The sequence below is a fragment of the Sediminispirochaeta bajacaliforniensis DSM 16054 genome (assembly GCF_000378205.1).
Lineage (GTDB): Bacteria > Spirochaetota > Spirochaetia > DSM-16054 > Sediminispirochaetaceae > Sediminispirochaeta > Sediminispirochaeta bajacaliforniensis.
This window is the reverse complement of record NZ_KB899429.1, coordinates 1-57671: the sequence shown is the minus strand read 5'-3', so window position 1 is coordinate 57671 and position 57671 is coordinate 1. Positions and strand designations below refer to the sequence as shown.

Here is a 57671-nt window from a genome sequence, read left to right as displayed (position 1 = left end):
GGCTGCAACAGCGAGCCTTAAGAATTTAATCGACAGTATAGAGTATCGAAGGGCCCTTGGGCCCGCCCTCTCTCCTGAGTCGAGATTCGTGGAAGTCGATCGCTTGGAGGGAAGTGCCGACGAATATACGCTCTTTCTCGGTCCAACTTCGATCCTCCCCAGGGCCGACGGCGGCAGCTATGTCGTCTCCTTCGCCTCCAACGAGGTCGTTTCGCTTTCGATCAACGGCATGATACGGACGAGAATTCGGGGGGGCTTGAACGGATTGAATCGCCCCTTCGATGCTCTTGTCGGCCCCTCTGGACGGCTCTACATCTCCGAGTACCAGGGGGATCGAATTGTCAGTTGTACCCCTTCTGGTACGGACATCCACCGCTTCGGGGGAAAGGGACGTGAGGATGGTAAACTGCTTGGCCCGCAGTATCTGGCAATGGATCGGGAGGGGTATCTCTATGTTAGCGAGCAGGGAAACCGAAGAATATCGAAATTCGATACCGACGGCAACTTTATTCTTTCTTTTGGAAAGCGGGCGGGCGATTTCCCCGGCTTCCGGGAGCCCACTGGTATATGTGTGGTCGATGATACACTTTTTATTGCCGATGGGAGGCGGAACATCCTCTACCGTTTCGATGTAAGTGGTAACTTTCTCGGGACCTGCGGAGAAAATCTCTTTAGTGAGCCGGAAGGTTTGACACTTGCCGAGGACGGAAAGCTGCTTGTCGCGGATGCCACGGGTCTTCATCTTTTCGATACGGAACGGGAGGTTTCGAAAACCCTGATAGCGGCTGGAGAGGGCGACTCCTTCATTAAGGGGGCCTTCGATGTGAACGGCAATTTGATGATTTCCGATTTTTCCGCGAACGCCGTGTGCCGTTATGCAGATTTCAATCAGCTTTACGGAAGCCTTTTGGTCGATGTCGAGCGAATCATCGAGAACCGTTTCCCCCGAATTGTTTTGGAGCTTTCGGTTTCCAGGCGGGACGGGAAACCCGTGGTCGGGCTTGAAGAGACCAATTTCCTTGTAACCGAGGGTCGGGTCGAGGCTTCCGGAATGCATTATCTCGGATCGGTGGATGATTTGGATCAGGCCGCCGTTGCAATTGTTGCCGAACGTTCAGATGCGGGACGGAATTTCTCCTCTGCCTTTGGAGAGGCCGTTGGTTCTTTGGCGAATGGCGCAGCCGGACGCTTTGAATTTTCATTTGTAAGTGCCGGCCCCCTTCCCGTGCGGGAGGTTTCATCGGTGTACGGGGCCGATCCCCTTGTCGAAGCGCTTTTGTCGGGTTCTGGCGAGGCCGGCCGGCAATGGCAGTGTGATTCGGCGATCCGGCTTGCGGCTTCCGGCCTTACTGCGAAGAATAAAAAGCGGGCCATCATTTTCCTTGCAGGTGGCCCACCGCCCGCCTCAGCCTTCGATCGTCACGAGCTTGCAGAAGTCGCCAGATATCTGGAAGTTAATCACATTGGTTTCTTTTGCGTATACCCCTTTGATGGCGATGTACCCGATGAGTATCGCTATCTTGCCGAAAAGAGCGGCGGTCGGGTGATACACCTTTTTAGGCCGGAAGGGATTGCATCCCTTGTCGATATCATTCTCCAGCGGAGGGACGGCAGATATCTGATCGAGTATAACAGCTCCCTCGATGATGATTTCGGTAGAAAGTTCCTCCCTGTCGAAGTTCAGGCCTATCTTCATGGTCGAAGCGGCCGCGGGGAATCCGGCTATTTTGCACCGCTTCGCTGATGAGGACTCCGTTTAGCCGCCGATGGGACTCTCTTTGCAGGCAGTGCGGCGCCTGCTGTTATGAGAAGGCCTATGTAAAGGGAATTCTCTATGTATATCACGATCGTCCCTGTGTCTACCTGAACGAAGAGAACGGTCGCTGTAAAGTGTACCATGAACGCTTCCGCCGGATGGAAGGGTGCAACAAGATGACGATCTTCCACGCGATGTTTTCCGGATGGTTGCCGGCTTCCTGCGGGTATGTCGAATGGGCCATGCGCCATCATATTCGTTTCTCACGGGCGAAGCTTGACTAAGTCTCTGTCGGGCAGTACCTTTTTTCTATATGAACAGCAGGTTTGTCTATTTTGATAATAATGCAACCACGCCTCTGGATCCCGATGTCAGGGAGCGTTTTATCCAGGCGCTTGATCTCTACGGGAATCCTTCCAGCATGCATATGTTCGGACGACAGGCCCATGAGGGGGTGGAATGGGCCCGGGGCGAGGTCGCCCGGCTCTTGGGTTCCTTGCCCGAAGAAATTTTATTCACCGGCGGTGGTTCGGAATCGAATAATACAGTACTTAAAAGCGTACTGCATCCCGATTTTCCCCGCCGGAAAGGAAAGGTGATCACCACCGCCGTTGAGCATCCCTGTATTCTTGAAACGGCAGCCTTTCTGAAACGGTTCGGTGTTCCTGTTGCTATCTTGCCGGTTGATAGTGAGGGTAAGATCGACATGAATCGTTATGTTGATGAACTTGACGATAGTGTGGCCCTGGTTTCCGTGATGTTGGCAAATAACGAGATCGGAACCATTCAGGATATTGCCGATATCGCCAAACTGGCGAAGCAGCATGGTGCGTATGTTCATACCGATGCGGTACAAGGTGTGGGAAAAATTCCGGTGGATGTTGAAGAGCTGCAGGTCGATTATTTGACCGCTTCAGCCCATAAGCTTTATGCTCCAAAGGGGGTAGGGGCTCTCTATCGACGAAAGGGGGCTCCTCTTTTTCCCCTGATCCATGGCGGCCACCAGGAAAAGGGGCTTCGGGCCGGTACAATCAATGGGCCGTCGATTATAGCCTTCGGCTGTGCCGCCGAAAAAGCAGGCTCACTCCTTGATGAAGAGTACATCAGGCTTTTGCGTCTGCGAACCAAAATGCGGGATGGTATCCTTGCCTCGGTTCCCGATGTTATGATCAACGGTCATCCGGAGGATGTCCTGCCCGGCACCCTCGACGTATCATTTTTCGCGGCGGAAGGTGAGTCGATTCTGCTCTCTCTCGATATCGAAGGTATTGCGGTTTCTACAGGCTCCGCCTGTGCCACCGGGTCCCTCGAACCGAGCCACGTATTGATGGCCACGGGAATGGATGCCGAATTGGCCCATGGGTCGATCAGGTTCAGCCTTGGCCGTTTCAATACCGAGGAAGAAGTCGATTATCTTTTGGAAAAGCTTCCGCCTATTATCGAGAGGATTCGAAAGATGTCCACGATCTCCAGAAAGGAGGTTCATCAATGAGTACCAAGATGCAGTGGGTCTATACCGAAAAGGTAAAGGATCATTTTGTTAATCCGAGAAATGTTCTTGACGATGAGGACTCCTTTGGGGCCGACGGAACCGGAATGGTGGGAAGCATGGCGTGCGGTGATCAGATGCTTGTCGCCATTAAGGTCCGAGACGGAAAGATAGCCGAATGCCGCTGGAAGACCTACGGCTGTGCCAGTGCCATTGCCAGTACCTCCATGATGAGTGAAATGGTGACGGGGATGAGCCTGGAAGCGGCGTATCATATCACGCCGAAACAAATCACCGAGGCTCTCGGCGGTCTTCCCGAGCACAAATTCCATTGCAGCGTTTTGGGAGACAAAGGACTTCGGGCCGCCATTGATGACTACCTTGAGAAAAACGGTCTCGAAAATCCCTTTACCAAAAGCGTTGCGAACATCGTTTGTGAGTGTGTAGGCGTTACCGATCAGGCGATCGAGGCAGCCTTCAAGGCCGGGGCCGTCAGCTACGAGGCAATTCAAACGGCAACCGGCGCAGGGACCGTTTGCGGCAAATGCCGTGAAAAAACGGAGGCTATCCTGGAAGAGATGGAGCACCTTTACGGGAAAAATCATGAGTGATTTTCGTTTCGGGACAAAGCTTGAGGACCGCTCACAGGAGCAGTATCGGGAGCCGCCGATGTATCGGGTGATGCTGTTAAATGATGACTACACCACTATGGATTTCGTCGTTAAGGTGATTCGTCAAGTTTTTCATCATTCTAGTGAAGAGGCCGTTAAAATCATGTTTGATGTGCATAAAAAAGGAAAAGGCCTGGTCGGTTGTTACAGCCAGGATATTGCCGTCACCAAACAGCGGCAGGTTCTTGTCATGGCCAAGTCAGAGGAGTTTCCCCTGCGCTGTGAAATAGAGCCGGATCTTTGATGGTAAGGTAGATGGAAATTAGCGACGACGTACAAGAATTAATTCAGACTGCTTATCTCATGGCTAAGGAACGGCGCCATGAATATCTTACGCCGGAGCACCTGCTTCATGCCGCCTTTCATTTTCCGGAGCTTCGCACGCTGCTTGAGGAGTCGGGCGCGGATCTTGAAGAGGCCAGCCGGTTGCTCGAGGCGTATTTAGCCAAGAAGGTCCCTGCTGTAGCGGGTGACGAAGCCTTTGAACCGATACAGAGTGCCGGCTTTGAGAGTGTCATCGGCCGCCTCCTCTATCATGCACAAAGTTCTTCCACCAGCATTGTGGAACCCGGTGATCTTCTTGTCGCCATCTTCGATGAGGAAGAGAGCCAAAGCGGTTATATCCTCCGTAAAAGCGGTGTCAGCCGATACGCTCTTTTGAATGCCGTTACTTCCGCTGTTCCCTGGGTGGATGAAGGCGAAGTGGAGGATGATGATTCCGAGGATGGGGATGATTCGGAGTCCAGGCGCCATGGGCGTGCCCTGGAGCTGTTTGCCAGGGATCTTACTCAGGCCGCCAGGGATGGTGAGCTCGAACCCCTTATCGGCCGTGAGGATGTGCTTAAGCGTATGAGTCTTGTCCTTTGCCGGAAGCTTAAGCATAATCCCATTCTTGTGGGTGAACCGGGAGTCGGAAAAACCGCCGTGGTTGAAGGGCTGGCTTCGCGTATTGCCGAAGAGAACGTGCCCGCCCCTTTGCGCGATTATCGGCTTTTCTCCCTTGATCTGGGAGGAATGCTTGCGGGTACGAAGTATCGCGGTGATTTTGAGGAACGCATGAAACAGGTCCTTCGGGAGCTTGAAGCCGAAGAACGGGTTATTCTTTTTATCGACGAAATTCATACCATTGTCGGAGCCGGGGCGGTCTCCGGCGGATCGATGGATGCATCGAATCTCCTTAAGCCTGTGCTTGCCAGCGGTAATGTTCGCTGTATCGGTTCCACCACGGATGAGGAGTTTAAGAAATTTTTTGATAAGGACCGGGCCTTAAGTCGTCGATTTCAGAAAATCGATATCCCCGAGACCTCGAGGGATGAAACCCTTGCGATTCTTCAAGGCTTACGAGGCCGTTATGAAGCATATCACGGGGTCAGCTATGACGATGATGCAATAGAGGCGGCCCTCGATCTTTCCACCCAGTACATCAACGATCGGCGACAGCCCGACAAGGCCATCGATGTCGTCGACGAATCCGGTGCCTGGATCCAACTTTCCGAACCTTCAGAGGCGGATGAACGACGAGTAGTTGATCGGTCGATTGTGGAAAAGGTTGTGGCAGGGATCGCACGAATTCCCGAGCGTAGTGTCTCTTCCGATGAGACTGAGCGGCTTCGTACCCTTGATCAGCGTCTGAAGTCCGTGGTCTTCGGGCAGGATGAGGCCGTTTCCGCGGTGGTGGAATCCATAAAGCGCTCCCGTGCAGGCTTCGGTAATGGTGAACGTCCTGTTGCCTCATTCCTTTTTGTCGGGCCTACCGGCGTCGGAAAGACCGAGCTCGCCCGACAACTCGCCGAACACCTGGGGATCGGCCTTATTCGATTTGATATGAGTGAATATCAGGAGCGCCACTCGGTGAGCCGGCTTGTCGGTAGCCCTCCGGGGTATGTTGGCTATGAAGAGGGGGGGCTCTTGACCGATGCGGTACGAAAGGAGCCTCATGCCGTGCTTCTCCTCGATGAGATCGAAAAGGCTCACCGGGATGTGTACAACATGCTCCTCCAGGTGATGGATTATGCTACCTTGACCGATACCTCGGGGCGAAAAGCCGATTTCCGTAATATCATTATCATCATGACCAGCAATGCCGGGGCCCGCGATATTGGTAAGCCGATGATCGGTTTCGGAGAGCGGAGTGTGAGTGAATCCGCCCTTGGGAAGGCCCTTGAGGATGCCTTCAGCCCCGAGTTTCGGAATCGTCTTGATCGTATTGTCCAATTTGCCCATTTGCCGATCGACGTCGTTTTGCAAATCGTCGATAAAGAGATTAAGGCCTTTGCCCTGCAGCTGGAAGCAAAGTCTGTTTTCCTTGAAGTCACTCCTGAAGCACGCCGCTGGTTGGCTGAAACAGGGTATGACCCTGTTTTCGGAGCCAGAAATATTGCAAGGCTCTTTCAGGAACACGTTAAGACTTTCTTTGTGGATGCGGTCCTGTTCGGGGATCTTTCCTCCGGCGGCCGTGCCCGGGTAAGCCTTGATGCCGGTAAAATCAAGGTAGAAGTTCTCTAACTAGGTCATTGCTTACCATGCCTTTTTTTACCGAAGGGCTGCCGGTTGTAACATTTCCGGCGCCTAAAGATGATGAAGGAATTGTTGCCATAGGGGGAAACCTTTCGCCCGAGATTCTCGTCTCCGCATATGGGCAGGGGGTCTTTCCCTGGTTTGGTGAAGACAGCCCCATTCTTTGGTGGAACCCCCATCCCCGGTTCGTCCTCTTTCCTGAAAAACTCCACTCGCCTCATCGGCTTGAACGACGTATACGCTCCGGTGAATATCGGGTCACCATGGATCGGGCCTTTGATCAAGTCATACGAGGCTGTTCCGAGGTGCCTCGTCCCGGGCAGGAGGGCACCTGGATAACCGAAGAGATGATTACGGCATACCAGAGGCTTCACAGCCTGGGCTATGCTCATTCCTTTGAAAGTTGGTTCGAAGGAGAGCTTGTGGGAGGGCTTTACGGTGTTTCTGTGGGGGCCCTTTTTTGTGGCGAATCGATGTTCGCACTTCGGCGTGATGCAAGTAAGGTTGCCTTTGTCACTGCCGTACGGTTTCTTGTCCGGCAGAACTATCGACTCATCGACTGCCAAGTCTATACCGAGCACCTTGCCTCTTTTGGTGCGGAAGAAATCTCCAGAGAACACTTCCTTTCCCTTCTTTCCCGTTATCGTGACATGGAAACGGAAACTATTTCCTGAAAGATGGATTGACACTGTTACGACATTTGTTTTATTGTTCTGGTGTACTAATTAAATAGAACAGTAATACGGAGGTTTGAAATGATCCGAATATCCGGAATGGATTTTGGGTATGGTAAAAACCATCTTTTTCGCGGTTTGAACTTAAACCTAAAGCCAGGTAATATCTACGGACTCCTTGGTAAAAATGGTGCGGGGAAGACAACACTTTTGCAGATTATGTCGGGGCTGCTTTTCCCTGAGGCCGGGGAGGTCCTTCTCCTTGGGCGGGAACCTGCCAAGCGTTCTCCTTCGCTTCTTGCCGAAATTTTCTTTCTTGCAGAGGACTTTCATGTAAATGCGCTTACCGGGGAGGCCTACGAGTTGCTGTATGCTCCCTTTTATGAGCGCTTTGACCACCATCAGTTTCTCTCTTATCTCGAAGAGTTTGATATCCCAGGGAACCGGAAGCTTACCACCTTTTCCTATGGCCAGCGTAAAAAATTTCTTCTCTCCTTCGGCCTTGCATGCAATACCTCGATACTTTTCCTTGATGAACCCACAAACGGATTGGATATTCCTTCCAAAAATCAATTTCGGCGGGTGCTTGCCTCCGCAGTCGATGAAACCAAGACCATTATTATTTCAACCCACCAGGTACGGGATATGGGGCACTTGATTGATCCCATTGTCATTGTGGATTCAGGGGCGATTATTCTCAACCGTACGATTGCAGAAATCGGTAGGTCGCTACTGATGCGCTATGTTCGGGCGCTTCCTTCCGACCCGGCTCCTATTTATAGCGATCAGGCCCTGGGGGGCTACATCGTGGTGGAGGAGAACAAAAGCGGAGAGGAAGGTTCGGTTGATATCGAGGTTTTCTTCAATGCTGTCATGACAGCTCGGGAAAGGGTCGAGGCCGCACTTCAAAGGAGGGCCGGGTGATGAGCTTTTCCATTCGCCGCCTCTTACTTCTCATGAAACGGGATCTCCATACCCAATGGCGCAATGCCTTTCTTGCCCTTGCCGCCGCAATTGCCGTGATAATCGTTCTTGGTGTGCTTGTTGCCTGGCAGGGAGATACTAGGCAGTTCCACGATATCCTTTTCCCTCTTTTATTCCTTCCGGGCGGATACATACTTACCAGCCGGGCCTTCTCCGATCTTCATCGCAAAGCTACCACCCGCCATTTTATCCTTCTGCCTGCCGGGGCAGGGGAAAAAACCCTCTCTCGTCTTCTCTTTTCGGGCCCCGGCTACCTTCTTCTTGCTATTTTCGGTTACAGCATTGCCGCCCTCTGTGCCCACTTCCTGACTTTACTTTTGTTTCGTAATGCAATTCCGTTCTTTACGCCTTTTACACGAAACTTGAGACTTTTGTATGCCAATTATCTTGCAAGCCAGTCTCTTTTCTTTCTCGGTGCCGCCTGGTTTCGTAAGAATCACTTTTTAAAAACAGTACTTACACTTACACTGCTCTCTTTTTTCTTTTCTTTTCTTGGGCTCCTTGCTCAATGGCTTGTTTTCGGTGGGCTGCATCAATTGAACCACTTGGACCCCTTGATTTTCCGTCCCCTTCGCGGCAGGCGGTTGATGGAAGGAGTCGTCCGTTGTGCCGAAATCTTTTATTGGGGTATTCTTCCGCCTTTCTGCTGGTTGGTTTCCTGGCTGCGAATCAGAGAGGCAGAGGTGAGCCATGGAGTTTGATGATACACGTCCCATTTATCTTCAGATCGCCGATTTTATGTTTGAACAGATTATTACCGGTACTTGGCCCGTAGAAACGAGGGTTCCCTCCATTAGGGAATTTGCAGGGATGATGCAGGTGAATCCCAATACGGCGATGCGGACCTATAGTTACCTTCAGGAGCTTGGGGTTATCTATAACAAGCGGGGCATCGGCTACTTTGTGGCCCCGGAGGGCGCCAAAAGGGTCAAACGGGAGCGGAAAAAAAGTTTCTTCGAGGAAGAATTACCCGCATTGTTTCATGCGATGGAGACCCTCGATATAACGATTGATGAAGTGATCGACGCCTATGAAACCTGCCGAAAGGAGCAGAGAAAAGAATGAAAACCAGCAACAAGATAGTGATAATAGCCTTGATTCTCGGAGTAGCGGCACTATTTGTGCTCGCCCTCTTGTTTCGCTTTGCCGTCGTTATAGTGCCTGGGCAATTGCAAATGCCACGGGGATGATGATGATACTCAGCATCGTCGTGGCGATAACAATTCCCTGGGCTCTTCGGCTATCTATGCCGTAGCGACTGGGAAGGACATAGCTGAACAGTGCCGCCGGTAAGGCCCCCGTTACCAAAAGTACCGTGCGGGCTGTTCCTGAGAAGCCGAAGAGGGTGACCACAAGCAGGGCCGTAAGAAATCCGGCGACGATCCTGAGAAGGATTCCTGCAAAGAGGTGTATTTCCAATTGAGGTTTGCGGGCATGGATGGAGAGCCCCAGGGTAAAGGCCGCAAGCGGGGGCGCTGCATCGCCGGCGAAGGCGCAGGTGTCGAGAATGGGATGAGGGATCGGCAGTCCGCCCACATTTGCCCCGAATCCGGCGATAACGGCCCAGAGAATCGGGCTGCTTAGGGAGGCTTTGATGGCCTTTTTGCTTACCCCTCCCCGAATGATGACGAGCCCAAGGGTGAAGATATAGAGGGTCTGAATTTCATCAAAAATGATGATGATATTCATCGCCTCCGAGCCTCCCCATATCTGCATAAGGGGGATGCCGAGAAAGCCTGAGTTCATGAAGATTACCGGTAAGGCAAAGCTCTTCGGGTCTATTCGGACGATACGGGCATACAATACTGCCAGCAGCAACATGATCACCACCACGGTACTGGTAGCCCCGAAAAGTCTTCCAAGTTCCAACGGAGTAATGGTAGATCGGTACAGTGAAACGAAAACCAACATCGGCATGAAAAAGTCTGTGAGGACTGCGATCAATGATGCTTCACCCACTGCATAGAACCTGGCGAAAAGGTAGCCGGCACCTATGATGAGAAAAAGCGGCAGCAGCAGAACAAAGGTTGAAAAAATCATGCAATCTATAGCCCTAGTAGCTAAAGCCGCTTCCTCCCACAAATTCCCGCAAGATGGAATGTTGGGGGACATACTGGACCGGGATCGAAGAGAAATTGGTCAGAAATGCCAGGAGCCTTCTCGCTTCACTGTACTGCCGGCGGAAGGGTTTGACTGTATTCAACAGCGGCTCCACGTAAGGTTTTAGCACCGCAAGCTCATAGTCTAAGGCACTGTTGAAGGCCGAATCCGCAAGATGCTGATAGGGGAATATGTTGTTATCTTCCCCCCGTCTGACAGAAGGCCACATTTCCAGGGTAGAGAGTGCGCTGTTCCCTCGGAACTGATGGTCCCTAACCATTCGGCGGCAGAGCCTGTTGTCGGTGGTCGCGATCCTATTATGGTCGTCGAGGTTGAGCTGGGTAAGAGCGGAGATATAAACCAAGTGTTTCTGTTCTCTCGGTATCTCTGGGGTAAGATCGGGGTTGAGTCCGTGAATCCCTTCCATGAGCAGAATATTGCGTTTTCCGAAGCGAAGCTTTTTCCCATGCTCTTTCGGTTTCCCCGCTTTAAAATCGAAGATGGGGACCTCGATTTCTCTACCCGCAAAAAGTGCAAGAAGATGGCTGTTAAGCTGCTCGATATTGAGGGCGTGGAGACTCTCAAGATCGGGATTACCATCGGCATCCAAAGGTGTTTTTCCCCTGGGGAGAAAGTAATCATCAAGGCCGATAACGACGGGATTAAAGCCAAGTACCTGAAGTTGTATCGCCAGTTTTTTTGTGAAGGTTGTTTTTCCCGATGAAGAGGGACCTGCAATGAGGACCACTCGTACCGTATCCCGCCGTTGCGCGATCTGGTCGGCAATCTGGCTGATCTTCTTATCGTGAAGTGCTTCTGCTACCTGGATGAAGGGGGCAATGTTTCGTTCCTCGATAAGCTGATTCAACCTCCCCGTACAATTTACATCCAGAATTTTTCCCCAAGCCTTATATTCTTTAAAAATTGAAAAAAGGAGGGGATGGTCGACAAACGATCCGAGCTTTGTCGGTTCTTTCGACCTTGGATAGCGAAGAAGAAAGCCTGGGGGATAGTTTCTCAATTCGAAGAGCGACAGCAGCGAGGTATTGTCCAGCAAGGGTTCATAGCTGATATCGAAAAAATGATCACACATGTATAAAGGAATCTTCGGATCGTTTCGGTAACGAAGGAGCAGCTCTGTTGCCGGAAGATTTTCCTTGCGGACCATTTCGAGAGCCTGCTCATAGCTGATCACCGAACGTTTGATCGGCAGAGCCGCTTTTACTATTGCACGCATCTCTGCTTCAAGACGGGCAATTTCTTCCTCCCCGACACCAGCCATTCCGTTGTAATAGTAGTAGTAGCCGTCTCCGAGGCTGTGACCGATCACGAGGTGGCGGTCGGGAAAGACCTTTTTTGAAGCAAGCCCGAGTAAAAAGGAGAGGGAACGCCGATAGATCCTGTTGCCGTATTTGCTATAGAGTTTAACCGGCTCGACGGTTGCGTCGATTTCGATCTTAAAAGAAGGAGTAACCAGATCGTTATTGACAAGGGCCGCTACGACCGGCCCCTGTGGGTCATCCGCTTCCGATGATGGAAGAAATTCACTGACTCTTGTTCCGTAAGCAACTGTTTCTCTGCTGCCGTCGGGCAGTGTCCCCGTCACTTGATTCATGCGTTGCCCCCTTGATGCATACTATATCAAGTTTACGTCGGGCGCTTATCATTTGTACAGATTTCTTTTATGCTTTCTTTCATTCTTTCCTTTGCCACGGCGATCCAGGCCCCCGGTCCGACGTAATTGGGGCGTGACTCTATTTCTTTATCCAGATCGTCGATATTCGCTAAGGGAGCAGGAGACCGCAATTCTTTCATATAATCATGTTTGGTCTTTTTCATCCGACATCTACCTCCCAAGAAAAGTGGCTATGCGAAGAGTTCGAGTTGTACAGGACGGGCAGGGCGACGTTCCCGTTGGGGGATGGAAGGCCGATCCTGAGGATGACGTTTCATCATCGGACGACATTCCTCTTCGTATCCGAGGCCCGTCAGAAACGAGAAGACTGTCGACGAATCCTCTTCCCAAGTCGGTGGAAAGGTGATGGCAGGATCAAAGATGGTTAGTAGCGAAGCAGAGGCAGCGCTCAGGCTTGCAAGGCTCTGTATATAGGTTTTCCATTCCTCGATCTCATAGCCTGCCTCTTCTGCCTCTTTCGGAGAGCACATCATCTTTTCCACTCTCATCGCCGCTTCGGCGATGATTTCCCGGAAAGCGGCGGTCTCGGCTTCCTCGATATCATGCTGCTTCAATCGTGATATCAGTGCTCTGATCCAGAAAAGCAGACTTATTTCCGGCTCTTCGTCCTGGAGAGCCAGTGCGCAGAGCCTGCTTCCTTCGGCCGGCCCGAATATCAGTTTCAGATTTGAGACAATGATTTCGGGCGAAAATCCGTAGACAGAAGCTGTTTTTGTGATCCACATGGCAAGGGACCTCGCAGCCTTCGGATAGTCACCCTTAAGGTCCCGGATGAGGAGGATTGCCGTTTCAACGAATAGTTCCTCCATCTCTCCTTCGAGATACTCTTTCAGCTGATTTTGGGCGCTGGTGATAAAGGACCGATCCTCGGTGACCTGGGTAAAGAGACTTTTGCTCTTCGGAGAAAGGGTTCCTTCCCTGCCTTCTCTTTTTTCGCACAGTTGTGTGACAACCGGGATGAGGGCGGAGGCCGGACTTTCGTCATCAATATGCGATAACTGGTTCAGTGCCTCGTCTCGATTTCCGTTGTAGAAGGCCGAGATCGATAGACAGAGAGCCTTCCAGCTTGCCAAGGGGGATGTTTCCCCTATGGACAGGAGTTCCGTTGCCGCCTCCGGATTGTACATCCCGTTGGTAACGGACTCGAGGGCATCGCTAATGATTCGAGCCTCGATTTTTATTTGATCACCGTCGGGTATTTGTTCCGACTTTTCGATCGCCGAGGGGTCGAAGAGCAGGGGAGCCAGTTCGTTACGGCGGCCCTGGCGGATGAATTTTCCTATCGTATTGAGTATTTGATCCTGTTTCATATGCTGTTTCATGACGAAAGTGGTGAAAGGCTAACCGAAAGGCCTTGCTCTGTCAACAAAATGATATCCCTAATGGCGCAGGGGTAACTGTTTTTTCAACTCTTCGATCTCACTTCGGGAAAGCGGACGGGCAATCTTTACCTCATTATCTTCCCGAATCTGTACCACGGGCTGCTCCGGATAGAGCGTGTTGTTTTCATTAACCAAAAGGCGGACCGTCGGCTCCTTAGGTCGCTTCTGATCGGTCTTGACGACAAGGGCCTTGACCTTGTTGGTAAGAAGCACATAGGTCCCTACGGGATAGACCGAAAGTGTCAGAACCAGGGCCCTGAGGATTGTATCGTCGTAACGTCGCCCCATCTCCTTTACCAGATCCATGATTCCGGAATGGCCGTCTCTTCCTTCCCGAAACGGCCGTTTCGAAACCGCTGCGGCATAGGAGGATGCAACGCCTATGATTTTACCGTACAAGGAAATCTGATCTCCACGAAGTTTTCTCGGGTAACCTGTTCCGTCGATATATTCGTGGTGCTCCAGGACTGCCAGAACAACAGGATTGGGGAATCCCGCCTCTTTGAGAATCTTGAAGCTGATGACGGGATGGGTGATGATGGTTTGTCGCTCCTTCGGGGTCAGCTTTCTGTTGTGTTTGTAGATCTGGGGCGGAATCCGAATCATCCCGATTTCGTGAAGCAGGGCCGCAAGGCCTATCTCGATCTGTTTATGAGGAGGAATATTGAGAAAAAGCGACAGAGCCAAGGCCACTACGGCTGTCTTTACCGAATGGGTAACAATAAAGTTCTGATCCTCTTCTTCACTGTCGGGAAGGGCAAGAAGATAACGGCTCTCTTCCTTGAGCTTTGCAATGATCTCTTTGACGATGTCTGAAAGTTCATTTATCGATAGTACATTATGTTCGAGAAAGGAGGTATAGACCTTTGCAAGTTTCCCGGTTTCTTCGGTAATGAAATCGACGGCATTCTGGAGAGCCTCGCTCTCTTTCATGGTTGCATCGAGGACCCCGACCTTTCCCGTCCCGTCAGCCGGTGGAGCATCGACCGGCATTCCGTCACTATAAACCGTTTCGAAATACCATGATTCCAGCCGTTCGATCAGTCGTCGGGTAACGGGAATATCCGGGGTGAGAAGCACATAGCCCTCGTCTAGAAACAGAGGCGCATTAATATAAATCTGCGGTTCAAGGCTACTGGTTGAAATACTTTTCATGAACGACGCCGTTGACCCCCCTTCCAGGATAGATTACACTTTCTCTTATTATTATAGGAGCATTTTGGGGTGAAGTTTAAGATAATTTTTCTGTTTTTCAATCTTGTCATCGTGTTATCGTTTTTTGTTGTCTTTTTTATGCCCTTGTTTATGCTCGGTCATGAATATGCCGCAATCTTTTGGCGCGACAGCTGGTATCTTCCCATCATCTTTTTTCTTATCATAGGCGGTATCGATTCCTACTTTCTTTTGAACTGGAGGCTTTTTCGAAACCTTGAAGACGAAAACTGGGATGGGGTCATCGCCTATCTTGAGGATCGTCTTTACCAAAGGGGACGGATATCCGGTCAAAAGATACGAATACTCATCAACGCCTATCTTTTGAAGAATAACATGCAGGGGATCGATCGCCTGGAGAGCCATCTCCGGGAACACTATCCCAGGCTGCATTCCCGCTTTTTGCTTTCATTGGGTATTCCACGGCTGCTGCGGACCGATGCCGAGGGCTTGGAGTTCTTTTTCGGTCCTCATCGGGATGAAACGAGGAAAGATAAGGAATGGATCAATTTCCTGTACGGTTTTTCACTTCTGATGCAGGTGCGCCGCGAGGAGGCTATGGGGCACTTCGTATCGATGATTCATTCCGGTTACGTCGGCCCGACGGTGCGGCTCCTTCTTCTCTACTCCCTTGCCCCTTTTACCGTCGAACAGGATGATGTTGCCTCGCTGGTCTCCGCCGAAAGTGCCGAAATGAAAAAACGCTACTCCAGACCGGCCCTTGAAAAGGAGATCCAGCGAAGCAGGGAACAGGTCGTGCCGGTCATCCTTGCAAAGTTGACCGAGGATGCTCTCAACTGGCTTTACCCTTCGAAGCAGGAGATCGAGAAAGAGGCCTGACTGTCAGCCTTCCCTTTGGTTGACCCTTCCTTGACGTGATCGATATAATAGCAAATATCTTTCAAAAGGAAAGGCAACTATGAGTGTACGCGTACGTTATGCCCCGTCTCCGACCGGGCTCCAGCATATCGGGGGAATCAGAACCGCCCTGTTTAATTATTTTTTTGCCCGATCCAGCGGTGGATCCTTTATCCTCAGAATCGAGGATACCGATCGTGAACGGTATCATGATGAGGCCTTGGAGGATCTCTTCGAGACCCTCCGCTGGCTGGGAATAGAGTGGGATGAGGGACCGAAAAAGGGTGGCGATTACGGCCCTTATATTCAATCCGAACGCCATGAGCTCTACCAGGAATATACCAAGAAGCTGATCGAAAGTGGACATGCCTATTACTGTTTTTGCAGTTCCGAACGGCTTGAAACACTTCGGCAGGAGCAGCAGAAGAACAAGGCCTCCCGCGTGGGCTATGATGGTCATTGTCGTTCGATTCCTTTCGAGGAGGCGAAACAGCGGATTGCTGCGGGAGAGCATCCTGTCGTCCGCTTTAAGGTCCCCGCAGAAGGGAAAACCTCGTTTGATGATGTCCTGCTGGGTACGGTGACCAGAAAAAACCGCGACATACCGCCTGATCCTGTGATTCTCAAGAGCGACGGTTTTCCCACGTATCACCTTGCGAATGTGGTTGACGACCATCTCATGAAGATTACCCATATCCTGCGCGCACAGGAGTGGATTCCTTCCGGAGCGCTTCATGTGCTGCTTTATCGGGCTTTCGGTTGGGAGCCGCCGGTCTATTGTCATCTTCCCATGGTTATGGGTAAGGATGGACAAAAGTTATCGAAGCGCCACGGTGCCACCGCTGTGCGGGAATTCCGAAAGGCCGGTTATTTGCCGGAGGCCCTGATCAATTACGTGAGTCTTATCGGCTGGAGCTACGACGGCGAGCGGGAGTTCTTCACAAAAGAAGAACTGGAGAAGCTCTTCAGCCTGGAAAAAATCAACAAGGCGCCGGGGGTTTTTGATTACCGGAAGCTTGAGTGGTTCAACGGGCAGTATATCCGCCGGATGAATGATACCAAGCTGGTCGAACGTATGCTTCCTTTCCTTGAGAAAGCGGGTTTGGTTTCCGATCCCCCGGAAGCATCTCAAGTGGAGCTTGTGAAGCAGATGGTTCCTCTGGTAAAGGAACGGATGAAGTTCATTCCCGATGCCGGTGAGATCTGCCGATTTGCCTTTGAGGAACCTTCCGGCTATACGGCGGAAGAGCTTATTGCGAAAAAAATGGATGCCGCATCTACCATCATTGCAATGGAAGCGGGTAGAACAATTATCGAGGCCATGAAAAGGGCCGACGACGATGCCGTCGAAGAGATGTTCAGAGAAAAATCCGAGGAGTTGGGTTTCAAGTTGGGACAAATGCTCTCTCCTCTTCGTGTCGCCATTACCGGCAGCACCGTTTCTCCGCCTCTTTTCGGCTCCATTCGACTGATTGGAATAGACAAAGCCCTGGATCGTATCGACCGGGGAATAGAATTGCTCAAGAAGTGAGGTTGACTGATGGCTGAGAATCGTGAAGTAAGCATGGAAAAACTGGTTTCGCTCTGCAAAAGAAGAGGCTTTGTGTATCAGTCCAGTGAGATATACGGAGGACTTTCCGGGGCCTGGGACTACGGTCCTCTTGGTGTTGAACTGAAGAACCGCGTCAAAGATTATTGGTGGAGGGAGATGACCCAGCTTCATGATAATATCGTCGGCCTCGATGCCGCTATCATGATGCATCCCAGGGTTTGGGAGGCCTCGGGGCACATCGATAACTTTTCCGATCCCCTGGTGGATTGTAAGCAGTGTAAGAGCCGCTTTCGGGCCGATCAGATCAATCTTGAGGCTCCCTGCCCCGTTTGTGGCAACTCGGGAACCTTTACCGAGCCCAGGGATTTCAATCTGATGTTCGCAACCCATATCGGCCCTGTCAAGGACGACAGCAGCATCGTGTATTTGCGTCCCGAGACCGCCCAGGGAATATTCGTCAATTTCCGTAATGTCGTTCAGACCAGCCGGGTGAAGATCCCCTTCGGCATTGCCCAGGTCGGAAAGGCCTTTCGCAACGAGGTGACTACGAAGAATTTCATCTTCCGAACCTGTGAGTTCGAGCAGATGGAAATGCAGTTCTTTGTAAAGCCGGGAGAGGATGACAAATGGTTCGAGTTTTGGAAAAACGAACGTATTTCCTATTACGATAAGCTCGGAATACGAAAAGAGAAGCTCCGTTTCCACCGTCACGGCGAAAACGAACTTGCTCACTACGCAAAAGATGCCTTTGACATTGAATATGAGTTTCCTATGGGCTGGCAGGAACTTGAGGGTATCCATTCCCGTACCGACTTTGACCTGAGCCGTCATGCGGAATACAGCGGCAAGGATCTCACCTATCTTGATGATGATAAGTCCCGCTATATACCCTATGTGATAGAGACCTCGGCAGGGCTTACCCGTTCGGTTCTTATGGTTCTTTCCGATGCCTATGAAGAAGAGGAGTTGGAAGGCGGCGATGTGAGAACCGTGCTTCATTTCCATCCCTCGCTCGCTCCTGTCACCGTTGCCGTGCTCCCCTTGGTAAAGAAGGATGGCATCGCGGAAATCGCCCAGGGGGTCGCTTCTGATCTTCGTGAGGAGTTCGCCGTTTTTTACGATCAATCCGGCGCCATCGGCCGTCGTTATCGCCGCATGGACGAGATCGGAACACCCTTTTGCGTTACCATCGACTATGACACGAAAGAGGACAAGACCGTCACGTTGCGTTTCAGGGATTCCATGGAGCAGGTTCGGGTTCCCATCGATGAATTGACCTCCCGAATAAGGGTAGAGATTAAGAACTACAGGAGAGTGTGAGATGGCCGATACCTTGACCGTCCTGCGGGAACGGGGATTTATCCAACAATGTACCGATGAAAAGGGGCTGGAAACGGCCCTCGCTTCCGGGCCGAACAGCTTTTACGTTGGGGTCGACCCTACCGGTATCAGCCTCCATGTGGGGCATATGGTACCTCTGTTTGCCATGGCCCACCTTCAGCGTGCAGGCCACAAGCCCCTTGCTGTCGTGGGTGGGGGGACCGCTCTTATCGGAGATCCCTCGGGTAAAACCGAGATGCGGAAGATCCAGTCGGTTGAAACAATACAGAAGAATGCCGAGGCTATAAAAAAGCAGATCGGCAGGATCGTCGATTTTTCCGATGGAAAAGCAAAGCTGCTGAACAATTACGATTGGCTTGCCAATTTGAATTACATCGAATTTCTGCGCGATATCGGGCGGCATTTTTCGGTGAACAGGATGCTCACCTTCGAATCCTATAAAAAGCGCCTGGAAACGGGGCTCAGTTTTATCGAATTCAACTATCAGCTCCTTCAGTCCTATGATTTTTATGTTCTTAATAGGGATGAGAAGTGTCTCTTCCAGATTGGAGGAGACGACCAGTGGGGTAATATTGTCGCCGGTGTGGAACTGATTCGCCGAATGTCGGGGAATGAGGTCTTCGGGCTTACCTTTCCCCTTGTTACCCGTTCCGACGGCAAAAAAATGGGAAAAACCGAAAAGGGCGCCGTTTTCCTTGATCCGAATCTCTTTCCCCCCTTTGAGTATTACCAGTACTGGAGGAATATCGCCGATGCAGATGTAGAGAAATTCCTCATGCTTTTTACCTTCCTGCCTGTAGAAGAGGTAAGGAAGCTCGGCAGATTGGAGGGCTCCGACCTGAATCGCGCCAAGGAGATCCTCGCCTATGAGCAGACCAAACTGATCCATGGTAAAGATGAGGCCGATAAGGCCAGGGATGCTGCCAAGTCCGCGTTCAGTGTCGGCGGGGCCTCAGATCGGGGGGCGATACCTTTTATCGAGCTCCCGAACGAGGATCTGGAAGAAGGGATTGGTATTCTCGAACTTTTCGCCATGACAACTCTCTGTTCTTCGCGCAGTGAAGCCCGTAGGCTTGTTCAGCAAGGGGGAGCGGTTATTAATGACGTAAAAATCGATGATATTGAAGCAATCGTTACAAATAAGCAACTTGATGATGACGGAGAGCTTTTGCTTCGTGCAGGAAAGAAGCGTTTTTTCCGTGTTATTGCGAAATGATGAGAAAAGAAGGGACAGTTGATATGAAGAATTTGAAGCAATGGAGTAGTTTCCGTGCTTTTTCCCTGTTGCTGACAGGATTTTTGCTGGCATCTGCTTTGCCGCTTTTCGGAAGTGGGGCAAAGGAAAAGAAAGAATCCCTTGTTATACGTGGTGCCGTCTATAAGGGATCCAGCGGCTTTGGGGCCGTGCGCCTTTTGGAAGATCCTCCTGAGCTTGGAGCGGGAATCAGCGTCGAATTTCAGGTGCTTCCCACTCCCCAGGAGATGGTGGCGAGGGTTTCCTCCGGGGAGGTCGATATCGCCGTTTTCCCCACGAACCTTGCTGCCAAACTTTATAACGCGGGTACCGGTTACCGCCTCGGTGGAGTAATCGGCTATGGAATTCTCCAACTCCTCTCTTCGGATACCGACATTGCCTCCTGGGCCGACCTCGAGGGAAAAACCGTATACACGGTGGGCAAGGGAGCAACGCCCGATTTCTTACTTCGCTATTTTCTTTCCCGTTCAGGTGTTGAAAAGGAGGTGAATATCGATTACTCGATCACCGCTGCCCCCCAACTTGCCCAGGCTCTTATTGGAGGGAAGGTTGAGTACGGGGTCCTCCCTGAGCCCTTTGCAACCCTGGTTTCAAATAAAGCTCCAGCTGTTTCCTCTGTGATCGATTTCCAGCAGAGTTGGAACGATCTTTATGGGGGTGAAGCGGGGCGTTCTTATCCCATTACCGTTGTCGTCCTTTCATCGAAGCTGATCGACAGCCATCCGGAGGTCGCTCGAAGGTTTCTGGATGCATATAAGGCTTCCATCGAATGGGTGAGGGCAAATCCCGATGATGCCGCGGCCCTTATCGAAAAGTTCGATATCATGCCTGCTGCAATTGCCGCCCCGGCAATTCCCAACTGCAACCTTGTTTTCCTTCCTGCCGTCGAGAGCCGCCCGCTTGTAGAAGATTTTCTCAGGGTTCTGCTTGGTTTTGACCCCGCGTCGATCGGTGGAAAGCTTCCCGACGAAGGATTCTATTTTCAGTAGAAAGGGGAGAGAAACGAACCGAGGTTCGGTTAGATGAAAATTTCACCGGCAAAGTCCATGGTGCTCGTAGCGGCATCCGTTGTGCTGCTTCTCATTATCTGGGAGGCTGCTTCGAGTATCGTGAATGCCGACATTATACTCCCCACTCCTCTGGCGGTTCTTCGGCGTCTTATCGCCATCGGGGACAGGCGCACGTTTTTTAGACATATAGCGGCATCAGGAGAACGGGTTGCCGTTTCCTTCCTCTTTTCCCTCATTGTCGGAATTCTCCTCGGCGTAGGTTCGGGGCTTTCTTCCGCCTTTCGGGCCTTTCTTTCTCCCTTTGTTCACACCATGCGAACAGTGCCGGTGATGGCCGTTATTCTTATTGCGATACTCTGGTTTCCTTCCACGGTTGTTCCTGTGTTTGCAGCGGTCCTTATGGCCCTTCCCGTGGTCATTGGGGCTGTCGAGCGTGGGATCCTCGGAATCGATAACAAGCTTGTTGAGATGGCCCATATTTTTCGAGTGCCTCCGGCAGAGTGCCTGCGGCGAGTCATCATTCCTCAGCTTGTTCCCTCGATTCTTACTGCTGCTCATTTAACCCTCGGGCTTTGTTGGAAGGTTGTGGTCGCAGGGGAGATCCTTACCATTCCCCGATCGGGGGTGGGTGCTCAGATGCAACTTGCTCAACTCAGCCTTGAGTCAGAAGCTGTTTTTGCCTGGACTGTCGTTGTGGTGCTTTCAGCAGCCTTCTCTCAGGCACTTCTTTCCCTGGCAGATCATTTTGGGAAAAGGAGTTCCTAATGGAATGGCGGAACGTTTCCTTTACCTATGATAGCGGAATCGAGGTGTTTCGCCACTTCTCATTAGAGTTCCCGGAAGGGGAGATTACCGCAATCCTCGGGCCTTCCGGTTGTGGGAAAACAACGCTTCTGCATCTCATAGCCGGCCTGTTGAGACCCTCCGCCGGTAGTATCGGAAGGGATACCGGAGAGGCCGTAAGCTATCTTTTTCAGGAGCCGCGCTTATTGCCATGGATGACGGTTCTGGAAAATGTCTGCCTTGTGAATAAAGATGAAGGAGCGGTGAGACGATTTCTTGAGATTGTGGGCCTGAGCTCCTCTGTATCACGTTACCCCGGAGAGCTCTCCGGCGGCATGCGGCAGCGTGTGGCCATGGCAAGGGCCTTTGCCTTCGATGCATCAATGTTACTCATGGACGAGCCCTTTCAGGCGCTTGACCTTGCCCTTAGGCTTTCACTCGTGAATGCCTTTCGGCATATATGGGGCCAGGAGCCAAGGACCTCGATTTTTGTTACCCATGACATTCAGGAGGCTCTCGTGCTGGGTGATAGAATATTCGTGCTTGACGGACCGCTTGTCGAGCTTGTCGGTCGCTTTGACAACCCGGTTGATAGAGATCGACGGAGCATCCATGATCCGCGGCTTCTTGCCCTGGAAGCGGAACTCTATCATCTGCTTATCGATGAGCGCAGCCGAAGATAAGGAGAATAACGATGATTATACTGTTAGTGAGTGATTTACATGGAGATATTGATAGACTATCCAAATTAAAAGAGGAGGCCGAAGCAGCCGATCTTCTTGTTGTTGCCGGAGATCTTACCCATTTCGGAGGTCGGTCCGATGCCCTTCGCGTCATCGAAGGGTGTCGAAATTTAGGGCTTCCCCTCTTTCTTATTCACGGCAATTGCGATACCGAAGAAGCGGCCCGATGCATTGGTGAACAGGAAGGCAGTCTTCACCTGGTCTCCCGCGATTTTTCCGGAATTCGTTTCGTCGGGCTTGGCGGATCATTACCCGGTCCACTTGAAACGCCAAGCACCATGGATGAGGAGGGCCTTAATCAGGAACTTTCAAGCATTTCTCTTCCTCAAGACGGAATGCCGTTGATCTTTGTCTCACATCAGCCGCCTCATGGAAGCTGTGCAGATCGTGCGATGAAGATGAAACATGTCGGCAGTACCTCCGTGGCCCGCTGGAGCGAAGCTGTAGCTCCTATCGCCCACCTTTGCGGCCATATACATGAATCTGCCTGTGTCGGACGAATCGGACGGACGGTATTGGTTAATCCGGGGGCATTCAAAGATGGTCGCTATGCCGTCGTTCGAATTGTTGGAGGAGTAGCCGAGGCCGAACTGAGACGGGTATAAATACCGCACAAAAAAAGCTGCCTGAGAAAACCTCAGACAGCCTTTGTGCCGCCGAACAGAATCGAACTGTTGACACGAGGATTTTCAGTCCTCTGCTCTACCGACTGAGCTACAGCGGCGCGACGCATGTATATATACCCAATGCTGCCAAAAATGTCAAGGCAGCTCGGAAAAAAAAGCTTTCCTTAGACAATATGAAGTGACCCCCAGTTTGCAAATCGTGGATTCACCGAGCATACTGGGAAAAAAACAAAGTATGCGGCTACCGCATGCAAATGGAGGTCACTAGATGAATACTGTAATCCACATTGGAATCGATGTCCACAATTTGGCGAAAGCAGCTATCCCTTGTGTGATTATGGCCCCGACTACGTTGCCGAAAGCACCAGGCAATCATGTAAAAACAGACAGGATAGATGCTGAAGGACTGGCCAGACACCTGGCTTGGGGGACCACAGTGCTGTACATATACCGCCCCCGCAAAATGAAGCGGTAAGAAATTATACACGGCTGAGAAATACCCGAAAAAAGGCTCTGGGACGGGCAAAACAGAACCTGTTGTCTTTTTTACTGCGTCATGGACGATGTTTCACCGAGGGAAAGATCTACTGGACCATTACCCACTATACATGGCTAAAGGGGCAACTGTTTCAGGATGAAGTCGACCATGAAACGTTTAATGAATATCTGCAGGAAGTACATGACCAACAGGAAAAGGTAGACCGCTATAATCAGAGGATCGAAGAATTGGCCGCCCTGGATGCCTACCGGGACCGGGTATCGAAACTTCGCTGCTTCAGGGGAATAGAGACGCATACGGCCTTATCGTTTATTTCAGAGATTGGAGACTGCTGCCGGTTTGCAAACCCACAGCAGTTCTCCTCGTTCCTGGGCCTTGTTCCCAGGGAAAACTCCAGTGGTCAGAGAGAACGACGAGGGAGCATCACAAAGGCCGGGAATGAACGCTTACGGCTCCTGCTTATCGAAGGAGCAAACTCAACCCTGAGAAGTCATATCTATGGAAAGAAAACAAAGCGTCTGCAGGCACGGCAGAAAGGAAATAATCCGGATGTCATTGCGTATGCTGACAGGGCGAACAGGAGATTGCACAAAGTCTACAATAATCTTGTAGCTCGCGGTGTACATCACAACAAGGCGACCGTCGCTGTTGCCAGAGAGTTGTCCTGCTTCATCTGGGGGATGATGAACGATAGAATCAACTGACCAATACTGTTTCGATAAGAGGGTTTTTTGGATGAGAGGGATTGATAGACAGGATAATCGGGCAAAGATCCAGCTATCTTCGATGACACTATGTAGACACCCAGGAGGTGATTCACGTTGTTAGACAGAAAGGGCTTTAGGCGGATCATTGGCCTGCATTAACCAATATGCGTATATCAGAATGGTCAGATGCCGAAAACTGATTTCCTGTCTATCAATCCTTTTCTTTGTTCAATATTGGGGGGGTATTGTGTAGGAAACGGAAAAATAATCTTGACAAAGGTCACATCATATCAGTGTTCCGAATATTGGTGATGCACATGCCGTTTAGCAGGTAGACACCTTTCTTTTATGCCGGTACATACTTTTCCCCCATGGTTTGGCTTTCAATTGACGCAGAGAAAAGGAATTGTCTCCTTTTAATCACCAGGATTCCGGACAGTAGAAAAGCTTTACAATGAGAAATTGACCAGACCCCCCTTTGGCAGGTAGTATAGGACCATGAGTGATCCCAAAAGAGCGGCCAAGGCATACGGCCGTTTCGGAAAAACGGAAAAACCAGGAAAAGAAGGGAACGCAGAGAAGGATAAAGGGCAAAGCCATTCTGATGAAAATTCTTCGCTCCAGGGATTTCTCAAAAAGGGTATTACGGGAAATCCTTATCGTAAGGCAGCAAAATTATTACTTCTTTTAGGCAAGGAACAGGCTGCAAGGGTCCTTTCTCATTTTTCTACCGATGAGATCGAAAAGATTACCAGAGAAATTGCCGGAATAAAACGGATTGATAAAGAAGAGGCAAAGCTCCTGCTTGATCAATTTGGGAAGGCTGAGGATAAAGTGAAGGCTGTGAGCGGTGGTCTCGATGTGGCGCGCTCCATACTCGAGAAGGCCTTCGGCCGTGACAAGGGGGATGCGCTGCTCGAAAAGGTTATACCCTTCGGAGGGCAAAAGCCTTTTTCCTTTCTCGAAGAAATAGAGAGCCAGCAGATCTTCCTTTTGTTACGGCGGGAATCGGCAGCAGTTATTGCCATTGTCCTTAGCTTCCTTTCCCGCAAGAAATCGGGAGAGATTGTAAAAATGCTTTCTCCATCATTACAGGTTGAAACGGTTCGCCGTCTTGGCCGGATGGAACGGGTATCTCCTTCTGTTGTCGCCTCTATCGAGATGAAGCTGCAGGAGCGATTACACGCTCAGGGGCAAGTTATAACGGAGGAAGTCGACGGTCAAGCGGTTCTTGCTTCCATCTTGAAACAGATGAACTTCAGAGAAGGGGAGCGCATTCTTGATACCCTGGGAGAGGGCGACGTAGCATTGAAAGAACAAATCTCCAAACGGCTTTTTACTGTCGAGGATCTGCTTCGTATTTCCGACCGTGATATGCAGCGTGTTCTTAGGGATTTCGAAGATCGGGAGATTGCGCTTCTTATGAAGGAGCAAAATGATGCTGTGAAGGAAAAATTCTTTTCCTGTATAAGCGATCGCAGAAAACTCTTTGTCCAATCGGAGTTGGAGATCTCGGGGCCCCTTCGGCGTGATGAAGTCGATAAGGCTCGAAATGATTTTCTTGCCTATGTAAGGGGTCTTGTCGAACGGGGGGAGATAGTTCTATCCGATGAACATAACCCTCTGGTATAGCTCGATAGCACAAGTGTCTTGTCGTTTCCTCTATTTCGTAGTAGCTTTATAATCGAAGGAGGCGCTTCTCGTGTATTCGACCGGTATTGCATATCTTCTGTGGCTCATTTCTGGTTTTGGTGCGCTTGGATTTCACCGTTTTTATCTTGGAAAACCGGGGAGCGGACTTCTCTACCTCTTTACCGGTGGTCTTTTCGGAATCGGGGCTTTTTACGATCTCATCACTCTTCCTATGCAGGTTCGGGAGGCAAATCTCAGGGTCGGTTACCGCGATGCCTTTCTTGGGGCCATGGCGGGAGATGCCCATGGGCCGATCGACAGGACCCATACCGGAGGTGTACGGAGCCTCGGACGGAAAGAGAGTCTCGAGCAGGCCATCCTGAGGACCGCAAAAAAGAACAAGGGGGTTGTTACCCCAAGCTCGGTTGCTTTGGAATGTGATAAGGGGCTTGATGATGTAAAAAAAGCCCTTGAGCTCCTTGTGGAAAAGGGGTATGCGGATCTGCGGGTAACGAAAAATGGGGCTTTGGTCTATTTCTTCCAGGAATTTTCCGAGGGGGGAAGCCACCCCGATCTGGAAGAGATCTGATTGTCCCAAAAGCTTCTTTTTCCGGACTCTATTGACAAGCTTGTACAGCCTTCGTACTATCATGTATCATGAATTCTGACGAACTCCGTAATAAATACATCGATTTTTTTGTTTCGAAAGGACATGCCCGTATTACGGGCCAGAGCCTTATTCCTGAAAATGATCCCACCGTGCTTTTTACTACTGCGGGTATGCATCCCCTGGTTCCATATCTGCTGGGTGAGCCTCATCCTGCAGGAACCCGCCTTACCGATTATCAGAAGTGTATCCGAACCGGTGATATCGATGCGGTAGGGGATCCCCATCACCTTACCTTTTTTGAGATGCTTGGAAACTGGTCTCTTGGGGACTATTTTAAGGAAGATGCCATTTCCATGAGTTTTGAATTCCTTACAAGCCCCAAGTGGCTGGGAATCCCGGTGGAAAAGCTTTCGGTTACCTGTTTTGCCGGTGACGACGAGGTTCCCAGGGATGAAGAATCGGCTTCCGTCTGGAAGCGTATGGGAATCCCTGAAGATAGAATTTTCTTTCTCGGTAGGGGAGACAACTGGTGGGGGCCTGCCGGCGAGACCGGTCCCTGCGGCCCCGATACAGAGATGTTTATCGACACTGGAAGGGATGCTTGCGGAGACGATTGCCGACCCGGTTGCCCTTGCGGAAAGTACTTTGAGGTGTGGAACGATGTCTTCATGCAGTACAATAAGCAGGCTGACGGAAGTTTTATTCCTCTTGAACGTACATGTGTCGATACCGGAATGGGCATAGAGCGTACCGTTGCCGTACTGCAGGGAAAACGATCGGTCTATGAAACCGAGGCCTTTACCCCGCTGATTTCAGGCATTGAGCGGCTTTCCGGAAAACAGTATGGCAAGGACGAGGGGGATGATACCTCCATCAGGATCATTGCCGATCATGTCCGAACCTCTGTTTTCATTCTTGGCGACGAACGGGGAGTGAAGCCCTCCAACCTGGGACAAGGCTATATTCTCAGGCGCCTCATTCGCCGCGCCGTTCGGCATGGGCTGAAACTCGGTATCGACCGTGCTTTTCTTTCCGAACTTGCGGATATTGTTTTCGAACGGTATGGTCTTCCCTATCCCGAGCTGATTGCTGCAAGGGCCTTTGTTCGTGAAGAGCTGACTGCGGAAGAGGGGCGTTTTTCTGAAACCCTAAAGAAGGGTGAGCACGAATTTGAGAAACTTCTTCCCAATCTCAAGAAGAGTAAAAGCGGTGTTATCCCTGGTCGGGTTGCCTTTCGTCTCTATGATACCTACGGTTTTCCGCTGGAAATAACCGAGGAGCTTGCCGCCGAGCATGGTTTGACGGTCGATCGGGAGGGATTCGAGAAATCCTTTGAAAAGCATCAGGAGCTTTCTAAAAAGGGAGCCGAGAAGAGCTTCAAGGGAGGCCTTGCCGACCATTCCGAGCGGACTACTGCACTCCATACCGCCACGCATCTCCTCCATAAGGCCCTTAGGATGGTGCTGGGCGAGCACGTACAGCAGAAGGGAAGTAATATCACCGCCGAACGGCTTCGCTTCGATTTTGTGCATCCCGAGAAGATGAGCGATGAAGAGGTACGTCGGGTTGAGGAGATTGTCAATCAACAAATCGACCGCGATCTCCCTGTTACCATGGAGATGATGGGCCTGGAGGAGGCCCGGGCCGCCGGTGCCCTTGCTTTCTTTGAAAGCAAGTACGGCGAACAGGTAAAGGTCTATTCTATTGGTGATTTTTCAAAAGAGGTCTGCGGCGGTCCACATGTAGAGCATACCGGCCAATTGGGGCGATTTAAGATTACGAAGGAGCAATCCTCATCTGCAGGGGTCAGACGAATCAGGGCGGTTCTCGAGGACCGCTAACTGGCCGCAGGCGCCGTTGATTTCCGAACCACGCCGGTAACGCCTGGAAACAGCGATACCGGCCTGTTCAAGGCGTTTTCTGTATCGGATAATCTCCTGGTCGCTCGGCGGCCGGAAATCAAGCCCTTCCGTGGGGTTCCAGGGGATGACGTTTACCAATACCGACAAACCCTTTGCAAACTCAGCTACGCCTTGGGCCTGTTCCTCTGCACTATTAATGCCGCCGAGAAGCACACATTCCAGGGTTATTCGCCGCTTGCTTTTCTCTTGGTAGAACTGTAATGCCTGTTTTAGTTCCGGTAAGGGGTTTGCTTTGCTAATCGGCATAAGCCTCTGTCGTAACTTTGGATCTGCGGTTACCAGGGAACAGGCAAGACGGGGAATTAGTGCTGTTTCACTAAGAGAGCGAATTCCGTCGATAATGCCGCAGGTGGAGACCGTTATTTTCCTTATGCCGATACCTGGGCCCTCCGGGTGGTTAAGAATCGCTATTGCCTTTTGTACCCGGGGAAGGTTTGCAAGGGGCTCTCCCATCCCCATAAAGACGATATTCGATATCTCTCCATAATGATTTTTTAGGTGATAATACTGTTCGAGAATTTCTCCTGTACTGAGATTCCGCAAAAGACCCATGGTCCCGGTCCGGCAGAAGGCGCATCCCATGGCGCAACCGACCTGGCTGGAGAGACAGGAGGTTTTACGACCGTTTTCATCTACCAGGAGCACCGATTCCACAAAGCGGCCGTCGATGAGTTGCAGCAATAACTTTGCACTGCCGTCAGAGGCCTCGTCGAACCGCACAGGCATGGAAGAAAAAAGGGGGGCTTCTTCACTCAGGCGGTTCCGATCATTCAGTGACAGGGTTGATATTTGCGTCCAGGCAGATACTCCTTGCTGGAGTGCCTTGAACACCTGTTTCCCCCGAAAAGCGGGGGAGAGGTGAAATACGCGGCAGATTTCATCGGAGACTAAGCCGGAAGCGCAGTCGGTGCCTTCCGGGAAGGGGAAATGTGACGGGCTCATCCGCCTTGACGAATCTTTTCAACGAGAGACGAAACGTAGCTGTTGCGGATACCAAGACGCTGAAAATCCCCTAAAACCTCGAGGGCCTTATACTTTTGTCCCAGGGCAAGGTAACACTCCGCTACCTCGGTGTACAGACGGTGGTTTTTGGGGTCATCTTTCAAAAGCCCGTAAAGGCTTTCGATGGCCTCCTCGTAATTGCCCCGTGCTTTGTTGATAAGTGCCAAACCAAGAATAGCATAAACGTCAAATTCGATGTTGAGAGCCTTGCGGTAATATTCCTCGGCATTATCGTAGTCTCCCATGCAGCGGTAGGCATCGCCGGCTCGGGTGAGTATTACCTTGTTGTGAGGATCGAGCTTGAGAATTCGATGCCAATACTCAAGAGAATCGGCATGATGATCCATTCCCCGATAACAATCCGCCATCCCGAAGAGGGCGTAGAAATTTTGCGGTTCCAGTTCCAATGCCTTATGGAAGTATTCAAGCCCTTGTGAGTAGGTTTTCAGCTTTCTGTGACAGTTTCCCAAGCTGGTGAGAACCCTGATATCGACGCTTTCTTTCTTGACTTGCAGCATTCTCTCCCAATACTGAAGGGCCTGCTCGTATTCTCTGAAATCATAGTGGAGATGCCCCAGGCCGATGAGCGCATATGGGTTGTCAGGTTCGATTTCCAGGACCTGGAGATATACCTCTTTCGAATGGCGAAAGTCCTTCACCTTTCGATAGGCATCCGCAACTCTGGTAAGGACGGTGACGTTTTTCTCGTCGTGTTGAAGATACCGCTCCCATATCTTAATTGCATCATCATATTTATTCAGGGCCTTATAACAGTCTGCAAGCCCGAAGAGTGCATAATTATTACCGTCGTGATGTTGAAGACAGCGTTGATAGTAGGTGATGGCATCTCTGAAATGTCCCCGTTTACGGGAAGCATCCCCCATCCCTACAAGTGCATAATTATTAAACTCATCATGCTGCAGGATTTTTTCGAAGCAACGCTCCGCCTCTCCTGTGAGATTTTCTTTCAGCAGCTGATAGCCTCTTTTCGAGAGCTCAGAAATTTCATTGAGAACAGATTCTTCAAATTGACCCGAGGCATCGGAAAAATCTCTTTCGTCTGGTTCATTCATATCCATCATATCTATCATTCCCCTTCGCTCAACCACCGTCTAATAACAGATGCGGTTTGTTCAAGCAATGCATCAACCTTTCCTGGTGCAGATGCGAGCCAGTAGAGTCTTAGGGCCTCCAAAGGATCCCCATTTTCTATGCACCGGTCACCGACCCTGATCAAACCATCTGAATATCCAGTAGTGATGAAAATTCTTTTCGCAAGTTCAACGTTCCCGGAATTGTATTGTTCGTTTCCCTTCCTGATGAGTGCGGCTCGATCGGATGACGATAAGGGCCTGTTCCCGGTTTTTCCGATCTTGAGGAATCCTTCCCGGGGGAGCAACTTTGATAACTCCTCTTTTTTCATTCCACACTAACCATAAGGCCAAGTTTTCTTGTAACTATAGGGAAAAAATAGAAGAAAAGCAAGGTCTTAAGCCCCTATCAAACGCTAATCGTTCCTTTCGTCGAGGGGGTTATACCTTTTGCCTTCTTTTTTAGGGCGTTTCCCAGTGCTTTTCCCAGGGCCTTAAAGGCAGCTTCTGCAATATGATGACTATTTTCGCCGTAGCGTGCATCTATATGGAGGTTTAAACCTCCGCGAACGGCAAAGGCACGGAAGAATTCTTTCAGAAGCGCAGTGTCGAAATTTCCACACATGCTTTGGGGGAAAAGGGCATTCATATAAAAGTAGGGACGCCCTCCCGCATCAATGGTTACCTCAACCAATGCATCATCCATGGGGATAACCGCATGTCCGAAGCGTTCGATCGCATTCTTCTTCAGAACATAGCTTCTGACGGCATCCCCCAGTACGAGCCCTGTATCTTCGACAAGATGATGCGGATCCACTTCGATATCACCCCGGGCGGAAATCGTAAAGCCCAGTTCCCCATGGAACGCCATAGAGGTAAGGAGGTGGTCGAAGAAGGGAACTTCCGTTGAAATTGTTCCCGGTAGAGATTCCGGCCCCTCGAAACTGACACAGATTTCGGTTTCCTTTGTATTTCTTTCGATGCGAATGGTTTCACTCATGGTTGTCCTCCTCAATCATCTGTATGAAATGATCGATTTTTCGGTGGTGGAGCTTATAGTAGGAGGGGTTCGCAATCAGGTGAACATGAATATCCTCCAGCTTCTTCTTCACTTCAAGATGGTTGGCCTTGAGCGTGTTTCCCGTTTCAACAAGATCGACAATGTAGGGTGCCAAGCCTAAAACCGGAGCAAGCTCCACCGAACCGTTTAGCTTGATAATCTGAACGGGAATCCCCCTTTGATGAAAGTAATCCCTTGTAAAATTGATAAATTTGGTTGCAACGGCGACTCCTCGCTTATCCAGTGAAAAGGGCTCGTCCCGCCTGCCTGCAATGCACATCGATGTACCGCCGAAATCAAAGGTCTTGAGGCGAAAAAAACGATATTCGGATTCATACAGAACATCGGAACCGCAGATGCCGAGACCTGCGATACCATGGTTCACATATGTGGGAAGATCGCTGTTTTTTACCAGAAAGATCTCAAGCGTTCCGCTTTCGTCGCGGGCCACAAGTTTTCGTTTTTCAAAGGAAAAGGCCATTCCCCTTTCTGCAAATCGCTCTTGTATTTCATCCAGCAGCCGTCCCTTTGGCAAAGCAAGGCTCAAAGGGGCTTCCTGTGATTTCTCATTCATCGCTTTCTCCTATAGTGTCATGCATTCGCCTGCTGCTCTCCGCTTTTCCGCTGCTTTAAAGGCCTCTTCAAAGCTTCCATAGTGGTCCGATGTGACCGGACGGGGGGGGAGAAAGTCATCTCCAAGCAGCGGCTCTATTTTTCTCAACATGATGGAAAAGCCGGCGGAAGGTGCATTAAAGCCGAAGCTCTCCAACAGCTTATCATAACGCCCTCCCGAAGCGATTGCGTCGTCCAGAGTATCAATATAGGCTTGAAACACAATGCCCGTGTAATATGGCTGCTCTCCAACCTCGGAGAAATCGATGCGCAGTTGTTCCACCTTGTTAAGTCGTTCCAGAATCGTGAACATTGCCTCCATCTCTTCCATTGCTTGCCTTGCCGCATCGTTAAGATGAGCAGTAAAACGAGATTTTACGCTTTTAAGCTCCTCCGGTGTTCCAATAAAGCGAAGCATCGCGGCAATGGCCGAACCCGCTTCTTTTCCGTACAACTTCTTCAAAAGCTCGGCCGTGTCTGCTCTATTGCGGTTGCGAACATCCGCAATTGCCGATTCCCGTTCTGCCGAACAGAGATCTGTAAAAATAGCATCTACGAGGCGCCTGCTCCCGATATGGATAAGGGGCTTCACATGCAGGGAATCGAAAGTTGCCAACAGCAGGAGCAGAATTTCCAGATCACCTTCTATCTTTTCTTTTCCGATCAGCTCGGCCCCGACCTGGAAAAACTCATTTCTGCTGATATCTTCCCTGTTCTGGTGCCGAAGAATGGTGTCGCTGTAACAAATCCTGGCCGGGAGATCCTCTTGTCGCAACAGCAATCCCATCTGTTTAGCCAGGAAAAGGGTGATGTCGGACCGAAGCATCAGCAGGTCGCCCTCTCTATCGATGAGGCGGTAGATATGTTTCTTGTTTTCGTTCAGGAGATGCCGGTAGGTATCAAAAAAGTCAAACACCGGAGTTTCTGCAGGTAGATATCCCCAGGAAGCAAAAAGCCGATGGAGTTTATAGGTAATCTCTCGGTGGCGATATGCTTCCTCGAGATAAAAACTTTCGGTTCCCAGCGGAATCTGTAATAGTCTGTCCTGATTGTCCCTCACGGATACTCCTCCCGCCCGATGGCTGGTTTCCTTTTGCGGTTTGAAGCTACTATACCAATAATGGCAGGCGAGGAAAAGAGTATGTAGTGTCCGGAATCCTGGTGATGTGTCGGTTATTGTGATGGTGAATTCCTTTGTTTTTTGCTGTTAGCCCGCTATTTTCACAATAGAGCTTACAATGTACAAAGGAGAAAGGATTTACCCGCCATATATCACCAATATTCAGAACACTAGCTTCCCAAGATAACGCCATAACAAAGGCTGCTTTGGCGAATTGCATGAATGGCTGCCTTTTAGGAAATTTCAGGAAATCCCGCCAACACCCGCTGCAACAACGATGCAGCCGGATGCCTGTGTCTCAAAAAGATGAAAGTCGGGTCTTATAACCTGTTTTGTTAGAAATGAGTTCTCCTGTAAACACAGATCCCTCGGAGCTGTCTTCCCATCGGTATTTTATAAGCTTCCCCGGAACCTTGTCGCTAATCCACCATTGATACCGAAGTATCCCTGTTTTTGTTTGATCGTTTCCGGCTTCATCGGTGTAATGGCTTTCGATTTTTTCTTCCAGAAGGACCTCTTGTGCGTTAAAGGTGCCTGCCGGAACCTGTATCACAGAGGTCCCCACCACATGCGATTCCCATGAGCCTTGATAATACTCGGGGATTTCCTCTTCTTCCGCATCTTCTTGATCGTTGGTATCGTTCTGCTCGGGTATCCACTCTCTGATTTGGCCGCTTTCCTGGTCGCGATATCTGAAGGCACGTAGCTCATAATCCTTGCCGATCAGAGCTTCGGAGAGAAGGTCGGATTCATCGTCGGAATAACGGAGCTGCCACCAACCACTTCCGTCTTCATTACGTTTGAGTAGGGCCCGTTCCACGGTTAAATGGCTTTCTTCATCATCTGTGGAGACTTGTATCCTCCATTCTACTCCTTCGCCTTCGTTGAAGTTTTCATAACCGTACATAAAACCGCCGGCAAAAAAGGCATGTGTATAGACCACCATTGCCAGCATCGAATCCTGCAATCCGGTTATGCCGGTCGCTGATAGTATGGCATTCTCTGCCTGTCGGTTTATCGAACTTTTGGCCTTGGAAACTGTGTTACTTATTGCAGTACAACTTGATAACGCAAAGGCAATCACAACAAATACGACCAGTAGTTTGAATATTCCGCTCCTTTGATTATGCATTCGAGATCTCCTCCTGCTATGACGTGTCGATCAAAGTATAGCTCACCCTGTTACTTTTTTCTTTGCACAAAAAGAAAGAGAGGGCCTTGCCTTGGAATGGTTTTCCGGTATAGTAATTGATAAGGAGTAGTGTGCTATGATGCTGGACAAGCGATACCGAAAGCGATGTTTTCTCTTGATTCCTGCTGTTCTTCTTTTATTCTTTTCGGGGTGTTTGTCCGACGGCGAGAATGTTTCGCCAAAGGCCCTGGAGACGATAATAGATGATCGTTATGATGAGTCGGGCCGGTTGAGACCTATTATTATTGATGATGTTATCGATTTCTCCGACTTACGCTATGCTCAGCTTTGGAATACCTCTCCCGTTGACGGCAAACCTCGTTTTTTTGCAACGGTGCCGCGAATGGCCGATCGTGAGGCCGAATACGATCGGTGTCTGGATATGGCTGCCGTCCAGGTTTCACGGTTTGTTTCGACTCGAGTCGTAGCGAAGTTTGCGACCTTGACCCAGGGGAGAGACTTCGGTCACCTTGAGGATGTTGATGTAAGTTTTGATGTCGATGCTGCAGCATCTTTCCGAGATTCGCTTGATCCTGTTGCTTACGTTCGGGACCGGGAGGCAAGTTACGTTGTATTTGAGTTTTCCGGTTTTTCTTTGAAAGGGGTATCGGTAAAAAGTGGTCTTCACAATGGACTTCCTGTCTGGGTAACGGCTGTACCTGAAATTCCCGGTTACATTACCGGTTTGGGGGCTGTGGGACGCTACCGTTATGTGGCTGAGTCGATCTATCAGGCGGATAGAATGGCCATGGCCGGGATCGCACGGCAGATGGCGATTGATGTAAAAGAAAAACAGGAAAATTATGAAGACAGCAAAGGTTCCACTGCCCACCGGAGTGTCAACCTCGAGGTCTCCGATATCGAGTTGAAAGGTGCATACATTATTGCCCGGTGGCGTTCTTTGGATGAAAACAACTACTATTCTCTTGCTATATATCCTGTGAGCCATGAGTGAGTAATGGATAACCAAGCTATAGTCGATTTCCTTGTCTCCCTGGAAGCTCCTGCCACGGAAGTTACCGTAGTGCAGAGCGGGAAAAGCAGTGAAAAAGTCGATGGTCTCTACAAGCCCTTTGATCGTACCATCATTCTTCACAACCGAAACGCTTCGATGCAGGAGCCTTCGTTTCTTTTGCGAATGGCGATTCACCAATATACCCATCACCTGCTGATATATGGGACAGCCCAGGATCCCGTTCCTCTTGCCGAACCCCGAGAAGAGGTTGCCCGACATCACGGTAGTAGATTTAGTGCTTGCTATCACAGGCTTTTATCCAAGGCTGCCGGGACGGATGCCGGGGTTGCCGGGGCCCCATGGGATGTGGACCCGGAACTCAGTGCCGTGGCGGACCGTATCCGCGGTACATTGTTGCCGCAGTATGGTGGCATCGCTTTAGAGTTGGGGGCACAATATGCCGAAGCCGAACGCTTGTGTGCGCAGAAGGGCTACAATCTTGAAGAATGGCTTGAGGACGCCGTAGGGGCTGATTTGGCTGATGCAAAGCGGATGTTACGAGCTCATCATGAAGGCCTTTCCCCAAAAATCGGCTTTGATGCCATGAAGAGTTTGTTGAAAATTCCGAAAGAGCATCGTCGGGAAGCCGAGGCGGCCGTTGTTTCGGGGGATAGATCCCCAAAGGCCGTTGAATCGGATTTTCGCCCGCCTTTTCGCCGTGAGGCAAATACCGAAGAGGGAAGCGATAACAATAATGCTTCATTTGCCGTTGAGCGGCTTCAAAAGGAGAAGCTTCGCCTGGAGCAAAAGATGGAACAAATACGGGCCAGGTTGCTGAAGCTTGAGGCCCGTTTACATAGTATGGGAGTTGATGATGAATGAACTTTTTTGGGCTCTGATGCTTCTTTTTAATTTTGGGGCGATCATCCTGGCATATCGGTTCTGGGGCAAAATCGGACTTTTTATCTGGATACCGATCGCTTCGATTGTCGCCAATATTCAGGTTACGAAGACTATCGATCTTTTCGGCCTGACTGCTACTCTTGGAAACATTGTTTATGCGGGAAGCTTTCTGGTAACGGATATTCTCAATGAAAACCATGGGAAAAAGGATGCCCGCAAGGCCGTCGGAATCGGCTTTTTTTCTCTTATCGCCATGATGGTTCTCATGAATATGGCTCTTTGGTTTCGTCCCGGCGCAGATGATTTTGCTCAAGAGAGTCTTGTCACACTTTTTTCTCCCATGCCGAGAATCGTTCTTGCCAGTCTTATCGCTTACGGAGTAAGCCAGCTGCATGATGTCTGGTCGTATAACATGTGGAAAGAGAAACTGCCTGCAAGGCGTTTTATTTGGCTTCGAAATAACATCAGCACCATGATCAGCCAGCTCATTGATTCGGTGATCTTTACCATGATTGCCTTCTTCGGTACCTTCCCCACTCATGTTTTGGTCGAGATTACCATCTCTACCTACATCCTCAAATGGATCGTTGCGGTCTGCGATACACCGTTTATCTATCTTGCCAGTAGCTGGCGGGAGCGAGCGGAGCTTATGGAGTCTCGGTAAAAGGCATGAGCCCTTTTTTTACCGATCTGCGCATTTCGAAAGAGAAATCCGCCCCGGTCTTCTTTTTGTAGATGCGCAGGGCTTCCTTTTTTACATCCTCCTTACCAGTCATTGTCGCCAGTTCCTCCGGAGTGAGGCTTTTGTAGTGATTCTCGAAGGTCATTGCCCACATTGGATATCGGTCGGTCTGTTTTCGTCGTGATGCCGCTTCGGTGGGGTAGCCGATAACGAGCATGGTAAGGGGAAATACGGAAGGGGGAAGACCAAGTATTTCACGATGTTCTTCGATTCGCTCCATGATGTCGCCGATGTAACAGGAGCCTAATCCAAGGGACTGAGCCGCAATAACGACATTCTGGGCTGCTGCCATGGCATCGCAGCTTGCAAGCATGAGATCGGAAAGTGCAGGCTCCTGAATAAATGCTTCTCCACTCTCTTTACAGCTTTCCGGTACCTGTCCTGCACGGTAAAGATCCCAAAGGCGATTAGGGTCGGCAAGAAATATCAGTACGATTGGGGCCTTTGCAATGAAAGGTTGATGGTCGCAGCTGATCGCCAATTTTTCTTTGAGTTCCTGGTCGGTCACATCGATGATTGAATAGAGCATAAGATTTCCCGCTGTAGGGGCCCGTCGGGCAGCCTCGATGAGAAGGGCCTTCTTTTCCTCTTCTACGGTTTTATCGAGAAAGGCCCGTACCGATTTTCTCGACATCATGGAATCGATTACTTCGTTCATTTTCTGCCGCTCCGTTCGAGAAGCTGGTCCAGCTGACGAAGCACCAGATTTCGCTTGATCTTTTTTGTGGTGGTAGTTTCCATCGCTTTTTCCAAGATGGTCATCTTTGTTATGCGTTTATAGGGAAGAAGCTCTTTATTAACCTCTGCGACTGCTTTTTCCAGCCGTTTTTTTCGTTCCTCAGGTACCCAGCCCTTAAAAAACTCTTCACTCGGATAAATGATTGCCTCAATGCCTTCGGCAAGGGTTTCTTTTTTCTGGATGTAGCCCTTGATCATGATCTGATCGATCTCCTGAAAAAGTTGAAAATGATCTTCAATCTCTTCGGGGTAAACATTTTTCCCGCCCTCGGTAACAATCAGCGATTTTTTACGACCGGTGAGAAACAGATAATGTTCTTTGTCGAGATACCCTACATCGCCTGTTCGTAAGAATCCATCACTTGTAAATAGATCCTTGGTTGCTTCCGGATCCCGATAGTATCCCGATGTGATATTCGGGCCTTTTACCGCAATTTCGCCCACACCATCTTCATCCGGGTCAAGAATTCTCATGTCGACCAGCGGAAAGACCTTGCCCACAGATTTTAGTTTAAACTGGTGAAGCGGGTTGAGGGTAATAATGGGAGATGTTTCTGTCAGTCCATAACCCTGGACGAAGTCAAGTCCCAGTTCGTTGTAGCGACGGAACGTTTCGGGAGCCAGCGGTCCGCCTCCACAGATGCAGATTCTAATTCTATCCAGACCAACCTCACGTAAAAGAGGCTTAAAAAGCTTTTTCCCAATGTTGATTCTTAAAAAACGCTTACACACTCCGCTGATACGCATGAATAGGCCTACCGTTAAATGAGTCGGTAACCCCCTTCCACGTACTTCCTTCATCATTCCCTTTAATAATTTATTGTATAGCAGGGGAATAGCCATAAACATGGTGATGTGTCCCTCTTTCAGGTCTCTCATCATTTCTTTCACCACCATTCGCTTGCCGAAGACCAACTCGGAACCATGTTTGATTGATTCAAGAAAAACGGCCGTCATGGTATAACTGTGATGAAGCGGGAGAAGAGCATACCAGACATCTTTTTCGGTTGCGGTCATGAACATCGGGTGACAAGCCTGGAATACATCACTCATCAAATTGGCATGAGTCAGCATAACTCCCTTTTCATTTCCTGTTGTTCCGCTGGTAAACAGAATCGCCGCAATATCGTGTTCACTCCTGCCAACCTCCGAAGGAGCGACTGGCGACGATGATTCCATGTTCAAAATATAGTGGTCCTTTTTGGGGGAGAGGCTGAACATGTGAGAGACAGCAGTCGGTTTCTTCTTCTGAAAGTCCTCGAAACGTTCTTCATCAATGCAGACAAACTTTGCATCGACAAACTGGCTGAGTGAAACAATCCGATCGGTTTCCAGCTGATAATCAATGGGTACCACGACCCCACCTGCAAAAAGGATCGCAAGATAGCTTATTGCCCATTCCGGGCTGTTTTTCCCTGAAATTACCACCCTCTGCCCTGGCTCTATTCCGCTTTCCCGAAAAAATGCAGCTATGGATCTGATTTTGAGATCCGCCTCCCTATAGGTAAAGCTCTCCCTTTCAGGGCTAAAGCGGGTAAAGCAGATGCGTTCCGGAAAGAGCTTCACATTAAGCGTGAATATCTCACAAATAGTCGGCCATTGGCCTTTTATGAGTGTTCCCCGATATGAATCAAGATAATCCCATGAATTTTCCATACCTGTCTCCACGTTATAACAATTCTCGCCGTTTACTGTTTTTCTGTGAAATAGGAACGTAACGCAGAAATCGAATCGTTAGTTCCCGCAACAATATGCCCGGCGGCTTTTTTTCGATGAATCAAAACTGAATAATCAATTGCTTTCCCATTCAGATATGATACCTGAAATCCTTTCCTCTCGATAATTGCATGTGCTGCAGCAATATCCCATATGAAGCAAGGAGCAAGCAGCACTTCCGTTACTCCCGGATGAAGGAGAAGTGCTGTGAGGTGCAGTATGGAACTACCGATACTACGCAATTTCCCTGGGTAGAGCGATAAATCAAAGGTTCGGTGAAGCTTACTGGATATCATCATTTGTAAACACTGCTTCTGCCTTTTTGCATCGGCGTCCATCTTCAGCGGGGAGCCATTGTAACGTACTTCCTGATCGGGAAGGGCTGTCAGCAGCACGCCCCGTTCCCGATCCGTTCCCCAACGGGGAGCATATATGATACCGCCGACAGGAATCAGTTGCTCGTTGAGGATTCCTAATGCAACACACCATCCCGGCATCCCCTGGCTGTAAGCATCGGTACCGTCGATGGGATCCAAGGCAAAGGTTAATTTTCTGTCGGGAAAAAGATCCCTTGGATTCTCTTCACTGACGATATTTGCGTCGGGGAAGAGTTCTTTCAAAGTATCAGAAAGGAGCTGATCTATCGCAAGATCTGTCTCGGTAAGAACCGAACCATCTGGTTTGAAATTTCTCCTCACTGATTTTTGATTTTCAGCTGCCATGTCTCCGGCTTCTATAACTTTTTCGATGAGTTTTGAATACTGCGTCAAAATGGGGTTACTCCTTCTACGAGTAGTATATCGTATAGTTAGTGTCCCCGAAAAGGCACCTTGAAAAAGATGTGCTTTTTTTGTGCTTACTGTCCGGAATCGTGGTGATTTTATGCCCAGGCATAAGAGGGAAGATAGGCGATCGTCCACCGTAAGGCTGTGAGAGGAATACACCTGGCCCACAGCTGCCTTCCACTCCGATTCATGGGCTGATTCCGTAAGAAAAGATTAGTGTTACGAATATTGGTGGTCTGCAGCATACAATTCTTTTTCTTATCGTCAATTACAAAGATATACATATAAAAGTCAAGCAAGAGGGAAAAACAAAGGATTTTTCCTGGAAAAAGAACAAATTATCACCACGATTCGGAACAGTAGTTAAGCCTTCTTTGCAAGCGGCAATCCCCCGCTCACAAAAAAACGTTCCGTGAGAAACGCCGCCTTGCCACTTTCATCATGGAAGCAGTACCCCTCTGGTGCGGGCTTTTCGCTCTCCTCTTGATACGTGTCCAAGTTTTTAAAGAACCGTTTCATATCACTTGTGATGTGGTCCATCTTGGCGTAGAGACCACGACCAGACCGTTCTATCATCATCGCATTAAGCCTTTGTTCAAATTGTCCCTCTACCGGAATGGAACATATCGGTTTCTTTAAATAAAGAGATTCGCAGCTAAGCTGATGTCCCGAGGTTGCGATGACGGCGGCACTTGTGGCAAGAGAATCCGCGAAATCAAAGCGTTCGCTGGGAAATACCCGTATTTCACGTTTTGTAACATGGTGTAAGGCATCGAGAACATTTTTTTCCATACTCTTTTTGACATAGACGATGATATGATTTCCATAGTAAGGCTCTTTTGTTCGTATGTTGTTGCGAAGTATCGGACCGATATCGCCGTGGTAGAAGGAACTGATAAGTGATTCGTCATATTCTCCCATCATGGAACCTGCGACTATTTTACTGATGATTGCGTCCGGCATGATGGTTTGGGCCCTTAGCACAATTCCCGGATGGTTGAGTTGAAGTACCGGAATCCCAGCATGTTTTGCGGCTTTTGAGCTGTAGGGTTCAAAATCACTCAGTACCCCTTCAATGCGAAGTAACTTCATTTGGTCGCTGATTTGCTTTATTGCTGCGGGGGCCTGAAAAATGGTATCGATGTTGTCGATACCGGTACGGAAAAAATCGATTCGTTCCTTATTCATGACAAATTTTAGCAGAGGAAGCGGCATCAATAGACAATCTGGAAAGGTTGCGGCAATCATGGGGGCAACTGTCTCAGGGGCCCAGAAAAAAAGTTCGTGTCGTTCTTGTAATCTCTGAGAAAGGGCAATCATTCTTGTCACATGACCTTTCCCCTCTCCGTTTATTCCCACTCCGATTCTCATGATCAGAGGATGGTCCTATGGAATAAGGATTGTATGAGGCTATCGTTTGGAAACAAACAAAAAAAGCATTCCGACGGTTATCAGAATGATTCCGGGTAGGTGGAATAGGGTCAGGTGGTAATCGGAAAGCGTTATTTCCAGCAGGAAAGGCGGAAAGAGAATCAGAGCCATATTATGAACGGGGACAATGACCGTTGCCTTTGCTTTCCAGGCAAAGGCAACTTGCGTGAGAACCATAGCAATGGTGCCGAATCCGATGCTGCAGGCAAATAATGCCCATCCGATACCGGTAGAGGGAAGCAACCCTGATGTTCCCCTATAATGCTGCGCAATTGACTTAAACAGGGGATCACACGCCCCAGAGACGCCCGTAATTAATCCTGCAATCGTGCCGAGAATGCCGGAAGAGGCCCTGTATTTTTTGACCATGGCCAATGCCGGCAGGGCAATCACAAAAAATGCTCCCACGATACAAAAAACAAGCCTCACATTGATGGATGCCATCACCATTCCACCGCTATTTGAACTTGCTGTTCCCTCTGCCCATCCAAGAAAAAAGGTTCCGGCGGCAAGGATTAACGCACCAACATGACGTGTTTTTCCTACTGGTTCTCCGAGATAGCGTTCGGAAAAGAACATCAGCACAATGAGACCAAAACCAAACATGCTGGTATAAGCCGCTGGCGGGGCGAACATATTTGCGATAAGCACCCACAGAAAAGCCCCGTTGTTCAAGATCAGCGAAAAAACATATAGGCGTCGCTTCTTTTTTTTTGCCCCATCGGAATCGGAAGTTTTTGAGGAATAACCTTCGATACCGAACCGCTGCAGGCCCTTCGCAATGTGTATCTGTGTTGTGGCAATCAAACCTATGAGTGAGGCGATATACTCTTGCGGCATCGATGGAGATCATAGACCGCCCTCTCTTTCCGTGTAAAGTAGCTATGCCAAAGTTCGTCAGGGGGAAAAAGATTTCAGCAGAGCAACCCTTTGTCGTGTCGGAGGGTGGGAATAGTGGAGAAATACCGAAAGTGGGTGGGGATCAGGATGACCGCCATTTTGCTTTTCCAGAGAGAGAAGGGCCGACACCAATTCGTCTCCGGTTCCCATCAGTTTTGCGGCAAAGAAATCGGCCTCTCTTTCCCTCTTTCTCGAAAATAAAAGGAAAAGGGGAGTAAAGAATGCGGAGAGGAAGCCTATGACAATGACAAGCACTATCAGTGATACTGCATGTGCTGTGTAAATCTCTGTGCTTGGAAAGCCGACTGCCTCGGGAAGAATCGGTGAGGCAACCGCCAAAAAAAGGAGGTAGAAGATTGGTGCTGAAAGGATTGTCTGAGAGATAAACTGTTTGACAACATGTTTCTTTGCAATATGGCCGAATTCATGGGCAAGAACAGCTACTATTTCCTCTTCCGAATGTTTGTCTATGAAGGTATCGTACAAGGCAACTCGCTTGCTGCTCCCGAACCCTGCCACATATGCATTGGCCTTCGTAGATCGTCTTGAACCGTCGATCACCTCGACACGTTTTACCTTGATTCCCGCTTGTTCTGCAATTCCCGAGATCCTCGTTTTCAGTGCCTCGTTGGCCAGAGGAGTGAAACGATTAAAGAGAGGCAATATGACGGTCGGCGCGATAATGGAGAGGAGTAATGAGAAAAGCGTATACCCGATCCAGGCAAGTAGCCATCCGGAAGGGCCGAAGTGATCATAAAAAGCATATATCAGCAGAAAGATTGGGAGACCGATAAGACAAAGGAGAAAAAAGCCTTTTACTTCATCGGTAAAAAAGGTCTTGGGGCTTGTCTTGTTGAAACCATATCGTGCTTCGATCGAAAAAGTTGCATATAGGGCGAAGGGGAGGGCAAGAAGTCGTTCCAAGAAGACAAGGATAAGAGCAAAGAAGATTCCCTGCACAACCTCTCCTCCTCCGATGATATACGAGAGATCATGGGAGATCCTTGCAGAGAGCGAAAAACCGCCGAGTAAAAGGAAAAGAATAAACACAAGGGTAGTACAAGCCTCTCTGATCATTGAGAAACGTTTTTGTTCCCGTTGGTAGGCAGCATCTTCCGGCAACCTCTGATAATCGAATCCCATTGCAATTATGGAAAGTATTGCCGGGATTAAAACAAGTGTCGTCAGAACTATGAGTGGAAATGACAATGTATGCATAAGCAGAGCTTAGCACTAAAGCGAACAGGAGAAAAGAGTGCTTCATGGCCTTGATCCTGCTGCCTCTCTGCGGGAGAATTAATGGTATGTTGAAAGGTAACTATGATCACATTGCCGCAATCTATGAATCGCTTTTTCCCCTTTCGTCTCAAGCCCTTGATTGTGCTGCCGCCTATGTGAAAACGGCCGAAAAACGGGTTTTGGATGTGGGGTGCGGCACAGGAGAGCTTGCCTTTGCTCTCAGGCAAAGAGGATTTGATGTTGTTGGTATAGACAGTGATCCGTCGATGATAAAGAGGGCAAAAGAACGTTCCGGAGGACTTTGCGGCATAGACTTTACTCTTTTAGCCATGGAAAAGCTAAAGGGATGTTTTGTCGGTTCCTCCTTTTCCCTTATCACCTGTATTGGAAACACTATTGCCCATCTTCGTGACAAGAACGGTTTATTGGAGTTTTCTCATGTGGCATTTGACCTACTTGTCCCTTCCGGCTCTCTTCTGCTCCAGGTATTAAATTACGACATGATCCTTCGGCGGCGTCCTGTCCAGCTACCTCCAATTGTCAAATCTAACCTTCGGTTTCTCCGGTTGTATGATTACAGCCGGCTTCCCCTTACCATACTATTTACCACAAGACTTGAGGATTCTAACGGTAAGCTTTTGGATGAACGTCGTCTGGAGCTTTCTCCCTTTACCCGTGATGATATTTGTTTGGTTCTTGAAAAAAGTGGCTTTGAGGATATTACCTGCTTTGGAGGATTTGACAGATCAGAACCGGACGAAGAGAAGCTCCCTCTCGTGATCTCTGCCCGCAAGCCCGGGGATGTTATGCAACAATATTGAATCAATGAAACCGTTTTTACGTAGGTTTTTTGGTGTTATGCAACAAAATTGAAAAAGTATTAGAATTCGTTGTAGATAATGTTGACTCTTTTCTTTGTCTCGGGTACAACCCGGACATGGAATGCCATTATCCGATACAATCGTTACGAGATAAAGGGGCTCTTGGGCCCTGGGATGATAGGGGCCTTTTCCGGCCTGCCACCCCGAGTCGGCGATCCGCCCTGTTGCGGAATCATGCCGGTTCGGGGTTTTTTTGTTTTCATTCCTTTGGAGGGGGCGATGTTCATCTTTTTTGAAAAGCGGGAGTCCTTTCGGACTTCTTCTGATGAATTACTACAGGATTTTCACCAGCGCCTTGGAATCGACGGGCTCTCGAGAATACGGCTGTTCTCTGGATACCGGATAAGTGGAGATCTTTCCGTCGAAGTCGTCGCGCGTGCCCTTCGTGATCCTGTTACTGACCTCGGGCCGTTGACTGATCCCCCTTTTGACGATGCTGCATGCTGGAGCTTTGCCTGGGGCCTGCTTCCCGCACAGTTCGATCAGCGAGGTGCGTCTGCGAAGGAAGCCGTCGAACTTCAAGGCGGCGCTGTCGAAGCTGTTCGCAGCATTTCCTGCTGTCTCTTTTATGGAGAACTAAGCGAAAAAGATCGGCAGAGTATCCGGAAAAATTTGGTGAATCCTGTGGATTCTTATGAGATCGATCTCGACGGAGAAGAGGGGTTGCTGCGAGGTTTTCGCTTACTCTCCGATGCCGCTCTTGAAGAGCTTGGCAAGCGGCATGGTATCGTCATGGCTCCATCCGAATTGCGATTTTGCCGAAATTATTTCCGAGATAAACTTGATCGCGACCCTACGCTGACCGAACTTGCCATACTTGCAACCTACTGGAGTGATCACTGCCGTCATACCACCTTCAATACACCCCTTACCCATGTGTCGGTGGCGAAAAGTCACTACCTTTCTGGGCTTGAAGAGACGCTTCATTCCTATCACGATCGTTTCGGAGATGAGCTTTCCCTCATGAACATGGCGACCGCCGGGGTGAAAATCCTCTCTGCTGAGGGGAAGATCCCCGATCTCGATATTTCGGAGGAGATTAACGCCGCTTCCATCAGAATAGCGGTCAGCCACGAAGGCGGGGAGGAAAAGGCCGCGACGGGTGAACCCTGGCTTTTGATGTTCAAGAACGAGACCCACAACCATCCCACGGAGATCGAGCCCTTCGGGGGGGCGGCGACCTGTATCGGCGGAGCTATCAGGGACCCGCTTTCCGGCAGGTCCTATGTCCACCAGGCCATGCGCCTTTCCGGTGCGGCCTTTCCCGATCCCAATGTGGAAGAGTTGGAAGACGAACTGCTTCGCAGCTCAAAACTTTCAAGGACGACCCTTGCCAGGGAATCGGCACACGGTTACAGCAGCTACGGCAATCAGATCGGAATCCCCACCGGACTCGTCAGGGAGCTATATGCCGAGGGCTTTCGTGCTAAGCGTTTCGAGGCAGGCGCCGTGGTCGGCGCCGTGCCCCTTTCGTCGATCAGGAGGGAGCGACCCGTTGCCGGAGACGTGGTGATCCTTGTCGGCGGTGCTACAGGACGGGACGGCATTGGAGGGGCCACCGGCTCTTCCCGGGCCCACGATGCGGAATCCATCCATCGTAGCGCAGCCGAGGTCCAGAAGGGGAATCCCCCGGAAGAGCGTGCTCTTCAGCGCTTCTTTCGAAAGAGGGAAACCGCAGCTCTCATAAAACGGTGTAATGATTTCGGTGCCGGTGGTGTGGCCGTGGCTGTCGGAGAACTTGCCCCCGGGCTCTCTATTAATCTTTCGGCCGTCCCCCTGAAATATCGCGATCTTTCTCCCTTGGAAATAACCCTCTCGGAAAGTCAGGAGCGCATGGCGGTTGTCGTGGCCGCCGGCGATGCGGACACCTTCATCGCCCTCGCTGCCGAAGAGGATCTTATCGCCTCGATTATTGCCGAGGTTACCGAAGAGCCGCTGCTTACGATCGCCTCTCGTGACGGCATTGTTGCACAGCTGCCGAGGCAGTTGCTTGATGCGGCCGGAGGCGATTCCCGGGCGGAGGCCAGGGTTCCGGCTCCCTCTGAAACCTCCTTCTTCGATGAAATTCTTCGTCGCAGGAATGCGGTGCAGGAGGATCGACGCTGGGCTCTTCTCCTCTCCGAGGATAATGTCGCCGGTTCAGAAGGCCTTACCGAGCAGTTCGACTCTTCGGTAGGGGCCCGGTCGGTGCTTTCTCCCCTGGGTGGCAAGTATCAGCTGACCCCGGCCGAGGCAATGGCAGCCCTCATCCCATCGAAACGGGAGGACGTGTCTACCGCCTCGATAATGAGTTGCGGTTACGCCCCGGAGATCGGCCTTTGGAGCCCCTATCACGGAGCCATCTATGCCATCCTTGAGGCTGTGTGCCGCGGACTTGCCACCGGCGCCGCTTTAGGATCGATTCGGCTCTCCCTTCAGGAATATTTTCCCCCTCCCGGGGAGGATGCCCAAGGGTGGGGAGCACCTGCATCGGCTCTTTTAGGCGCTTTGCGAGCTCAGCTTGCTTTGGAAATCCCGGCTATTGGAGGAAAGGACAGCATGTCCGGGAGCTGGATGGCGTTGAAGGTCCCGCCGACCCTGGCCGCCTTTGCCGTGGCCCCCGTTTCCGCCGCATCGGTACAGAGCCCCGAATTCAAGAAGATCGACTCAAAGGTTTTTCTCATCCATCACTCCCGTCTCGAAAACGGAGAACCGAATTTTTCTCTCTTTCTCAGGCAGGCAGCCTTCCTTGAGCAGTTGATGCAGGATGGAAATGTGCTGGCATGTCGATCGGTTGGTTTCGGCGGTGTGGCTCAGGCCGTGGCAGAGATGGGATTCGGAAACGGAATCGGCTTTGACGGCGATCTTCCGAAAGGATTGGATTCCTTTGATCCCGCCTACGGTTCATTTCTCATTGAATGGAATGGTGGAGCGGTTTTGCCTGAGGATGGCGAGTCGTTCCTTATTGCCATTGGATCTACCACCGAGAAACAAAATTTCAGGATCGGCGGGATGAATATTTCCATGGATCGGGCCCTGGCGGCATGGCGCAGCAGAAAGGCCGAGCTCTATCCCGGTCCCGGCGGAAGTCGGGGGAGTTCCGCCGGCCTTCCTGCCGTTCCTTCTTCCGGGGCATACCCTGCGCCGAGGCTCCTTACCAGACGGGGGCCAGAGGTCCTTGTTCTCTCGTTTCCCGGGACAAACTGCGAAGAAGAGACCGCAGCCGCCTTCCGGCGGGAGGGTGGAGAGGTTTCTCACTTCCTTTTCCGAACTCGCTGTGCTGGAGGTCCTCCCTCATCTTTGGAATCGATGGAAAAGGCGATTGCCAAGGCAAAAATCGTGGTCATTCCCGGGGGATTTAGTGCAGGAGATGAGCCTGACGGGGCAGCAAAGTATATTGCGGCGGTTCTCGGTAATCCTCGCATCGCAGGGGCCCTTGAAGAGCTTCTCTATCACCGCGACGGCCTGATGCTCGGCATCTGTAACGGCTTTCAGGCCCTGGTCCGCTCCGGACTTTTACCCTACGGCAGGGTGACGGCAAGAAGAGAGAGGGATCCCGTTCTTGCCCCCAATCAGATAGGCAGACACGTTTCACGCTACTGTGGTACCCGCTGTGAATCCGACCTCGGCCCCTGGATGAGACTCATGTCTCCGGGCGATCTGCAGGTGGTTCCGGTCTCCCATGGGGAGGGGCGTTTCGTAGCATCCGATGCTCTGCTCGACGAACTCGAACAGAATCGGCAGGTTGCCTTCCGCTACTGCGATAATGAGGGCCATGTTGCTTTGGACTATCCCGATAATCCCAACGCTTCAATGCGAGGTATCGAAGGCATTTTGAGTCCCGATGGACGGGTCCTCGGAAAGATGGGCCACTGCGAGCGAAGCGGAAGATATGTTGCAAAAAATATCCCCGGTGCCGGATGGCAGCCCATCTTTCGTGCCGGAATCGACTATTTTCTCTAAGATTTTTTTGTATGGAGGATGGAATGGTTGCAATCATCATGGGAAGCGGTTCCGATCTTCCCCAGCTTGAGGGCTGTGCGCAGCTCCTTGATAGCCTCGGCATCGAATGGGAGTCCAGGGTCCTTTCGGCACATCGGACTCCTGAGGCCCTGGACTCCTATATTGCCGGCCTTGAAAAAAGGGGATGTCAGGTAATCATAGCCGCCGCGGGCCTGTCGGCTCACCTGCCGGGTGTCATTGCGGCAAAAACCCTGATCCCCGTGGTTGGTGTTCCGTTGAAAGCTAAAACAGCGGCCATGGAGGGGATGGATGCAGTCATGTCGATGCTGCAGATGCCTCCGGGGATTCCTGTAGCCACCGTGGGAATCGACAACGGAACGAATGGTGCACTCCTTGCCGCCGCCATCATCGGATCTTCCGATGCCAAGGTGCGAAAGGCGCTGGCAGGCTATCGATCTGAAAAAAAAGAAAAACTGCTTACACAATATCATGGGGAGGTTTTGAAATGAAAGGAAAACTGCTGTATGAGGGAAAAGCCAAAAAGTTGTACGCCACCGATGATGCCGAGGTTGTACTGGTAGAATATAAGGACGATGCAACCGCATTCAATGGAGAGAAAAAGGGAACGATCACCGGAAAGGGAGAGATGAATAATGCCATCACCACGCTCCTTTTTACCCTGCTTGCGAAAAATGGTGTTGAAAACCACTTTATCGAAAAGATCAGTCCCCGGGAGCAGCTCTGCCGTAAGGTAGAGATCGTACCGGTTGAGGTGATTGTCCGTAACAAGGCGGCGGGAAGCATGGCAAAGCGACTGGGCCTTAAGGAGGGAACCGAACTCAAGACCACGGTTTTCGAAATCAGCTATAAAAACGACGACCTTGGGGATCCTCTTATTAATGATCACCATGCCGTTGCCATCGGCCTGACCACTTTTGACGAGCTGAAGGCGATCTACAACATGGCCGCAAAGGTAAACGAGGTGCTGAGCGCCTTTTTCCTGAAGATCGGTATTACCCTGATCGATTTTAAGCTGGAGTTCGGCAAAACCAGTGATGGTAAGCTGTTGCTCGCCGATGAGATCAGTCCCGATACCTGTCGCTTCTGGGACGCCGCCACCGGAAAGAAGCTTGACAAGGATCGCTTCCGACGAGATCTTGGTTCTGTGGAAGATGCCTATCATGAGGTTCTTTCCCGCATGGAGAACGCTGGTGAATAGTCTTTTTGCTTCGGCGGAAGCTGCGGATGATAAGCTGCACGAAGAATGCGGGGTATTCGCCGTCTGCGCAAAAAAAGATTTCGCTCCTTCCGTCGATCCCGTGCATGTGGTGCTGGGAGGCCTTACGGCTCTCCAGCATCGTGGTCAGGAAAGCTCGGGGATTATTCTGGGTGGATTTGAGGATCCTGCTCGAATCGAGGTGGCAAAGTCTGCAGGGCTTGTCGCCTCTTTGATCGATTCGGGAGAGGTCCTGAAACTCGACAGAGAGGGTTCGACCGTCGCTCTCGGCCATGTTCGGTATTCCACAACCGGGGGAAGCGGGGTCGAAAATGCTCAACCTCTGGTTGCTCACACGAAAAAAGGGGCGGTTGCCCTGGCACATAACGGGAATTTGGTAAATTCTCAGCTTCTTCGGGAACTTCTTGAGGAAGGCGGGAGTGTTTTTCGCACGCAAAGTGATTCGGAGGTGATGCTCAACCTGATTGCCAGGAGTCTTGCAAAAAAGAGCGCCCTCGAGGCTGTCAGGGATGCGGTCCGAACGGTCCAGGGCTCCTATGCCTTGGCGGTGCTTGCCGACGGCAAATTGATTGCGGCGCGGGATAAAAACGGAATTCGCCCCCTCTGTGTGGGAGAACTTGAGGAGTATTGGGTGGTTTCCTCTGAAACCTGTGCTCTCGATGCCATAGGAGCAAAATTTCTGCGGGATGTTGAACCGGGAGAAATCATTGTGGCCGATGGTGAAGGTATTGCCGGCAGCAATCAGGAAGAAAAAACCGAGACGCGGACCTGCAGCTTCGAATACATCTACTTTGCCCGGCCGGATTCGGTTATCGACGGCATCGGCGTCTACGGTGCCAGGGTACGTTCCGGTCGCCAACTTTTTAAGGAAGCCCCGGTAAAGGCCGATCTTGTCACCGGTGTCCCCGATTCCGGGATCCCGGCGGCCGCCGGTTTCAGCGAGGCTTCAGGCATTCCCTACGGCATGTCCCTGGTAAAGAATCGCTATGTGGGACGCTCCTTTATCGCTCCGAGTCAGGACGACAGGGAGCGACGGGTCGCCTTGAAACACAACGCCCTGAAAGAGGCTGTCAAAGGAATGCGTATTGTCCTTATCGACGATTCCATCGTCCGGGGAACAACCATGCGCTCCCTTGTTTCGAAGCTGAAAGGGGCGGGCGCGACCGAAGTGCATATCAGAATTGCCGCCCCGCCCGTGGCCTTTCCCTGCTACTTCGGCATTGATACACCCTACCGGGAGGATCTGGTTAGCAATAAATACGATATCGAGGAGCTTGCCAGACGGGTCGGTGCCGATTCTTTGGCCTTTCTCTCGGTTGAAGGGCTTGTCCAGGCCCTCTCGGGTACAATGGGGTTTTGTACCGGTTGCTTTACCGGCGTCTATCCGATGGGAGCCCCGAAGCCCGGTCGGGAGGATTAGTGGAGAAAAATATGAAAGAAATCGATTATCGCAAGGCCGGGGTCGACAGGGAAGAGGGCTACCGAACCGTTTCCCTGATCAGGGAGAGTTGCGATCGAACCAGACAGGATGGTGACGGGGTTCTCGCCGGCCTGGGAAGCTTCGGCAGCCTTTTTGCCATGCCCGCCTCCTACAAAGAACCTGTTCTCGTGTCGGGGACCGACGGGGTAGGGACAAAGTTGGAACTGGCGATCCTTCTCGATCGTCTCGAAGGGGTCGGTATCGATTGTGTGGCCATGTGCGTCAACGACATCCTCTGTCACGGTGCCAGGCCCCTTTTCTTCCTCGACTACCTTGCCACCGGAAAGCTTGAGGCCGAAACCATGGCCAGGGTTGTGGAAGGTGTTTCCCGCGGCTGTATTCAGGCGGGATGCGCCCTTGTGGGCGGGGAGACCGCCGAGATGCCAGGGCTTTACCGCGTCGGCGACTTCGATGTTGCCGGCTTCTCCGTCGGTGTGGTGGAGCGCAAAGAACTTATCGACGGTTCCAGAGTCCGGGCTGGCGATACCTTGATCGCCCTTGCTTCCAGCGGACCCCACTCCAATGGCTTTTCCCTCATCCGCATGGCCACCGCCGATGAAAAGAAGGACGGCTACCGGAGGGAAATCGGCGGAAAGAGTCTGGGAGAGCTGCTTTTAGAGCCGACGAGGATCTACGTTAAGGCGCTTCGTCCTCTTATCGAGGATTCGCTCCTCCACGGTGTTGCCCATATCACCGGCGGAGGGCTTTTCGAAAATCTTCCCAGGACCATCCCTGCGGGATTGGCTGCGGAGGTCGATCGCGGCCTGATCAGGACCCCTGATGTGTTTGCTTACCTGGCCTCCCTCGGCATAGGCGATGAGGAGATGTTTCGTACCTTTAATATGGGGGTCGGCATGGTGCTTGTCGTCTCTCCTGGGGATGCTGATGGTATCTGCAGCCGTATCGAGGCCTCTGGTATCGATGCCTATCCCATTGGCAGGGTCGTGGCCGTCCCCGATTCCGATAAAGGGGGGGAACGTTTATGGCTTCGATAGCGGTTCTTGCCTCCGGACGAGGGAGTACCCTTGCCTATCTCGTCGAAGGAGCGGCCTCCGGCGCACTCAAGGCTGAGATTTCCATGGTTGTCGTGGACCGTCCGTCTACCGGGGCGGCCTCCATAGCCGAGAAAGCCTCGATCCCTCTTTTGCTTCTGGATCGAAAGGAGGGCTCCTCGGTGCTGAGCCGAAAGATCGCCGAGAGCCTTGACGGGAAGGTCGACCTCATCGTCTGTGCCGGTTTTCTGTCGATCCTGACCGATCCATTGCTTAAGGCCTTTCGCGGGAGGATCATCAATATTCATCCGTCGCTTTTGCCCGATTTCGGTGGTATGGGAATGCACGGTATGCATGTGCATCGGGCGGTCATCGAATCGGGATGCCGTTGCAGCGGCTGTTCGGTTCATCTGGTAGATGACGGGATCGATAGCGGGAGGGTTCTGGCACGACGCAGGGTCCCTGTTTTTTCCGGCGATAGCCCCGAAGCTCTTGCTTCCCGGGTGGGAGAAGAGGAGAAGCCCCTGCTTTTGGAAACCATCAATGCTTTTTTTGCCGGAGAAGAGCATCCCTCTGCTGCGAAAATTCGTGCGGCCGTGATCGGCAAGGGTGGACGGGAACACGCCCTCTGCTGGAAGTTGTTGCAGGATGAGGATATCTGCTCCCTCGCGGCGCTGCCGGGGAACGGAGGCACCGCCCTGCTGGAGGGCTGCGACAATCTTCCCATGCCTGAGGATGAAGACGCCCTTATCGACCTGCTTCGCGGTCGGGAGGTGAACCTTGTGGTCGTGGGACCGGAGGTACCCCTGGTCGAGGGGCTTGGAATGCGGCTTCGTAAGGCGGGTTTTGCCGTCTTTGGGCCTAATATCGAAGGTGCCCGACTTGAGGGCAGCAAGGCCTTTGCCAAGGATTTCATGGTCCGCCACGGGGTGGCAACCGCCGATTATCAGGTTTTCCTGGCAGGTGAGCAGGAGAAGGCTCTCGGTTATGCCGCATCTCTGGATTGGAAGGTTGCGGTAAAGGCGGACGGTCTTGCCGCCGGAAAGGGGGTTTTGCTTTGCTCATCCCGTGAGGAGGTGGAAAAGGCCCTTGATACCTGTTTCGGAGGCGGTTTCAGTGGTGCCGGGCGGACCGTGGTGATCGAAGAGCTTCTTACCGGCCCTGAGGTTTCCTTTTTTGCCCTTACCGATGGTATCGATTACCTCCTTTTGCCCTCTGCCCGGGATCATAAGCGGGCCCTCGACGGTGATCGGGGGCTTAACACCGGCGGCATGGGGAGTGTTGCCCCGGCCCCGGGCCTTTCATCCGACATCGAAGAGGCCTTTACCAAAGCCATTCTGCTTCCGACCCTCCGGGGATTGCACGAGGATGCCATCCTTTTTCGTGGGGTGCTCTTTTTCGGGGTGATGCTTACCTCAAAGGGACCCAAGCTATTGGAGTACAATGTCCGCTTTGGTGATCCTGAGACCCAATCTCTGATGCCCCTGCTGCCCTCGGATTTTGCCCGGCTGCTTTTCGACTGTGCCAGGGGAAATCTTCCTGCTTCCCTTGCTGCTGACCGGGGAAAGGAGCGGCTGCACGCCTGTACCGTCGTTGCCGTTGCCGAAGGGTATCCGGAGTCTGCCGAACGTGGAGATCTTATTTCCCCGCTGCCCCCAGCCTCCGACCATTCGGTCTCCTTTGTCTCCGGTGCAGAGCGTAAGCCTGACGGATCGCTTGTTACGGCAGGGGGGAGGGTCCTCTCCCTGACTGCCTGGGGAGAGGATGCCGCCGCGGCGCGAACGGCTGCCTACGATCTGGTGCAAAGGGTCTCTTTTAGGGGGATGCATGTTCGCTCCGATATCGGCTTGTTCTAAGGTCGATGGGCATAGAACAGGTAGCTTTGATCTTATCTTCGATCGAAACCCGATTGACCGGCCTTCGGGCCGGTTATACCATGAAACCATGATTGAATTTGAGCGTGTCACCACAAGGGGTGGGGATAAGGGCGAAAGTTCCCTTTTCAACGGGGAGCGAAGGGTAAAAGATGATGCTATTTTTGAGGCCCTGGGGGATATCGATGAGCTGGTAAGCTGGCTTGGCCTGGTAAAGGCCGATGTTTTTGCCTCGCCTGTTTCCGGCCTTTCGGCCTTTTCTTCTCAGCTTCATGAAATACAGAACATCCTCATGCGTTTTTCCGGACAGATAGCCACTCCCAAAAAAGACAAACTCTATGAGAAGATATCCCACCTTTCCCAACGGGACCTGGAAACACTGGAAGCCTCAGAAGCTGTGCTTTTGAAAAAGACGAACATCGGCAGTGCCTTCGTTGTTCCCGGCCAGACTCACCTTTCCGCGGAGATCGATATTGCCAGGACCGTATGCCGCAGGGCCGAGCGCCGGGTCGTTACCTGCATCAGAAATAGTTATCTTGGCCATCTTGCCCTCGGGCAGAACTACCTGAACCGGCTCAGCGATTTTCTCTTTGTCCTTGCCCGGTGGGTGGAGCAGGTTGGCCAAGGGTGATTAGTTGCTTGTTGTCTTCGGTCCGATTATCACTATATATGCTCCAGCTCCTTGACATTATATTTATCATGAAAACGGGCACAGAAGATTCCATGCCCGTTCAAATGCCAAGCTAAATCAAATTTTCAGCACTAATATTCTGAGATCAGAGCTCCTCTACTTTTAAAGAAAAGGATCCCATCATATCATCTTCAAACGTGTAAACGATAATATAAAGGGTATCGTCCACAGCCGTTATATCCTGTGGATCTGTATAACCTCCACTTTCTTCTTCAAAATAGGGAGTTGACTGACTGCCAGGATATGCATAGGTGTAAATTGATCCGGTGTAAGTCGTAGAGCCATGATCTTCATCGTCTTCCCACATGACTTTATACGACTCCCCTGTAGTGACGCTGACTTTAAAAACCTGAGGCGTATCATTGGAAAAATTTCCCGTATAAAGATTTCCTACCGAAACAGAAGTGGCCGGGTAATCAAGAATATATCCCCCGGGTTCGTAGCCTTTGCGATAAATAGTTGTTTCATCTGAGTATTCTCCTTCATCACCGTAATAGGAAAGTAAGTAATATCTCATTTTTGCTTTCTATCTCATATTCGTATTCGTTTGTGTGTTCGCCACCCCAGTCAAAGGTCAATACATTTCCGGATGTCGACCACGAGATGGTATCGGTATCCCCGTTTTGTGCATACGATTCATAAATAATAAGGGTACCATCTGATTTAAACTCCGAGACATCAGAATTAGGAAGGGCTTCATAATCGTCCCATACCCAGGTGCCAAAGAAGGCTGCATCACCCGCAAAATCATCGTCGTCATCATCATTCCCGAACATGCTGCAGGAGGAAAACATAATAACAGAAATGACTAACAGAACAGAGAAAAGCTTTTTCATATTCAATCCTTTTTTTAAGTAATTTTGGTTGATACTACTTCCAGTTTACATTTTTTACAATAGAAAATAGTGAAATTAAAACAGAATGCTGCCGCTGTCGTCCCAACGGGTATAAAGCTTGCAGTTGGGCCGGAGAATGAGGTATCGAATCGCCCCTCTTTGCTGCCTGGCCATACAATCACCGTCATGGACGATGGACATGTCGTGGACCGAGTAGCGCATAAGGCCGGTGGGGAGGATTCCGAGGGGGGATCCGTGTGAGAGGATATAATCGTCGATTTTTTTTCGTGTCTGTTCCGATGCTCCATGTTCCCGTACCCATGCTGCTTGTTCGCTCTCTCCTTCTGCGAAGAGCTGGCGAAAGGTAACCATATTGGCTCCCATCTTTTGAAGGCGTTCAAAAATGGCCGGGGTGGGGATTTCATCGAGAAAATCCGTCATATTGACCGATATCCGCAAATTGAAATCGTAACGTTTGATTTCCTGAGTCAGTCGCTTGATATCAATTTTTTTTGATTCAGGTGTTCCGTTATAGCTGGCATTTTCATCATTATCGAATATCGACGATAAAGAGAGTGAAATAGTTGATACCCTGATGGTATTTCGAAGCCAGCGTAGCTTTTCTTCATCAAGACCGACACCTGAGGTTTGTATTTCGAGCCAGCGGAATGGGCTTGAAAGACGGGCGTTCCAGGATGCAAAGTCGTTTAAGAAGTCTATGTTTACTAGTGGTTCTCCGTCTCCCGTCAGTATGGCCGTATTGCAACCGTTGTCTCTTGCAAATGCCAATCTGTCCATGTAATCGCGCTCATAAAGATCTCGAAAACGAAGGTTTCGTTCGATATGGTCTTTGTATTCATCTGCCTTCATACGGGATACACAAAATTTACAGGCGTTTGGACATCCTCCGGGGACAACAATAGAAAGGCTTTGCACATTCATAAAAATTTCCTCCACGATATAGTATTGCTCTGAGAGAATTTCCGCAATTGGTATAGGGCATTTGTTCTGCTTTGTCTGGGGAAAAGGGGAGAGATTGTTAAAAGGGTAGTGTCCTGAATCGTGGTGATTATCATGCCCACGCATATGAGGGAAGATAGTCAGCCTTCCAACGCAGTGGCGTTTGCACTCCCTTTAGCCATAGCTCCCGACTTGAAGGTGGCATAGGCTGATTTCTCAGGAAAAACCTCCTTTGGGTAAATAAACTCCTCAGCTGCCAGGCTATCTTCCTTCCATCGATCCCTGCCACTTGCCCATGAGTCGGTCCTTTCCCATCCCCCTTCCCCCTGATCCGGTACGGCTTCATGAAGTTGTGATAAAACCGATACACTTCAAGCCGCTCCATCATATTCCCTGTATTCCGGGCAAACTGAACCGTCTGCCTCACATGGTCTGAGTTATCTTTCCTGATCTCCCGATCAAGGTAATTTACACTAAATAGCGGATTGTGTAGGTCGCGGATTCTTTTCGAGCTTATTCGGTGATGCTCGATTCTCCCGGTCGCCACTGCCGGTAAGTCCTTCATCACCTGTTGGTACTGCTTATGTTCATCGGTGTACAGCGACAAAAGCTTTTTCTTCGAATGGTTTTGGAGTTCCAGGGTTTTTTCCACCACCCTTTGGAAGGAGTGATAAACACTTCCTTTGTATAGCTTTAGATGCTCCTTGATCAGTTTGTTTTTCCTCTTTTGATAATCAGTCATTCGCCCCTTCCTCGTCAGCTGGGCATAGTCGGAAAGGAACCAGAATTGAGACTTTTTTCCTGCGAGGATATGGATGTTATTCGGAAGGTATTGAGAACAGACAAAGCTTTCAAATCCGTCTGCGACAAGGTCTTCTGCTATCTCCATGTTACAGGAGAGGGACGCCGAGGCTGCAAGACATTGGTGGGCAAGACGCCTGATACGATCTGTAACAGTGCAGCAGGAGGCGTTGAGGATGCGGGAAAGGTCTCTGATACCGGAGCTGGTGACGAGGTGGCAGAGAATGGTGTGGTAACAGATGTGGCGGTGTGTCCAGTAGTCGATGCTAAAGGTACGGGTTGAGAAGGAGAGCCCGCAGGTTTTGCATTTGAACTTTTGAATACGGGGAGCTGTTTTTGAGTGGTACGACCCTGTTTTTATGAACCAGGGTCCTGCAGCCTGGAAATGGTTGGGACAATAGGGATTGGGGCAGAAGGGGGGATGGTTCATGAACTTCTCCTTTTTTGGCTGTTCTTACAATAACTAACTACG

Annotated in this window: 55 protein-coding genes and 1 tRNA gene (1 of these 56 running past the window's edge); 33 read left to right on the top strand and 23 right to left on the bottom strand. The window is 50.6% G+C overall.

The window, feature by feature from the left end; translation table 11 throughout:
- The 10 genes from F459_RS0118835 to F459_RS0118790 form a co-directional block, all read left to right on the top strand.
- Nucleotides 1-1744: the 3' portion of an NHL repeat-containing protein gene (locus tag F459_RS0118835; protein WP_033302086.1), read on the top strand. Its footprint begins 329 nt before the window's first position; 1744 of the gene's 2073 nt are visible here — the last part of the coding sequence; its start codon lies off the left edge, out of view; it ends in the stop codon at nt 1742-1744.
- On the top strand, nt 1744-2040 hold the full coding sequence (locus F459_RS24005; RefSeq protein WP_154651738.1) for a CxxCxxCC domain-containing protein: 297 nt from the start codon (nt 1744-1746) through the stop codon (nt 2038-2040). Before F459_RS0118835 ends, F459_RS24005 begins: the two co-directional genes overlap by 1 nt.
- A gap of 29 nt (nt 2041-2069) precedes the next feature.
- On the top strand, nt 2070-3248 hold the full coding sequence (locus F459_RS0118825; RefSeq protein WP_020614260.1) for a cysteine desulfurase family protein: 1179 nt from the start codon (nt 2070-2072) through the stop codon (nt 3246-3248).
- On the top strand, nt 3245-3856 hold the full coding sequence (locus tag F459_RS24620; protein WP_020614259.1) for an iron-sulfur cluster assembly scaffold protein: 612 nt from the start codon (nt 3245-3247) through the stop codon (nt 3854-3856). The genes F459_RS0118825 and F459_RS24620 overlap by 4 nt, the downstream gene beginning before the upstream one ends.
- Entirely contained in the window at nt 3849-4160 is a 312-nt protein-coding gene (locus F459_RS0118815; RefSeq protein WP_020614258.1) for an ATP-dependent Clp protease adaptor ClpS, read from the top strand. Before F459_RS24620 ends, F459_RS0118815 begins: the two co-directional genes overlap by 8 nt.
- An 11-nt stretch (nt 4161-4171) precedes the next feature.
- Entirely contained in the window at nt 4172-6421 is a 2250-nt protein-coding gene (gene clpA, locus F459_RS0118810) for an ATP-dependent Clp protease ATP-binding subunit ClpA (RefSeq protein WP_020614257.1), read from the top strand.
- A gap of 17 nt (nt 6422-6438) precedes the next feature.
- Entirely contained in the window at nt 6439-7107 is a 669-nt protein-coding gene (gene aat / locus F459_RS0118805) for a leucyl/phenylalanyl-tRNA--protein transferase (protein ID WP_020614256.1), read from the top strand.
- Between the two features lie 81 nt (nt 7108-7188).
- Nucleotides 7189-8031, top strand: a complete 843-nt coding sequence (locus F459_RS0118800) for an ABC transporter ATP-binding protein (RefSeq protein ID WP_020614255.1) — start codon at nt 7189-7191, stop codon at nt 8029-8031.
- A complete protein-coding gene (locus tag F459_RS0118795) occupies nt 8031-8792 on the top strand; it encodes a hypothetical protein (RefSeq protein WP_020614254.1) in 762 nt (253 codons plus the stop codon). Before F459_RS0118800 ends, F459_RS0118795 begins: the two co-directional genes overlap by 1 nt.
- The gene (locus F459_RS0118790; RefSeq protein ID WP_020614253.1) at nt 8782-9156 is read left to right on the top strand and encodes a GntR family transcriptional regulator; all 375 of its coding nucleotides are present in this window, start codon (nt 8782-8784) and stop codon (nt 9154-9156) included. The genes F459_RS0118795 and F459_RS0118790 overlap by 11 nt, the downstream gene beginning before the upstream one ends.
- A gap of 87 nt (nt 9157-9243) precedes the next feature.
- On the opposite strand, the gene F459_RS0118785 is transcribed toward F459_RS0118790, so the two are convergent.
- The 5 genes from F459_RS0118785 to F459_RS0118765 all read right to left on the bottom strand — a co-directional run bounded on the left by F459_RS0118785 (nt 9244) and on the right by F459_RS0118765 (nt 14424).
- The gene (locus tag F459_RS0118785) at nt 9244-10131 is read right to left on the bottom strand and encodes an AEC family transporter (protein ID WP_020614252.1); all 888 of its coding nucleotides are present in this window, start codon (nt 10129-10131) and stop codon (nt 9244-9246) included.
- Between the two features lie 13 nt (nt 10132-10144).
- Complete coding sequence (locus F459_RS0118780) at nt 10145-11806, bottom strand: nucleoside kinase (RefSeq protein WP_020614251.1); 1662 nt, start codon at nt 11804-11806, stop codon at nt 10145-10147.
- 32 nt (nt 11807-11838) lie between these two features.
- Complete coding sequence (locus tag F459_RS0118775) at nt 11839-12030, bottom strand: hypothetical protein (RefSeq protein WP_020614250.1); 192 nt, start codon at nt 12028-12030, stop codon at nt 11839-11841.
- 27 nt (nt 12031-12057) lie between these two features.
- On the bottom strand, nt 12058-13197 hold the full coding sequence (locus F459_RS0118770) for a hypothetical protein (RefSeq protein ID WP_020614249.1): 1140 nt from the start codon (nt 13195-13197) through the stop codon (nt 12058-12060).
- 69 nt (nt 13198-13266) lie between these two features.
- On the bottom strand, nt 13267-14424 hold the full coding sequence (locus F459_RS0118765) for an HD-GYP domain-containing protein (protein ID WP_020614248.1): 1158 nt from the start codon (nt 14422-14424) through the stop codon (nt 13267-13269).
- 69 nt (nt 14425-14493) lie between these two features.
- Here F459_RS0118765 and F459_RS0118760 point away from each other — a divergent pair, with 69 nt between their 5' ends.
- The 8 genes from F459_RS0118760 (at nt 14494) to F459_RS0118725 (ending at nt 22628) form a co-directional block, all read left to right on the top strand.
- Nucleotides 14494-15321, top strand: a complete 828-nt coding sequence (locus F459_RS0118760) for a hypothetical protein (RefSeq protein WP_020614247.1) — start codon at nt 14494-14496, stop codon at nt 15319-15321.
- Between the two features lie 79 nt (nt 15322-15400).
- Complete coding sequence (gene gltX / locus F459_RS0118755; protein WP_020614246.1) at nt 15401-16870, top strand: glutamate--tRNA ligase; 1470 nt, start codon at nt 15401-15403, stop codon at nt 16868-16870.
- A gap of 9 nt (nt 16871-16879) precedes the next feature.
- On the top strand, nt 16880-18211 hold the full coding sequence (locus F459_RS0118750) for a glycine--tRNA ligase (protein WP_020614245.1): 1332 nt from the start codon (nt 16880-16882) through the stop codon (nt 18209-18211).
- Nucleotide 18212: 1 nt separating this feature from the next.
- Nucleotides 18213-19448, top strand: coding sequence for a tyrosine--tRNA ligase (tyrS, locus tag F459_RS0118745; RefSeq protein WP_020614244.1), 1236 nt, complete (start codon nt 18213-18215; stop codon nt 19446-19448).
- Nucleotides 19445-20476 (top strand): ABC transporter substrate-binding protein, encoded by a 1032-nt coding sequence (locus tag F459_RS0118740; RefSeq protein WP_245540227.1) that lies wholly within the window; start codon nt 19445-19447, stop codon nt 20474-20476. The genes tyrS and F459_RS0118740 overlap by 4 nt, the downstream gene beginning before the upstream one ends.
- Before the next feature lie 33 nt (nt 20477-20509).
- Nucleotides 20510-21262 carry an ABC transporter permease gene (locus tag F459_RS0118735; protein ID WP_020614242.1) on the top strand — a complete coding sequence of 251 codons (753 nt, stop codon included), beginning with the start codon at nt 20510-20512 and terminating at the stop codon, nt 21260-21262.
- Nucleotides 21262-21963: an ABC transporter ATP-binding protein gene (locus F459_RS0118730; protein WP_020614241.1), complete on the top strand. Its 702-nt coding sequence runs from the start codon at nt 21262-21264 to the stop codon at nt 21961-21963. The genes F459_RS0118735 and F459_RS0118730 overlap by 1 nt, the downstream gene beginning before the upstream one ends.
- An 11-nt stretch (nt 21964-21974) precedes the next feature.
- Entirely contained in the window at nt 21975-22628 is a 654-nt protein-coding gene (locus tag F459_RS0118725) for a metallophosphoesterase family protein (protein WP_020614240.1), read from the top strand.
- 46 nt (nt 22629-22674) lie between these two features.
- On the opposite strand, the gene F459_RS0118720 is transcribed toward F459_RS0118725, so the two are convergent.
- A tRNA-Phe gene (locus F459_RS0118720) sits at nt 22675-22747 on the bottom strand.
- A gap of 325 nt (nt 22748-23072) precedes the next feature.
- Between F459_RS0118720 and F459_RS23050 the strand changes: the two genes are divergently transcribed.
- The 4 genes from F459_RS23050 (at nt 23073) to F459_RS0118700 (ending at nt 27938) form a co-directional block, all read left to right on the top strand.
- Nucleotides 23073-23852, top strand: a complete 780-nt coding sequence (locus F459_RS23050; RefSeq protein ID WP_081623756.1) for an IS110 family RNA-guided transposase — start codon at nt 23073-23075, stop codon at nt 23850-23852.
- Between the two features lie 501 nt (nt 23853-24353).
- Nucleotides 24354-25487, top strand: coding sequence for a flagellar motor switch protein FliG (locus F459_RS0118710; protein WP_020614238.1), 1134 nt, complete (start codon nt 24354-24356; stop codon nt 25485-25487).
- A gap of 70 nt (nt 25488-25557) precedes the next feature.
- Nucleotides 25558-26076, top strand: a complete 519-nt coding sequence (locus F459_RS0118705; protein WP_020614237.1) for a TM2 domain-containing protein — start codon at nt 25558-25560, stop codon at nt 26074-26076.
- 68 nt (nt 26077-26144) lie between these two features.
- Entirely contained in the window at nt 26145-27938 is a 1794-nt protein-coding gene (locus tag F459_RS0118700; RefSeq protein WP_020614236.1) for an alanine--tRNA ligase, read from the top strand.
- Here F459_RS0118700 and rlmN read toward each other — a convergent pair.
- The 7 genes from rlmN to F459_RS0118665 all read right to left on the bottom strand — a co-directional run bounded on the left by rlmN (nt 27891) and on the right by F459_RS0118665 (nt 34036).
- A complete protein-coding gene (gene rlmN, locus F459_RS0118695; RefSeq protein ID WP_020614235.1) occupies nt 27891-28961 on the bottom strand; it encodes a 23S rRNA (adenine(2503)-C(2))-methyltransferase RlmN in 1071 nt (356 codons plus the stop codon). The genes F459_RS0118700 and rlmN overlap by 48 nt on opposite strands.
- Nucleotides 28958-30112: a tetratricopeptide repeat protein gene (locus F459_RS0118690; protein WP_020614234.1), complete on the bottom strand. Its 1155-nt coding sequence runs from the start codon at nt 30110-30112 to the stop codon at nt 28958-28960. The genes rlmN and F459_RS0118690 overlap by 4 nt, the downstream gene beginning before the upstream one ends.
- The gene (locus F459_RS0118685; protein ID WP_020614233.1) at nt 30109-30444 is read right to left on the bottom strand and encodes a hypothetical protein; all 336 of its coding nucleotides are present in this window, start codon (nt 30442-30444) and stop codon (nt 30109-30111) included. The genes F459_RS0118690 and F459_RS0118685 overlap by 4 nt, the downstream gene beginning before the upstream one ends.
- A 77-nt stretch (nt 30445-30521) precedes the next feature.
- Complete coding sequence (gene hisB / locus F459_RS0118680; RefSeq protein ID WP_013255699.1) at nt 30522-31112, bottom strand: imidazoleglycerol-phosphate dehydratase HisB; 591 nt, start codon at nt 31110-31112, stop codon at nt 30522-30524.
- On the bottom strand, nt 31105-31746 hold the full coding sequence (gene hisG, locus F459_RS0118675) for an ATP phosphoribosyltransferase (RefSeq protein ID WP_013255698.1): 642 nt from the start codon (nt 31744-31746) through the stop codon (nt 31105-31107). Before hisG ends, hisB begins: the two co-directional genes overlap by 8 nt.
- Before the next feature lie 9 nt (nt 31747-31755).
- Nucleotides 31756-32844 carry an ATP phosphoribosyltransferase regulatory subunit gene (locus F459_RS0118670; protein ID WP_020614232.1) on the bottom strand — a complete coding sequence of 363 codons (1089 nt, stop codon included), beginning with the start codon at nt 32842-32844 and terminating at the stop codon, nt 31756-31758.
- A gap of 358 nt (nt 32845-33202) precedes the next feature.
- Nucleotides 33203-34036, bottom strand: coding sequence for a hypothetical protein (locus F459_RS0118665; protein ID WP_020614231.1), 834 nt, complete (start codon nt 34034-34036; stop codon nt 33203-33205).
- 136 nt (nt 34037-34172) lie between these two features.
- On the opposite strand from F459_RS0118665, the gene F459_RS0118660 reads away from it, so the two are divergent.
- The 3 genes from F459_RS0118660 to F459_RS0118650 are packed head-to-tail and all read left to right on the top strand — an operon-like array spanning nt 34173 to nt 36618.
- A complete protein-coding gene (locus tag F459_RS0118660) occupies nt 34173-35051 on the top strand; it encodes a hypothetical protein (RefSeq protein ID WP_020614230.1) in 879 nt (292 codons plus the stop codon).
- 3 nt (nt 35052-35054) lie between these two features.
- Entirely contained in the window at nt 35055-35933 is an 879-nt protein-coding gene (locus tag F459_RS0118655) for a hypothetical protein (RefSeq protein WP_020614229.1), read from the top strand.
- Nucleotides 35926-36618: a queuosine precursor transporter gene (locus tag F459_RS0118650; protein WP_020614228.1), complete on the top strand. Its 693-nt coding sequence runs from the start codon at nt 35926-35928 to the stop codon at nt 36616-36618. The genes F459_RS0118655 and F459_RS0118650 overlap by 8 nt, the downstream gene beginning before the upstream one ends.
- Here F459_RS0118650 and F459_RS0118645 read toward each other — a convergent pair.
- The 6 genes from F459_RS0118645 to F459_RS0118620 all read right to left on the bottom strand — a co-directional run bounded on the left by F459_RS0118645 (nt 36602) and on the right by F459_RS0118620 (nt 43409).
- A complete protein-coding gene (locus tag F459_RS0118645) occupies nt 36602-37354 on the bottom strand; it encodes a nitroreductase family protein (RefSeq protein WP_020614227.1) in 753 nt (250 codons plus the stop codon). The two genes, F459_RS0118650 and F459_RS0118645, sit on opposite strands and share 17 nt — an antisense overlap.
- Nucleotides 37351-39090 carry an AMP-binding protein gene (locus tag F459_RS22585; RefSeq protein WP_020614226.1) on the bottom strand — a complete coding sequence of 580 codons (1740 nt, stop codon included), beginning with the start codon at nt 39088-39090 and terminating at the stop codon, nt 37351-37353. Before F459_RS22585 ends, F459_RS0118645 begins: the two co-directional genes overlap by 4 nt.
- Nucleotides 39091-39122: 32 nt before the next feature.
- A complete protein-coding gene (locus F459_RS0118635; protein ID WP_020614225.1) occupies nt 39123-39920 on the bottom strand; it encodes an inositol monophosphatase family protein in 798 nt (265 codons plus the stop codon).
- A 378-nt stretch (nt 39921-40298) separates the two neighbouring features.
- Nucleotides 40299-41306: a glycosyltransferase family protein gene (locus F459_RS0118630; protein ID WP_033302080.1), complete on the bottom strand. Its 1008-nt coding sequence runs from the start codon at nt 41304-41306 to the stop codon at nt 40299-40301.
- A 39-nt stretch (nt 41307-41345) separates the two neighbouring features.
- Nucleotides 41346-42206, bottom strand: a complete 861-nt coding sequence (locus F459_RS0118625) for a hypothetical protein (RefSeq protein ID WP_020614223.1) — start codon at nt 42204-42206, stop codon at nt 41346-41348.
- Nucleotides 42207-42263: 57 nt separating this feature from the next.
- A complete protein-coding gene (locus F459_RS0118620) occupies nt 42264-43409 on the bottom strand; it encodes a M48 family metallopeptidase (RefSeq protein ID WP_020614222.1) in 1146 nt (381 codons plus the stop codon).
- Between the two features lie 119 nt (nt 43410-43528).
- On the opposite strand from F459_RS0118620, the gene F459_RS0118615 reads away from it, so the two are divergent.
- The 8 genes from F459_RS0118615 (at nt 43529) to F459_RS0118580 (ending at nt 54542) form a co-directional block, all read left to right on the top strand.
- The gene (locus tag F459_RS0118615; protein ID WP_020614221.1) at nt 43529-44326 is read left to right on the top strand and encodes a class I SAM-dependent methyltransferase; all 798 of its coding nucleotides are present in this window, start codon (nt 43529-43531) and stop codon (nt 44324-44326) included.
- 78 nt (nt 44327-44404) lie between these two features.
- Complete coding sequence (locus tag F459_RS0118610; RefSeq protein WP_245540226.1) at nt 44405-48328, top strand: phosphoribosylformylglycinamidine synthase; 3924 nt, start codon at nt 44405-44407, stop codon at nt 48326-48328.
- A 23-nt stretch (nt 48329-48351) separates the two neighbouring features.
- Nucleotides 48352-48837 (top strand): 5-(carboxyamino)imidazole ribonucleotide mutase, encoded by a 486-nt coding sequence (gene purE / locus F459_RS0118605; RefSeq protein ID WP_020614219.1) that lies wholly within the window; start codon nt 48352-48354, stop codon nt 48835-48837.
- Nucleotides 48834-49547 (top strand): phosphoribosylaminoimidazolesuccinocarboxamide synthase, encoded by a 714-nt coding sequence (purC, locus tag F459_RS0118600; RefSeq protein ID WP_020614218.1) that lies wholly within the window; start codon nt 48834-48836, stop codon nt 49545-49547. The genes purE and purC overlap by 4 nt, the downstream gene beginning before the upstream one ends.
- Nucleotides 49540-50985 (top strand): amidophosphoribosyltransferase, encoded by a 1446-nt coding sequence (gene purF / locus F459_RS0118595; protein WP_020614217.1) that lies wholly within the window; start codon nt 49540-49542, stop codon nt 50983-50985. Before purC ends, purF begins: the two co-directional genes overlap by 8 nt.
- Nucleotides 50985-52040 (top strand): phosphoribosylformylglycinamidine cyclo-ligase, encoded by a 1056-nt coding sequence (gene purM, locus F459_RS0118590; protein ID WP_020614216.1) that lies wholly within the window; start codon nt 50985-50987, stop codon nt 52038-52040. Before purF ends, purM begins: the two co-directional genes overlap by 1 nt.
- The gene (gene purD, locus F459_RS0118585) at nt 52028-53893 is read left to right on the top strand and encodes a phosphoribosylamine--glycine ligase (RefSeq protein ID WP_020614215.1); all 1866 of its coding nucleotides are present in this window, start codon (nt 52028-52030) and stop codon (nt 53891-53893) included. Before purM ends, purD begins: the two co-directional genes overlap by 13 nt.
- A gap of 88 nt (nt 53894-53981) precedes the next feature.
- Nucleotides 53982-54542, top strand: a complete 561-nt coding sequence (locus F459_RS0118580) for a cob(I)yrinic acid a,c-diamide adenosyltransferase (protein WP_154651739.1) — start codon at nt 53982-53984, stop codon at nt 54540-54542.
- Between the two features lie 145 nt (nt 54543-54687).
- Here the strand turns inward: F459_RS0118580 and F459_RS0118575 are convergent, their stop codons facing one another.
- From F459_RS0118575 to F459_RS23725, 4 genes are all read right to left on the bottom strand, one after another.
- Complete coding sequence (locus F459_RS0118575; protein ID WP_020614213.1) at nt 54688-55119, bottom strand: hypothetical protein; 432 nt, start codon at nt 55117-55119, stop codon at nt 54688-54690.
- Nucleotides 55088-55438, bottom strand: a complete 351-nt coding sequence (locus F459_RS0118570) for a hypothetical protein (RefSeq protein WP_020614212.1) — start codon at nt 55436-55438, stop codon at nt 55088-55090. Before F459_RS0118570 ends, F459_RS0118575 begins: the two co-directional genes overlap by 32 nt.
- Before the next feature lie 75 nt (nt 55439-55513).
- Nucleotides 55514-56380, bottom strand: coding sequence for a radical SAM protein (locus tag F459_RS0118565; RefSeq protein ID WP_020614211.1), 867 nt, complete (start codon nt 56378-56380; stop codon nt 55514-55516).
- A gap of 130 nt (nt 56381-56510) precedes the next feature.
- On the bottom strand, nt 56511-57629 hold the full coding sequence (locus F459_RS23725) for a hypothetical protein (protein WP_081623755.1): 1119 nt from the start codon (nt 57627-57629) through the stop codon (nt 56511-56513).
- Nucleotides 57630-57671 lie beyond the last annotated feature (42 nt).

Excerpts from the sequence above, each read along its gene's own strand:
- F459_RS0118650 (WP_020614228.1), top strand. The coding sequence starts at position 35,926 with ATGAATGAACTTTTTTGGGCTCTGATGCTTCTTTTTAATTTTGGGGCG.
- F459_RS23725 (WP_081623755.1), bottom strand. The coding sequence starts at position 57,629 with ATGAACCATCCCCCCTTCTGCCCCAATCCCTATTGTCCCAACCATTTC.
- F459_RS0118775 (WP_020614250.1), bottom strand. The coding sequence starts at position 12,030 with ATGAAAAAGACCAAACATGATTATATGAAAGAATTGCGGTCTCCTGCT.
- F459_RS0118725 (WP_020614240.1), top strand. The coding sequence starts at position 21,975 with ATGATTATACTGTTAGTGAGTGATTTACATGGAGATATTGATAGACTA.
- F459_RS0118665 (WP_020614231.1), bottom strand. The coding sequence starts at position 34,036 with ATGCATAATCAAAGGAGCGGAATATTCAAACTACTGGTCGTATTTGTT.
- F459_RS0118815 (WP_020614258.1), top strand. The coding sequence starts at position 3,849 with ATGAGTGATTTTCGTTTCGGGACAAAGCTTGAGGACCGCTCACAGGAG.
- F459_RS0118625 (WP_020614223.1), bottom strand. The coding sequence starts at position 42,206 with ATGCCGCAAGAGTATATCGCCTCACTCATAGGTTTGATTGCCACAACA.
- F459_RS0118795 (WP_020614254.1), top strand. The coding sequence starts at position 8,031 with ATGAGCTTTTCCATTCGCCGCCTCTTACTTCTCATGAAACGGGATCTC.
- F459_RS0118825 (WP_020614260.1), top strand. The coding sequence starts at position 2,070 with ATGAACAGCAGGTTTGTCTATTTTGATAATAATGCAACCACGCCTCTG.
- F459_RS0118630 (WP_033302080.1), bottom strand. The coding sequence starts at position 41,306 with ATGAGAATCGGAGTGGGAATAAACGGAGAGGGGAAAGGTCATGTGACA.
- F459_RS0118765 (WP_020614248.1), bottom strand. The coding sequence starts at position 14,424 with ATGAAAAGTATTTCAACCAGTAGCCTTGAACCGCAGATTTATATTAAT.
- F459_RS22585 (WP_020614226.1), bottom strand. The coding sequence starts at position 39,090 with ATGGAAAATTCATGGGATTATCTTGATTCATATCGGGGAACACTCATA.
- F459_RS0118580 (WP_154651739.1), top strand. The coding sequence starts at position 53,982 with ATGATTGAATTTGAGCGTGTCACCACAAGGGGTGGGGATAAGGGCGAA.
- F459_RS24620 (WP_020614259.1), top strand. The coding sequence starts at position 3,245 with ATGAGTACCAAGATGCAGTGGGTCTATACCGAAAAGGTAAAGGATCAT.
- tyrS (WP_020614244.1), top strand. The coding sequence starts at position 18,213 with ATGGCCGATACCTTGACCGTCCTGCGGGAACGGGGATTTATCCAACAA.
- hisB (WP_013255699.1), bottom strand. The coding sequence starts at position 31,112 with ATGAGTGAAACCATTCGCATCGAAAGAAATACAAAGGAAACCGAAATC.
- hisG (WP_013255698.1), bottom strand. The coding sequence starts at position 31,746 with ATGAATGAGAAATCACAGGAAGCCCCTTTGAGCCTTGCTTTGCCAAAG.
- purD (WP_020614215.1), top strand. The coding sequence starts at position 52,028 with ATGGCTTCGATAGCGGTTCTTGCCTCCGGACGAGGGAGTACCCTTGCC.
- F459_RS0118735 (WP_020614242.1), top strand. The coding sequence starts at position 20,510 with ATGAAAATTTCACCGGCAAAGTCCATGGTGCTCGTAGCGGCATCCGTT.
- gltX (WP_020614246.1), top strand. The coding sequence starts at position 15,401 with ATGAGTGTACGCGTACGTTATGCCCCGTCTCCGACCGGGCTCCAGCAT.
- F459_RS24005 (WP_154651738.1), top strand. The coding sequence starts at position 1,744 with ATGAGGACTCCGTTTAGCCGCCGATGGGACTCTCTTTGCAGGCAGTGC.
- aat (WP_020614256.1), top strand. The coding sequence starts at position 6,439 with ATGCCTTTTTTTACCGAAGGGCTGCCGGTTGTAACATTTCCGGCGCCT.
- purC (WP_020614218.1), top strand. The coding sequence starts at position 48,834 with ATGAAAGGAAAACTGCTGTATGAGGGAAAAGCCAAAAAGTTGTACGCC.
- F459_RS0118655 (WP_020614229.1), top strand. The coding sequence starts at position 35,055 with ATGGATAACCAAGCTATAGTCGATTTCCTTGTCTCCCTGGAAGCTCCT.
- F459_RS0118800 (WP_020614255.1), top strand. The coding sequence starts at position 7,189 with ATGATCCGAATATCCGGAATGGATTTTGGGTATGGTAAAAACCATCTT.
- F459_RS0118685 (WP_020614233.1), bottom strand. The coding sequence starts at position 30,444 with ATGAAAAAAGAGGAGTTATCAAAGTTGCTCCCCCGGGAAGGATTCCTC.
- F459_RS0118740 (WP_245540227.1), top strand. The coding sequence starts at position 19,445 with ATGATGAGAAAAGAAGGGACAGTTGATATGAAGAATTTGAAGCAATGG.
- F459_RS0118565 (WP_020614211.1), bottom strand. The coding sequence starts at position 56,380 with ATGAATGTGCAAAGCCTTTCTATTGTTGTCCCCGGAGGATGTCCAAAC.
- F459_RS0118780 (WP_020614251.1), bottom strand. The coding sequence starts at position 11,806 with ATGAATCAAGTGACGGGGACACTGCCCGACGGCAGCAGAGAAACAGTT.
- F459_RS0118750 (WP_020614245.1), top strand. The coding sequence starts at position 16,880 with ATGGCTGAGAATCGTGAAGTAAGCATGGAAAAACTGGTTTCGCTCTGC.
- F459_RS0118645 (WP_020614227.1), bottom strand. The coding sequence starts at position 37,354 with ATGAACGAAGTAATCGATTCCATGATGTCGAGAAAATCGGTACGGGCC.
- rlmN (WP_020614235.1), bottom strand. The coding sequence starts at position 28,961 with ATGAGCCCGTCACATTTCCCCTTCCCGGAAGGCACCGACTGCGCTTCC.
- F459_RS0118710 (WP_020614238.1), top strand. The coding sequence starts at position 24,354 with ATGAGTGATCCCAAAAGAGCGGCCAAGGCATACGGCCGTTTCGGAAAA.
- F459_RS0118570 (WP_020614212.1), bottom strand. The coding sequence starts at position 55,438 with ATGAAAAAGCTTTTCTCTGTTCTGTTAGTCATTTCTGTTATTATGTTT.
- F459_RS0118575 (WP_020614213.1), bottom strand. The coding sequence starts at position 55,119 with ATGAGATATTACTTACTTTCCTATTACGGTGATGAAGGAGAATACTCA.
- F459_RS0118790 (WP_020614253.1), top strand. The coding sequence starts at position 8,782 with ATGGAGTTTGATGATACACGTCCCATTTATCTTCAGATCGCCGATTTT.
- purE (WP_020614219.1), top strand. The coding sequence starts at position 48,352 with ATGGTTGCAATCATCATGGGAAGCGGTTCCGATCTTCCCCAGCTTGAG.
- F459_RS0118730 (WP_020614241.1), top strand. The coding sequence starts at position 21,262 with ATGGAATGGCGGAACGTTTCCTTTACCTATGATAGCGGAATCGAGGTG.
- F459_RS0118690 (WP_020614234.1), bottom strand. The coding sequence starts at position 30,112 with ATGATAGATATGATGGATATGAATGAACCAGACGAAAGAGATTTTTCC.
- F459_RS0118610 (WP_245540226.1), top strand. The coding sequence starts at position 44,405 with ATGTTGACTCTTTTCTTTGTCTCGGGTACAACCCGGACATGGAATGCC.
- F459_RS0118620 (WP_020614222.1), bottom strand. The coding sequence starts at position 43,409 with ATGGGATTCGATTATCAGAGGTTGCCGGAAGATGCTGCCTACCAACGG.
- F459_RS0118700 (WP_020614236.1), top strand. The coding sequence starts at position 26,145 with ATGAATTCTGACGAACTCCGTAATAAATACATCGATTTTTTTGTTTCG.
- F459_RS0118660 (WP_020614230.1), top strand. The coding sequence starts at position 34,173 with ATGATGCTGGACAAGCGATACCGAAAGCGATGTTTTCTCTTGATTCCT.
- F459_RS0118785 (WP_020614252.1), bottom strand. The coding sequence starts at position 10,131 with ATGATTTTTTCAACCTTTGTTCTGCTGCTGCCGCTTTTTCTCATCATA.
- clpA (WP_020614257.1), top strand. The coding sequence starts at position 4,172 with ATGGAAATTAGCGACGACGTACAAGAATTAATTCAGACTGCTTATCTC.
- F459_RS0118770 (WP_020614249.1), bottom strand. The coding sequence starts at position 13,197 with ATGAAACAGGATCAAATACTCAATACGATAGGAAAATTCATCCGCCAG.
- F459_RS0118615 (WP_020614221.1), top strand. The coding sequence starts at position 43,529 with ATGGCCTTGATCCTGCTGCCTCTCTGCGGGAGAATTAATGGTATGTTG.